This window comes from Methylocella tundrae (assembly GCF_901905185.1).
Classification (GTDB): Bacteria; Pseudomonadota; Alphaproteobacteria; order Rhizobiales; family Beijerinckiaceae; genus Methylocapsa; species Methylocapsa tundrae.
In genome coordinates this window covers 1-57,671 of sequence record NZ_CABFMQ020000120.1, presented here as the reverse complement: position 1 = coordinate 57,671, position 57,671 = coordinate 1, and the positions used below count along the sequence as shown (strand labels likewise).

The 57,671-nt window shown below is 62.2% G+C and carries 40 protein-coding genes (1 of these 40 running past the window's edge); 20 read left to right on the top strand and 20 right to left on the bottom strand.

Going from position 1 to position 57,671, the window contains the following annotated elements; all coding sequences use genetic code 11:
• The 11 genes from MPC4_RS17470 to MPC4_RS17420 form a co-directional block, all read left to right on the top strand.
• Positions 1-171: the 3' portion of a PepSY domain-containing protein gene (locus MPC4_RS17470; RefSeq protein ID WP_174513649.1), read on the top strand. Its footprint begins 171 nt before the window's first position; 171 of the gene's 342 nt are visible here — the last part of the coding sequence; the start codon falls outside the window, past its left edge; it ends in the stop codon at positions 169-171.
• Positions 171-830 carry a response regulator transcription factor gene (locus tag MPC4_RS17465; protein WP_174513648.1) on the top strand — a complete coding sequence of 220 codons (660 nt, stop codon included), beginning with the start codon at positions 171-173 and terminating at the stop codon, positions 828-830. Before MPC4_RS17470 ends, MPC4_RS17465 begins: the two co-directional genes overlap by 1 nt.
• A gap of 8 nt (positions 831-838) precedes the next feature.
• The gene (locus tag MPC4_RS17460; protein WP_174513647.1) at positions 839-2,224 is read left to right on the top strand and encodes an ATP-binding protein; all 1,386 of its coding nucleotides are present in this window, start codon (positions 839-841) and stop codon (positions 2,222-2,224) included.
• A gap of 314 nt (positions 2,225-2,538) precedes the next feature.
• Positions 2,539-3,813, top strand: coding sequence for an efflux RND transporter periplasmic adaptor subunit (locus MPC4_RS17455; RefSeq protein ID WP_174513646.1), 1,275 nt, complete (start codon positions 2,539-2,541; stop codon positions 3,811-3,813).
• Between the two features lie 17 nt (positions 3,814-3,830).
• Positions 3,831-7,082 carry an efflux RND transporter permease subunit gene (locus tag MPC4_RS17450; RefSeq protein ID WP_174513645.1) on the top strand — a complete coding sequence of 1,084 codons (3,252 nt, stop codon included), beginning with the start codon at positions 3,831-3,833 and terminating at the stop codon, positions 7,080-7,082.
• A 224-nt stretch (positions 7,083-7,306) separates the two neighbouring features.
• A complete protein-coding gene (locus tag MPC4_RS17445) occupies positions 7,307-8,377 on the top strand; it encodes a DMT family transporter (protein ID WP_244629086.1) in 1,071 nt (356 codons plus the stop codon).
• Between the two features lie 387 nt (positions 8,378-8,764).
• Complete coding sequence (locus MPC4_RS17440; RefSeq protein ID WP_174513644.1) at positions 8,765-10,216, top strand: carbohydrate porin; 1,452 nt, start codon at positions 8,765-8,767, stop codon at positions 10,214-10,216.
• Between the two features lie 286 nt (positions 10,217-10,502).
• Positions 10,503-12,158, top strand: a complete 1,656-nt coding sequence (locus MPC4_RS17435) for a hypothetical protein (RefSeq protein ID WP_174513643.1) — start codon at positions 10,503-10,505, stop codon at positions 12,156-12,158.
• A 402-nt stretch (positions 12,159-12,560) separates the two neighbouring features.
• Positions 12,561-13,976, top strand: coding sequence for a sensor histidine kinase (locus MPC4_RS17430; protein WP_174513642.1), 1,416 nt, complete (start codon positions 12,561-12,563; stop codon positions 13,974-13,976).
• 503 nt (positions 13,977-14,479) lie between these two features.
• Positions 14,480-17,671 (top strand): efflux RND transporter permease subunit, encoded by a 3,192-nt coding sequence (locus MPC4_RS17425; protein WP_174513641.1) that lies wholly within the window; start codon positions 14,480-14,482, stop codon positions 17,669-17,671.
• A 16-nt stretch (positions 17,672-17,687) separates the two neighbouring features.
• Positions 17,688-18,977, top strand: coding sequence for an efflux RND transporter periplasmic adaptor subunit (locus MPC4_RS17420; protein WP_174513640.1), 1,290 nt, complete (start codon positions 17,688-17,690; stop codon positions 18,975-18,977).
• A 169-nt stretch (positions 18,978-19,146) separates the two neighbouring features.
• On the opposite strand, the gene MPC4_RS17415 is transcribed toward MPC4_RS17420, so the two are convergent.
• Positions 19,147-20,679, bottom strand: coding sequence for an efflux transporter outer membrane subunit (locus MPC4_RS17415; protein ID WP_174513639.1), 1,533 nt, complete (start codon positions 20,677-20,679; stop codon positions 19,147-19,149).
• 945 nt (positions 20,680-21,624) lie between these two features.
• Between MPC4_RS17415 and MPC4_RS17410 the strand changes: the two genes are divergently transcribed.
• On the top strand, positions 21,625-22,344 hold the full coding sequence (locus tag MPC4_RS17410; RefSeq protein WP_174513638.1) for a response regulator transcription factor: 720 nt from the start codon (positions 21,625-21,627) through the stop codon (positions 22,342-22,344).
• A 126-nt stretch (positions 22,345-22,470) separates the two neighbouring features.
• Here the strand turns inward: MPC4_RS17410 and MPC4_RS17405 are convergent, their stop codons facing one another.
• Both MPC4_RS17405 and MPC4_RS17400 read right to left on the bottom strand, forming a co-directional pair.
• Positions 22,471-22,689 carry a hypothetical protein gene (locus tag MPC4_RS17405; protein WP_134492756.1) on the bottom strand — a complete coding sequence of 73 codons (219 nt, stop codon included), beginning with the start codon at positions 22,687-22,689 and terminating at the stop codon, positions 22,471-22,473.
• A gap of 366 nt (positions 22,690-23,055) precedes the next feature.
• Positions 23,056-23,622: an HdeD family acid-resistance protein gene (locus MPC4_RS17400; RefSeq protein WP_174513637.1), complete on the bottom strand. Its 567-nt coding sequence runs from the start codon at positions 23,620-23,622 to the stop codon at positions 23,056-23,058.
• Positions 23,623-24,316: 694 nt separating this feature from the next.
• On the opposite strand from MPC4_RS17400, the gene MPC4_RS17395 reads away from it, so the two are divergent.
• Positions 24,317-25,342, top strand: coding sequence for a ribonuclease Z (locus MPC4_RS17395; RefSeq protein WP_174513636.1), 1,026 nt, complete (start codon positions 24,317-24,319; stop codon positions 25,340-25,342).
• A 61-nt stretch (positions 25,343-25,403) separates the two neighbouring features.
• On the opposite strand, the gene MPC4_RS17390 is transcribed toward MPC4_RS17395, so the two are convergent.
• The 7 genes from MPC4_RS17390 to MPC4_RS17360 form a co-directional block, all read right to left on the bottom strand.
• Positions 25,404-25,877: a hypothetical protein gene (locus MPC4_RS17390; protein WP_174513635.1), complete on the bottom strand. Its 474-nt coding sequence runs from the start codon at positions 25,875-25,877 to the stop codon at positions 25,404-25,406.
• Between the two features lie 405 nt (positions 25,878-26,282).
• On the bottom strand, positions 26,283-27,956 hold the full coding sequence (locus MPC4_RS17385) for an electron transfer flavoprotein-ubiquinone oxidoreductase (RefSeq protein WP_174513634.1): 1,674 nt from the start codon (positions 27,954-27,956) through the stop codon (positions 26,283-26,285).
• Positions 27,957-28,027: 71 nt separating this feature from the next.
• The gene (gene mce, locus MPC4_RS17380) at positions 28,028-28,450 is read right to left on the bottom strand and encodes a methylmalonyl-CoA epimerase (RefSeq protein WP_174513633.1); all 423 of its coding nucleotides are present in this window, start codon (positions 28,448-28,450) and stop codon (positions 28,028-28,030) included.
• Positions 28,451-28,466: 16 nt separating this feature from the next.
• Complete coding sequence (gene scpA / locus MPC4_RS17375) at positions 28,467-30,644, bottom strand: methylmalonyl-CoA mutase (protein WP_174513632.1); 2,178 nt, start codon at positions 30,642-30,644, stop codon at positions 28,467-28,469.
• A gap of 4 nt (positions 30,645-30,648) precedes the next feature.
• Positions 30,649-32,523, bottom strand: coding sequence for a methylmalonyl-CoA mutase subunit beta (locus MPC4_RS17370; RefSeq protein ID WP_174513631.1), 1,875 nt, complete (start codon positions 32,521-32,523; stop codon positions 30,649-30,651).
• Between the two features lie 114 nt (positions 32,524-32,637).
• A complete protein-coding gene (locus MPC4_RS17365; protein WP_174513630.1) occupies positions 32,638-34,647 on the bottom strand; it encodes an acetyl-CoA carboxylase biotin carboxylase subunit in 2,010 nt (669 codons plus the stop codon).
• A gap of 16 nt (positions 34,648-34,663) precedes the next feature.
• The gene (locus MPC4_RS17360; protein ID WP_174513629.1) at positions 34,664-36,196 is read right to left on the bottom strand and encodes an acyl-CoA carboxylase subunit beta; all 1,533 of its coding nucleotides are present in this window, start codon (positions 36,194-36,196) and stop codon (positions 34,664-34,666) included.
• 118 nt (positions 36,197-36,314) lie between these two features.
• Between MPC4_RS17360 and MPC4_RS17355 the strand changes: the two genes are divergently transcribed.
• The 4 genes from MPC4_RS17355 to MPC4_RS17340 all read left to right on the top strand — a co-directional run bounded on the left by MPC4_RS17355 (position 36,315) and on the right by MPC4_RS17340 (position 42,219).
• The gene (locus MPC4_RS17355) at positions 36,315-37,742 is read left to right on the top strand and encodes a helix-turn-helix domain-containing protein (protein WP_174513628.1); all 1,428 of its coding nucleotides are present in this window, start codon (positions 36,315-36,317) and stop codon (positions 37,740-37,742) included.
• 208 nt (positions 37,743-37,950) lie between these two features.
• Entirely contained in the window at positions 37,951-38,799 is an 849-nt protein-coding gene (locus MPC4_RS17350; RefSeq protein ID WP_174513627.1) for a universal stress protein, read from the top strand.
• Between the two features lie 211 nt (positions 38,800-39,010).
• A complete protein-coding gene (locus MPC4_RS17345) occupies positions 39,011-41,380 on the top strand; it encodes an HAD-IC family P-type ATPase (RefSeq protein ID WP_174513626.1) in 2,370 nt (789 codons plus the stop codon).
• 47 nt (positions 41,381-41,427) lie between these two features.
• Positions 41,428-42,219 (top strand): pentapeptide repeat-containing protein, encoded by a 792-nt coding sequence (locus MPC4_RS17340; protein WP_174513625.1) that lies wholly within the window; start codon positions 41,428-41,430, stop codon positions 42,217-42,219.
• 131 nt (positions 42,220-42,350) lie between these two features.
• Here the strand turns inward: MPC4_RS17340 and MPC4_RS17335 are convergent, their stop codons facing one another.
• The 10 genes from MPC4_RS17335 to MPC4_RS17290 form a co-directional block, all read right to left on the bottom strand.
• Complete coding sequence (locus tag MPC4_RS17335) at positions 42,351-42,965, bottom strand: SAM-dependent methyltransferase (protein WP_174513624.1); 615 nt, start codon at positions 42,963-42,965, stop codon at positions 42,351-42,353.
• Positions 42,966-43,091: 126 nt separating this feature from the next.
• Positions 43,092-44,837, bottom strand: coding sequence for a thiol reductant ABC exporter subunit CydC (gene cydC / locus MPC4_RS17330; RefSeq protein WP_174513623.1), 1,746 nt, complete (start codon positions 44,835-44,837; stop codon positions 43,092-43,094).
• Positions 44,834-46,609 (bottom strand): thiol reductant ABC exporter subunit CydD, encoded by a 1,776-nt coding sequence (gene cydD, locus MPC4_RS17325; RefSeq protein WP_174513622.1) that lies wholly within the window; start codon positions 46,607-46,609, stop codon positions 44,834-44,836. Before cydD ends, cydC begins: the two co-directional genes overlap by 4 nt.
• 56 nt (positions 46,610-46,665) lie before the next feature.
• Positions 46,666-46,803, bottom strand: coding sequence for a cytochrome bd-I oxidase subunit CydX (gene cydX / locus MPC4_RS17320; RefSeq protein WP_134493171.1), 138 nt, complete (start codon positions 46,801-46,803; stop codon positions 46,666-46,668).
• A 15-nt stretch (positions 46,804-46,818) separates the two neighbouring features.
• A complete protein-coding gene (gene cydB / locus MPC4_RS17315; protein ID WP_174513621.1) occupies positions 46,819-47,970 on the bottom strand; it encodes a cytochrome d ubiquinol oxidase subunit II in 1,152 nt (383 codons plus the stop codon).
• Positions 47,971-47,989: 19 nt separating this feature from the next.
• A complete protein-coding gene (locus MPC4_RS17310) occupies positions 47,990-49,567 on the bottom strand; it encodes a cytochrome ubiquinol oxidase subunit I (protein WP_174513620.1) in 1,578 nt (525 codons plus the stop codon).
• Positions 49,568-50,168: 601 nt separating this feature from the next.
• Positions 50,169-50,687, bottom strand: coding sequence for a ferritin-like domain-containing protein (locus MPC4_RS17305; protein ID WP_244629085.1), 519 nt, complete (start codon positions 50,685-50,687; stop codon positions 50,169-50,171).
• A 357-nt stretch (positions 50,688-51,044) separates the two neighbouring features.
• The gene (locus MPC4_RS17300) at positions 51,045-51,551 is read right to left on the bottom strand and encodes an Rrf2 family transcriptional regulator (protein WP_174513619.1); all 507 of its coding nucleotides are present in this window, start codon (positions 51,549-51,551) and stop codon (positions 51,045-51,047) included.
• A gap of 543 nt (positions 51,552-52,094) precedes the next feature.
• Complete coding sequence (locus tag MPC4_RS17295; RefSeq protein WP_134493167.1) at positions 52,095-52,442, bottom strand: rhodanese-like domain-containing protein; 348 nt, start codon at positions 52,440-52,442, stop codon at positions 52,095-52,097.
• A 102-nt stretch (positions 52,443-52,544) separates the two neighbouring features.
• Positions 52,545-52,853: an ArsR/SmtB family transcription factor gene (locus tag MPC4_RS17290; protein ID WP_174513618.1), complete on the bottom strand. Its 309-nt coding sequence runs from the start codon at positions 52,851-52,853 to the stop codon at positions 52,545-52,547.
• 61 nt (positions 52,854-52,914) lie between these two features.
• Between MPC4_RS17290 and MPC4_RS17285 the strand changes: the two genes are divergently transcribed.
• From MPC4_RS17285 to MPC4_RS17275, 3 genes are all read left to right on the top strand, one after another.
• A complete protein-coding gene (locus MPC4_RS17285; protein WP_134493163.1) occupies positions 52,915-53,880 on the top strand; it encodes an efflux RND transporter periplasmic adaptor subunit in 966 nt (321 codons plus the stop codon).
• Positions 53,877-57,140 carry an efflux RND transporter permease subunit gene (locus MPC4_RS17280; RefSeq protein ID WP_174513617.1) on the top strand — a complete coding sequence of 1,088 codons (3,264 nt, stop codon included), beginning with the start codon at positions 53,877-53,879 and terminating at the stop codon, positions 57,138-57,140. Before MPC4_RS17285 ends, MPC4_RS17280 begins: the two co-directional genes overlap by 4 nt.
• A 116-nt stretch (positions 57,141-57,256) precedes the next feature.
• A complete protein-coding gene (locus MPC4_RS17275; protein WP_134493161.1) occupies positions 57,257-57,562 on the top strand; it encodes an ArsR/SmtB family transcription factor in 306 nt (101 codons plus the stop codon).
• Positions 57,563-57,671 lie beyond the last annotated feature (109 nt).

Genomic DNA, 57,671 nt, shown 5'->3' with positions numbered 1-57,671 from the left:
CTACGCGCGGATCTCGAGCGTGAAGGCGGCCGTTATGTGTATGAGCTTCGTGTGATCGCGCGCGATGGAGCCATAAGATTGATGCGGCTCAATGCGCGCACCGGAGAAATGCTGCCTGACGGAAAGCTGTCGGACGCGCCGGCCGAACACAAGCCGGATGAGGATGATTGATGCGCGTGCTGATCATCGAGGACGATCGCCTCTTGTCGGTTCAACTCAAGCAAGGTCTTGAGCGAGAGCTTTTTACCGTGGATGTCGCCGCGACCGGAGAGGACGGCGCTCATCTTGGGGCCGAGGAATCCTACGACGCGATCATTCTCGACCTTGGTCTGCCCGACATGGATGGACTCGACATTCTGAGGCAATGGCGCGCGGCGGATCGAAACACTCCTGTGCTCATTCTGACCGCTCGCGGCGATTGGCATGCGAAACTCATCGGACTCAACGCAGGCGCGGATGACTACCTGGCAAAGCCGTTCGAAATAGCGGAAGTCGCGGCGCGGCTGCGTGCTTTGATCCGCCGGGCGCATGGTCAGGCAAGCTCCGTCCTGCGTCACGGTCGCCTTGAGCTTGATCTCGCGGCGGCGGAAGCCCGACGCGACGGTCAAGCGATCCGTTTGACCGCCCACGAATTCAAGACGCTCGCCTACATGATGCGCCATGCCGGAAGCATCGTCAGCCAGGCCGAGCTGACGGAAGCGCTCTACGCGCAAGATTTTGTGCGCGACTCGAACACGATCGAAGTGTTCATCGCGCGGCTCCGGCGCAAGCTCGGCGCTGATGCGATCGAGACCGTGCGCGGGCTCGGCTATCGGCTGGGATCGTCATGAAGGAGTTGATGCGATCGCTGCGTGGCCGGGTTTTGCTAAGCTCTTTGCTGGTCTGCGCGCTGACTTTTGCTGTGACGGGCGCGCTCCTGATCCATCTTATTCGCGGCGAGTTCGAACGGCGCTTCGACGCTGAACTCTCCGCGCATCTCGACCAGTTGCTCGCTCGGGTTGGGCAGGATTCTACCGGCTCGCTGGTTGTCGCGGGCTCGCTCAGCGATCCACGCTTCCAACGGCCCTACAGCCGCTTCTATTGGCAGGTCGAGGATCAGACCGGCAACCGCATACGCTCGCGTTCGCTTTGGGACGCCGTGCTTCCGCTTCCGGTCGATGCGCCGGCCGATGGCGAAATTCATCGCCATCGCCTTCCCGGCCCCGACGGTCAGCGACTGGTTGCAATCGAGCGCCGCGTCACCCTGCCCGGCTATCCGCAAGTTGTTCGAGCCGCCGTCGCCGCGGATGTTGTCGGTCTCGAAGACTCCATCGATTCGATTTCCTATATTTTGATCGCAACATTCGCCGTGTTGGCGATCGGCCTTTCCTTCATCGTCGCCGGCCAGGTCTGGATGGTGTTCCGTCCGCTCGCCAGGCTCCGCGCCCAGGTGATGGCGATTCGCAGCGGCAAGAGCGGACGAATCGACGGCGCGTTCCCATCCGAAGTCACGCCATTGGTCGAGGATTTGAACGCAGTGCTCGCGCATAGTCGGGAAGTCGTCACGCGCGGACGCGTGCAGGCGGGCAACCTCGCGCATGGATTGAAAACGCCCTTGGCGATCCTCACGAACGCCGTCGCTGCGCTTGACGCCGGCGAAGCCTCCGAAATGATCCGAGCGCAGGCTGTGGCGATCCGGCGCCAATTGGATCATGCCCTGTCGCGCACACGGGCCGCGGCCGCTGCGGGCGTTCCAGGCGTTCGATGCGACGTCGCGGACCGCGTCTCGAACGTGGTGCGCGCGATGGAAACCCTTTATCGCGAGCGCAATCTCGATTTCGATGTGACGCTCGTCACCCCTGTCGAGGTTGCGATCGAGATCCAGGACCTCGATGAAATGCTTGGTAATCTCCTCGACAACGCATGCCGCTTTGCCAATAGGCGGGTTGCGGTGACGGCCACGCTGGATGAACCTGGCTGCAAAATCACCGTCGAGGATGATGGACGCGGCATTGCGCCGGCTATGGCGCAGGAGATTGTCGAGGGCGGTCTCCCCCTCGACCGAAGCAGCGGCGGAGCGGGTCTCGGCCTTGGCATCGTCCGTGACCTCGCGCGAGCCTACAAAGGCGAGTTGCGCCTTGGCCACTCAGGATTGGGAGGTTTGGCGGCGACGCTGGTTCTTCCCATTGCATCAAGGGCGGTCGGCGCCCCTGAGGATCTGGCCACGGTGATGCGATGCCTATAATCACGATTGCGAGACGCAGCCTCGCGCGGGAAGCCGCGATACCGGCGCCGCGCGCAGATACGCGGCTGCGAATTCGTCCGAAGCGCCGTTTCTTGAATGGCTCGCCATCATGGCCGCCTGCGCCGCGAACGCCAAACCCTTCTGCGCCGAATGGAATGCTGCCGGAGCCGTCACGCGCGTGTCAGTCGAAACAATGAATATGCTTGCTCGAACGCCAATCCCGGCCTTCCCTGACGACGAGAAGCGGATGCGATTGGCGCAGCCGGCGCCAAACGAAGTTGAATTGAAGGCCTGCACAAGATGAGATATTTCAGATGAAGCGCATTTTCGCGATCGTGGCCGCCCTCGCCATAGAGGCGCCGCTTGGAGGCTTGGCGTCGCAAGCGTCCCCCGCGGCCCGGACTCTCTTTGCCTGGGTTCCCCTGTCTCGTTTGGAAACTTCAACACAGGCCGAGCCGGTAGCGGTGAAGGATGCGCCGCCCCCTGCCGACAGCAAGGGTGTGGCTGACGCCCCGCCTGAAGGCGTGATCAACATTTCCTCCGAGCAGATTGACGCGCAGGAGATCAAGGTTGCTCCTGTTGAGAAGGGCATTATCGCGCGCCGGTTGAGCGTGCCGGGCACCATCACTCTTGATATGGATCTGGTCGCCCGGGTGCCTGGCAGGGTGGTCGGCACGGTCACTCAGATGCGCAAACGGCTGGGAGATCCCGTCAGGCAGGGTGAAGTGGTGGCCGTTCTCGACAGCCGCGAAGTCGCCGACGCCAAAAGCGAATATCTGACCGCAGCGGTGGCCTTCGATCTGCGCAAGACAATGTTCGAACGCGCGGAGATTTTATGGGGCAAAAAGATCTCCGCCGAACAGCAATATCTCCAGGCGCGCGCGACATATCTGGAGGCGGAGCTGAGGCTCGACCTTGCTCGCCAGAAGCTCTCCGCGCTCAAACTGGACCCGGCCGAAGTGGAGAAGGCTGCAAAACAGGAAAGCAACCTCAAATCCGGCGTTTCAAGCCTGCGCGAATATGAAATCCGGTCTCTGATCTCCGGGCGCGTCATTGAGCGCAAAGTGGACGTCGGAACCCTGATCGGAAGCCAGGGCGATCCTCCAGATCTCTATACCGTCGCCGATCTCTCTATGGTTTGGGTCGAGATTGCTTTGGCTACAACAGATCTCGATGTGATCGCGGAAGGCCAGACCGTCGTCATCACCAGCGGAAGAGCTAGTGGCGCGCGAGGGGTCGGACAAATCATCTTCATTAGTCCGCTTGTCGATCCCGATACGCGCTCGGCCCGAGTGATCGCCCAAATCGACAATAAAGAGTCGATCTGGCGGCCAGGCTCGACCGTGACGGCCAGCATTGTGATCAAGGAAGAGCCTGTGGAAGTCCTCGTCCCCCGCGCCGCGCTCCAGACGATAGGCGGCGAACAGGTGGTGTTTGTGCGAACGCCCAACGGTTTTCAAAGACGCGTCGTCACGACCGGCAGGTCGGACGAGCAAAATGTCGAAATCACTTCGGGCCTTTCCGCAGGCGAACAGATCGCGGTCAACAACACCTTTCTGCTCAAAGCCGAACTCGGCAAGGGCGAATAGAACCAGAAATCGATATCATGATCGCACGTATTCTTTCTTTTTCAGTTCATCAGCGCTGGCTCGTCGCGCTGCTGACCCTCGTGGCCGCGGCGTTCGGCGCCTGGTCGCTGACCAAATTGCCGATCGACGCTGTTCCGGACATCACGAACAACCAGGTGCAGATCAACACCATCGCGCCGGCGCTCTCACCGAACGACATCGAAAAGCAGGTCACCTATCCGATCGAGACCGCGCTCGCCGGCACTCCGGGGCTGCTATATACGCGATCCCTTTCGCGCAACGGCTTCTCGCAGATCACCGCTGTGTTCGGCGACGACGTCGACATCTATTTCGCCCGTCAACAGGTCAATGAGCGCATGAACGAGGCCAGGGCAATCCTGCCGCCTGGCGCCGAGCCGCGCATGGGACCTCTCGCCACCGGACTTGGCGAGATCTACATGTGGACGGTCCGTTATAAGCCTCGGGGCGACGGCGCGAGCGTCGAGGACGGCAAACCAGGCTGGCAGAGCGACGGGAGCTATCTCACCCCTGAGGGCAGGAAGCTCACCACCGATTTCGAGCGCGCGGCCTACCTGCGCACCGTTCAGGATTGGATCATTCGTCCGCAGCTGAAGACGGTGCCCGGGGTCGCCGGCGTCGATTCCATCGGCGGCTTCCAGAAGCAGTATCAGGTCCAGCCAGACCCAGCAAAACTCGTCGGCCTTGGCCTCTCCTTCGCCGACATGGCCATGGCGATCGAGAGCAACAATCTGAGCCGGGGAGCCGGTTACGTTGAAGATAATGGCGAAGCCTATGTTGTCCGCTCAGCCGGACGCTTGGAAAGCATGGAGGACATCGGCAACGTCGTCGTGACGACCCGGGGCGGCGTCCCCATTCGGGTGAAGGATATCGCGGAGGTGAAGATCGGCCGGGAGTTGCGGACCGGAAGCGCCAGCGTGGACGGCCAGGAGGCGGTGATCGGCACGGCGTTGATGCTGATCGGGGGCAACAGCCGCACCGTGTCCGCGTTGGTCGACGCCAGGATGAAGGAGATTAGCGGCGCGCTTCCGGCGGGCGTTGAAGCCAGGACGATCCTCAACCGCACGGTCCTCGTCGACGCCACCGTCAAGACAGTCAGCAAGAATCTGATGGAAGGCGCCTTCCTTGTCATCTTCGTGCTGTTTCTGTTGCTCGGCAATTTCCGCGCGGCGCTCATCACCGCGCTCGTCATCCCGATCGCTATGCTGCTTACCATGGCGGGCATGGTCCAGGGCAGAATCAGCGCGAACCTGATGAGCTTGGGCGCTCTCGATTTTGGCCTCATCGTCGACGGCGCCGTCATCATCGCGGAGAACAGTTTGAGACATCTGGCCGAGCGCCAGCACAAATTTGGGCGCCGCCTGACCCAGCCAGAGCGTCTCACGACGGTGATCGAGGCCGCCGAGGAGATGATCAAGCCCTCCGTCTACGGCCAGGCAATCATCATTCTGGTTTACGTGCCCTTGCTGACCTTCACCGGCATAGAAGGCAAGATGTTCCAGCCGATGGCGCTCACCGTCATCATCGCTCTCGCCGCCGCCTTTGTCCTGTCGTTGACTTTTGTGCCCGCAATGATCGCGATATTGATCACCGGGCGCGTCCAGGAAAAAGAAAATCGGTTTGTTCGCGGCATAAAGGCGCTCTATGAGCCTGCGTTACGGCGCGCCATCCGAAGGCCCCTCATCTTTATCGCGAGCGCCGTGGTCCTGCTGGTCGGGGCGGGGCTTCTTTTTACCAAGCTTGGGCAGGAATTCATTCCGACGCTGGATGAAAAAAACATCGCTATGAGCGCCTTGCGCATTCCGAGCACGTCTTTGTCCCAGTCTCAAGCCATGCAGCTTTCGGTGGAGAAGGCGATCAAGAAATTTCCGCAGGTCGCAACGGTGTTTTCAAAGACAGGCACGGCGGAGGCGGCTACGGATCCGATGCCGCCCAACACGTCTGACACTTTCATCATGTTGAAGCCGACAGAGGAGTGGCCGTCTCCGGCTTTGACGAAAGAGGAGCTGCAGCAGCAGATCGAGAATGCCGTAGGCGCGCTGGTAGGCAATTCCTACGAATTCTCGCAGCCGATCCAGTGGCGCTTCAACGAATTGATTGCTGGCGTGCGCGGCGATCTCGCCATCAAAGTCTTCGGTGAAGAATTCGAACCGATGTTGCAGGTGGCAAACCAGATCGCCGCCATTTTGCGCGGGACCAAGGGCGCCGAGGACGTCAAGGTCGAGCAGGTGGGAGGCCTGCCCTTCCTTGAGATCAAGATCGACAAAGCCGAAATTGCCCGTCTCGGCCTCAGCGTCTCGGCGGTGCAGGACGTGATCGGGGCGGCGATCGGCGGGCGCGACGCAGGCGTTGTTTTTGAAGGCGACCGGCGTTTTGCGATCATCGTTCGCCTCAACGACGAACTGCGCGAGAATATGGAGGCGCTTAAGACTTTGCCTGTTCCGCTGCCTGTTGTGACAAAGACCGGCCGGCCGCCCACCGTCATGCTCAAGCAGGTTGCGTTGTTTGAATTGTCGGAGGGGCCCAATCAGATATCACGTGAAAATGGCAAGCGGCGTGTTGTCGTCACGGCGAATGCGCGTGGCCGCGACATCGCCTCGCTGGTGTCCGAGGTTCAACAGAAAGTCGCTCAGCAGGTGCAACTTCCAGGGGGATATTGGCTTACCTGGGGCGGCCAGTTCGAGAACCTCGCCGCCGCGCGGCAGCGCTTGATGGTCGTCGTGCCCGGCTGCTTTTTCCTTATGTTTTTGCTGCTCTACACTGCTCTGGGCAGCCCGCGCGATGCGCTCCTCGTGTTTAGCGCTGTTCCGCTCGCGCTGACCGGCGGCGTCGCTGCATTGTGGCTGCGTGGCATGCCATTTTCCGTTTCGGCCGCGGTCGGGTTTATTGCGCTGTCCGGCGTGGCCGTGCTGAACGGTCTGGTGATGCTGAGCTACATCAAGCAGCTTGTCGATAAGGGCTTCCCGTTCCAGGCGGCTATCTATGAAGGCGCCGTCACCCGTTTGCGGCCCGTGGCGATGACGGCTCTCGTCGCCTCGCTCGGTTTCGTGCCGATGGCCTTGGCCACTGGAACCGGAGCCGAGGTCCAAAAGCCTCTCGCGACGGTTGTCATCGGCGGCCTGATCAGCGCGACGCTGCTGACGCTGCTGGTGTTGCCGGCGCTCTACGCCCGCTTCGGCAAGAGCAAGGTCGCAGCCGATATTACCGGACTGCCAGAGCAAAAGGCGCATGAGGGCGTCGTGATCAAATAGGCGTTTGCTTGCCGCCACCTCGACCGGACCTCATAAGGGAAAAAGCCAGTTCGTAGTGATTGCGGCAAGTCGACAATGATCAGCGGCGGCGCGTCAGCGAGCGCGGCGCCAGTTTTTCTGGTATCCTCATTGCAGATCATGCGCCATCTGTTGCATGAACGGCGGACGGCGCGTTGGGGCCTCCCGTCCGCTTCGCGCCGTGGACGCCCAAAGGAGTTCTCTGATTGTCGGGACAAAGGCGCCAGATCGTCAACCCGGCGGGCGTCGCGCTCGCGCTTCTCTCCGCGGCCCTGTTCGGCGCCAGCACGCCGATTGCCAAGCTTTTGCTCGGAACGATTGATCCGTGGCTCCTCGCAGGCATTCTCTATCTCGCCTCCGGGATCGGTCTTGGCGCCGTCATGATGTTGCAACGCCTGCGCGGCGTGACCCGGACCGAGGCGCGCCTAACCGGCTCCGATCTGCCTTGGCTCGTGGGCGCCGTGCTTGCCGGCGGCGTGGTCGGTCCTGTGCTGTTGATGTTTGGGCTTGCCAGCACGCAAGCCTCGACGGCGGCTTTGCTGCTCAATCTCGAAGGCCTCGCCACGATGGTGATCGCCTGGACCGTTTTTCGCGAGAACGTCGACCGGCGTCTTCTGATCGGCGCGGCGGCGATTCTTGCCGGCGCCCTATTGGTCTCATGGCGAGGCGGGCCGGCCGGTGTTGGCCCGGGCGCCCTGGCGATTGCGGGGGCGTGTCTCGCATGGGGCGTCGACAACAACCTGACCCGCAAGCTGAGCGCCGCCGACCCCGTGCAGATCGCCGCCATCAAGGGCCTTGTCGCGGGACCAATCAATCTCGTGCTTGCGTTCTGGCAGGGCGCCGCGCCGCCGGGGGCGGCGCTGCTTGCGGGCGCAGCCGTGGTCGGATTTGTCGGCTATGGGATCAGCCTGGCGCTATTCGTTCTGGCCCTGCGCCACCTCGGCGCGGCGCGGACGGGGGCGTATTTCTCGATCGCACCCTTTGTTGGAGCGGTCCTCGGCGTCGCCATTCTCCACGATCCGGTCACCTTGCAGCTTGCGGCGGCGGCCATCCTGATGGGAATCGGCGTCTGGCTCCACATCACGGAAGCGCACGAGCACGAGCATCTCCATGAGGCGATGGCGCACGATCACGCCCATGTGCATGACGAGCATCATCGACACCCACACGGCCAGAACGATCCGGCTGGCGAGCCGCATTCGCACTGGCACGGGCACGCGCGCATGATTCACCGGCACCCCCATTACCCCGATCTGCATCACCGGCATTCCCACTGATTGGAACGCCGGGAATCGGGGGCGCGTGGCGTGACCGGTCTTATCCGCGACCTCGTATCGGGGCGCGCGGCCGAAGAAGCAGGCCTGCGCGGGTTCGCCACTTTCTGTCAGCGCATGATCGCCGATCCGAGATCCGCGGGTGACCGGCGCGCATCCGATTCGACTGCGCCCACGACCGGTCGTAAAAAGCGATCGCGACCGCCTCAATGCGAGAATCGACCAACTCCAGCAGAGGCGCTCGCTCCGCGGCGTTGCGCCCTCTTTGCGCGAAGTTTTTTGCCCGCTGTCATGATATTGCAACAAATGATCCCCAACCCGTACAATATTGGACCCCTATAAGTGCTCTTCCGCGGATGCGAAGGGTCCGGTAAAATGAGGCGCAGCGACGTGCGAACCACAATCCCTTTTGCCCTGTTCGCAGGGCTGCTCGCGCTTTCTGGCAGCCCGGCTTACGCGCAAGAGACGACTGCAGTTGCGCAGTCAGAGAAATCCCAGAACGCGGCGCCCGCGACGTCAGCCCCGTCGGAAGGATCGCCGGCGGCGCCAGCGAGCGAACAGCCCTCGATTTCCTCAAGCGTTCCGGCATTAAGGGACTTCAAGCAGGCCCTGCTCGATCGTGGCTTCAATTTGCAGCTCAATTATACGGGCGAAGTCTTCGGCAACCCCACGGGTGGGGTGCGCCAGAGCGGAATTTACGAGAATCTTCTCGAACTCGCGATCGACGGCGATCTGCAGAGGATTGCCGGTCCTACGGGCGCCTCCTTCCATGTCAATTCCTACCAAGTCAGTGGCTCCGGCCTGTCGACCTGCTGCGTATTCAATCAATTGACCATCAGCAGTATTGAGGCGCGCGCAAGCACATGGCTGTTCGAAGCCTGGTTTGAGCAAAAGCTATTTGCCGATATGGTATCCATCCGCATTGGTCAATTAGCGGCGGATTCTGAGTTTTTCATCAGCGATCTCGATTCTTTTTATCTCAACGCAACATTCGGCTGGCCGAATATATTGGCGGCGGACCTGCCGAGCAGCGGACCGAACTATCCATTGGCGACGCCCGGCGTTCGCCTGAAAATAACCCCGAATGATCAGACCACTCTTCTCGCCGCCATTTTCAATGGCGACCCATCCGGGGCAGGTTTTACTGGCTTACAGGAAGTACTGGATCCATCGGGAGTGAATTTCCGCCTCCGGGATCCGCCGCTGCTAATTGGCGAGGTACAGTATAAATATAATCAGGACAAGAACTCGGCTGGCCTCGCAGGCACGGCCAAGCTCGGCGCATGGTATCATTTTGGCAAGTTCAACGATCAATACTATAGCACGAATGGCGTTTCGCTCGCCAATCCATCGAGCAGCGGCGTTCCTCTGACCCATGCCGGCGATTACGGCGTCTACGGCATCATCAACCAGATGCTTTGGCGTCTGCCCGGAGACGATCCGAGAAAAGGGGTCGGCGTTTTTGCGTTCGTCTCGGCGGCCCCTTCTGATCGCAATGCCGCGGATTTTTATGTCCACGGGGCGATCAATTTCATGGGCCTCTGGGACAAGCGGCCGGATGACGCGTTCGGGGTGGCGGCTGCCTATTCGCCCGTTTCGCCCGCGGTCAGCGCGCTTGATGCGCAGAGCGCTTACTTTGCGAGGGCGGCTCTACCCATTCGCAACTATGAGATGGCGCTCGAAGTCAGCTATCAGGCTCCGATCCTTCCCGGATGGCTCATCCAGCCGGATTTTCAGTATATTTTCCATCCCCGCTATGGCGCGATTGACCCAATAAACCCCGCTTTGGGCCGCATCCGCGACGCGGCGGTGTTCGGGCTGCACACAGCGATCAAATTTTAGGGTTGGTTCCCCGGCGCTCCGATCAGGCGGACGCTCCCGGCGCCGGGAGCGCATGTGGATGCGCGCGCACGAGCGCGTATGATGTCGAAGTATAATATAACTGTCGCAAAATCTTCACAAACACGCGCGAAGTGTTGCTTCTATACAACTCAATTTAGCCTTGTAAGTTGTAACGAGGCGATTCTCTTTGACAGCTTTTTTTGCTGCTAATACAGACAACAATACGCAGACTTCGCGCTCTAGGGGGGCGTGATGTTTGCACTTGTTGGGGAGAGGCGCGAAATTCATGAAACGATACCGAAACAAGCCAGCCCTTGTGGCTATGACACTGGGCGCTCTTGTAAGCTACCAGAGCGCTGCGCGCGCCGATGACACGGCCGACGAAATTCGCGCTCTGAGAGCGCAGCTGAAGCGCTTGGAATCCAAGGTCAATGATCAGGCGCGCAAGCAAAAGGAAACGCAGGTCCAGATCCACGATGTGGCGCGCCGGGCGCCCCCGGCGGCCGCAGGATCAATGCCGAGCGGCGTTGCTCTCGGTTCCCTCGGCGGCGTCGCCCCCACCGGCCTCACGGCCGTCGAATCCTCTATCCGCGGCCTGCCGGTGGCGGGGGCGCCGAGCCTCTACATCAACGGCGTCAGCATCACGCCCGGCGGCTTCCTCGCACTCGAAGGTGTTTTCCGCGACCGCTTCATCGGCGCCGACATCGGCACGCCATATCAAAACATTCCTTACGGAAACGTCCGCACGGGCTACGCCAACGAATTCCGTATGAGCGCGCGCCAGAGCCGCGCCTCGCTTCTGGCCCAGGGAGACGTCAATCCGACGACGCATCTTGCCGGCTATATGGAGCTCGACTTCCTCGGCGCCGCTCAGACCGCAAATTCGAACGAGAGCAACTCGTTCAACCCCCGCATCCGGCATCTTTACGCGACCGTAGACCAGGATGATTTCGGCGCGCATCTTCTCGCCGGTCAAACCTGGTCGCTCGTCACGATGAGCACGAAGGGCATCGTTCCCCGCCAGGAGAATATTCCGCTCTCGATCGACGCACAGTACGTGCCGGGCTTTGTCTGGACCCGTACTCCGGAGATCCGCGTCGTCAAGGATTTCGACAAGACTTTCTGGGCGGCCCTGTCGGTCGAAAACCCGCAGACGACATTTGGCGGCTACACGACGGTGGGCACGACCGCGGCGACGCTTCCAAGCACGCTCGTCTTCAACCAGGCTCCTCCGGGCGGGTCCTTGTTCAACTCGCTGAACGCCGTCTCTCTCAACCACATGCCTGACATCGTCGGCAAGGTCGCCTGGGATCCGACCTTCGATGGCCACAATGTTCACATGGAAGCCTTCGGTCTCTTCCGCGACTTCTACAGCCAGGTGAACAACAGCAATCACGACGTCGCTGGCGGCGGCTTCGGCGGCTCTGTCCTTGTTTCTCTGCTTCCGAAACAACTTGAGGTGCAATTCTCCGGCATGACCGGACGCGGCATCGGACGTTACGGCTCCGCGCAGCTCCCCGATGTCGCTTTCAACTGGAATGGCACGATCTCGCCGCTTCAGGAGACCATGCTTCTAACCGGGCTGACCTGGCACGCGACGCCTGATCTCGACCTCTACGCCTACGCTGGCGAAGAATATCAGAATGCGAGTTACTCGGACATCGTGACGGGAGGCGCCGTCAACGCCTTCGGCCTCGGCAACCCCCAGTTCTCGAACGCCGGATGCTCAATCCCGGGCTCCACAATCTGTAACGGCAATATCCACTTGATTCGCCAGATTACCGGCGGAGTATGGGATAAGATCTACAAGGGTTCGTTCGGCCAGCTGCGCGCCGGCTTCCAATATTCCTTCACCCAGAAGTATTCCTTCCAGGGCATTGGCGGCGGAGCGAAAGCTCAGGAAAATATGGGCTTGTTCAGCCTTCGCTATTATCCTTTCTAGTCTGACGGCGATCGTCGATCGCCGATTTGGCTGAAAGGTTGCGGGAAAGGTTGCCGGAGATCAGATCAGCGCGCGGACAGAAGCCCGTAACGCTTGTCGAAAATGAGCCCGACATGGGCTCGGACGTCGGCGGCAGATTGGACAGACGCGGCCAAAGCGTGGCATCTTTCACGCCGCAGGCCACGTCCTTCGGGTTCGCGCGTTCGGTCGATCCAAGCCTTCCAATCGTCGGCCGGGCGCTCGCGAGCGCTCGGCCGACGATTGGGGCGTTGCGATACGAAGGGATCAGGGCTAAGTGGACCCATCTCGTCGACGTTCGCGTCGGCCAGCCGCGTCCCGAGGCGGGCGCTGTGGTAGGGCCGTTACCTATCCGAAACGGTCGTCGAGGCGGCGGCGGCGCTCATGTGGATATTTGATCTTTTCAAGACCGCCACGTTTCGGCTGGCTGTCCTTTTCGCGCTCGCGGTCACAGCCTCCACCTCCGTCGTGTTCGTGTTTATCTATTGGCAGGTCGCGACTTTTGACGTCCGGCGCGTCGAGGCGAGACTGTCGGAGGAGGTCTTAAGAGCCGTCAACGAACCAGAGGACCAGCTCAGACGCCAGCTCGAAAGACGGCTCGCGAGCGATCTGCGCAGGCTCGACTACGTCGGTCTTTTCAATAAGGATGGAAAGCCGGTCTATGGCAATATCGCGGCGCTGCCCGGCTCGCTCGCCATTGACGGGCTCGCGCATACCGTCGAAGTGCTGCCGCTCAAGCGAATCGATTCCGGAACTGAACCGGCCATGATGGTCGCAAGGCGCCGCCCGAGCGGCGGCGTCGTGCTTCTCGGTCGCAGTCTCTATGAAGTTTACGCGTTGCGGCAGCTCGTCTTCGCGGCTCTGACTATCGGCATCGCGCCGGCTGTCGCGCTGGCGCTCATCGTCGGACTAATCTTCAGTCTGCGCGGAGCCCGGCGTCTCAAGACCATCAACCAGACGATCGTGCGGATCATGCGGGGAGATCTCCACGAGCGGCTGCCGATCCGCGCAAGGCCGGATGACATCGATCATATCGCAAGCGCCGTCAATCTCATGCTCGACGAGATGGTCCGCCTCCTCGATCAGATCAAAAGCGTCGGCGACAATATCGCCCACGATCTGCGCACGCCGCTCGCGGTCATGCGCATCAGTCTCGAACGCGGTCTCGCCGCCCCATCGGAACAGGGTCTGCGGTCGGCCGCGCAGCGAGCGTTGACAGAACTCGACCATGCGCTCACCACGGTAACGGCGCTCCAGCGAATTTCCGAGATCGAGCTTGGACGCCGGCGTGGCGAATTCACGCGGATCGATCTCGCCGAGGTTTGCGCCAACGCGTTCAATCTTTACGAGCCGCTGGCGGAAGCCAAGTCGATCACCTTCACTCTCGACGCGCCAGCGCCGGCGCCCTGCCTCGGCGACTTCGAGCTTATGACCGAGGCGGTCGCAAACCTTATCGACAACGCCATCAAGTTCACGCCCGAAAAGGGGGCCGTTCAGGTCGTTGCAAAAATGAATTCAGGCCGCCCCGTCATACGCGTGTCCGATACCGGACCCGGCGTAACGCCGGAGGAACGAGGCGAGATTTTCAAGCGGTTCTACCGCTCCGAATCGTCCCGCCATATTCCTGGCACGGGGCTCGGCTTGAACATGGCGGCGACGATTTGTAATCTGCACGGGTTCGATCTGCGCGTCGATGACAATCAACCGGGGGCTATCTTCGAGGTCACTCCTCACAATCCGGACTCCGAAGAGAGCGATAGCGTGACGTCACCCGTCTTGGCGACGGCTTCGCCACATTGAGCCGATCCAACAAGGGCTAAAAGCTCAGCTGGCGCGTCCCAGCCACGGGCGCCTTTTCTCTCCCGCGGCGGCCTAATCTGGTTCCGGCCGCAGAGTTTGCGCGGCGGAGCCAAAGGTTCGACATGACTTTCACGCTCGTTGCCACTGTTCCCTTTCAGCTTGTAAAGATATATTTATATTCTCGCGATGAGCCATATCAGCGCCTTGACGGTTGAACGGACTGAGCAACAGTGCAAAGACATGAGCTAACCTTTAATAATGGGATTGTGCGATCGGCCCGGCCATCGTGCGCAACAGGGCTGAAGGGCGTCTGCTGGCTGAATGCTCGCCGGCTCGCCACGGTTTTTTTGCCGAGATCCGAACTCCAGGCTGGAGCACGGCTGAGCATTGCGCGGGTCCAGGAAAGAGTTTCTAATGGCCGTAAAATCGACGAGCGCGCGAAATCGAACGTTGCGATGGCCGTGCGGACCAACGTCGCCGGCTCGCGGTCAAAGGCGTCCTAGATGAAATTAGTCGCGTTTGTTCTCAAAAAGCCCTACACCGTCGCCGCAAGTCTAATGCTCATCTGTATCCTGGGCGCCGGCGCGGCGCTCCGCATGCCGATCGACATTTTCCCCGAAATCGATATTCCGGTGGTCAGCGTCGTCTGGTCCTATAATGGGATGAGCGCCGAGGATATCCAGAACCGCATTCTCACCCTGCACGAACGGCAGCTCGCCTCGCTCGTCGATGATATCAGCCGCATTGAAGCTACGAGCTATTATGGCGTCGGCGTCATCAAGGTCTTCCTCCATCAAGGAGCTGACGTAACGCGCGCCGTGTCGCAATTGGCGAGCAGCGCGCTTGTCGTGTTGAAATATATGCCTCCGAACATCACGCCGCCGCTGGTCTTGCGGTATGGCGCGACGGACGTGCCGATCATTCAGCTCAGCCTATCGAGCGACTCCCTGCCCGACACCAAGCTGAATGATCTTGGCCAGAATACGATTCGTCCCGCTCTCGCGGTCGTTCATGGCGCGGAGGTCCCCTATCCCTATGGCGGCAAGCCGCGCGTCATCATGGTCGATCTCGACCAGCAGGCCTTGCAATCGCGCGGATTGACGCCTTCGGACGTCGCCCGCGCGATCCAACAGCAAAACGTCATATTGCCGTCCGGCGACGTCAAAATCGGCAGCAAGGACTATATGCTGGCGATGAACAATAGCCCGGACGCGATCGCCTCGATCAACCAGTTTCCTGTGGGCGAGGTGGACGGCCGCACCATATTTATGCGCGATGTGGCGCATGTCCATGACGGCTACCAGGTTCAAACCAACTCCGTCGCCGTCGATGGAAAGCCAGGCGCGCTCATGATGGTGCGCAAGACAGGCGGCGTCTCGACTTTGGATGTCATCGACGGCGTCAAAAACGCCTTGCCCTACATCAGGAAATTGCTGCCGGAAGGCGTTGAGGTCAAGGCGATCTTTGATCAATCCGTTTTCGTCAAGGCCGCGCTCAGCAGCGTGCTCATGGGCGGGATGCTGGCGGCGGGACTGACCGCGCTCATGATCCTGCTGTTCCTGGGCAATTGGCGTCTCACGCTCATTATTCTTGCGGCGATTCCGCTGTCGATCATCACGGCCGTTCTCGTGCTCTATATCTCCGGCCAGACCTTGAACACCATGACGCTCGGCGGCTTCGCCCTTGCCGTCGGCATTCTCGTCGATAATGGAACGGTCGTCATTGAAAACATCGAGCGCCATCTGCAGTCGGGCGAACCACTGACGGTGGCGATCGTGGACGGTTGCGGCGAGGTTGGCATTCCGACCATGCTTTCGACCCTCTCCATCTGCATTGTGTTCGTGCCCGTGTTCCTGCTTCAGGGGACAGCCAAATATCTCTTCTCGCCGATGTCTCTTTCGGTCATCGTGTCGCTGCTGGCGAGCCTCGCTCTTTCCTTCACGATGATTCCGGTATTGTTCGAATTCCTTATGCGTTCTTCAGTCGAAGCCCACGCGTCCGAACCGCACGCCGGTGCGTCCCGCCGCCGGGGTTTCAATATCTTCAGCGCCATTCATCATGGCTTTGAATCGGGCTTCAGCCGGTTCCGCGAAGCCTATCGCGACAGCGTCGCCTTCTCGGTCAAGCGCGCAGGCGTCACTAGCGCCTTCTTCATTCTTTTGATAGCATTTTCGCTGCCGCTTTTTCCGCAGCTTGGCAGGGATTTTTTTCCGCGCGTCGACGCCGGCCAGATGCGGCTTCATGTGCGCGCGCCTCCCGCCACGAGAATCGAGGAGACGCAGCGCTATTTTGCCGAAGTCGAAAGCGTCGTCCGCAAGATTGTCGGCGAGGATCAGATCGACATCATCCTCGACAATATCGGGCTGCCCTATAGCGGCATCAATATCGCCCTGAGCGATTCCGCGACGATCGGACCGATGGACGGCGAGATCCTCATATCTCTCAAGGAGAAACACACGCCGACGGCGGATCATGTCGCCAATTTGCGGCGTGAGCTGCCAAAGCGATTTCCTGAATTGCAGTTTTTCTTCCAGCCCGCCGACATCGTTGATCAGGTCCTGAACTTCGGCCAGCCGGCGCCGATCGACGTCAGGGTGTCCGGGCCAAACAGCGACGAGTCTTACGCGGTCGCGGCAAAGATCGCGCGCGGTCTCGCCAACATTCCAGGCGTGGTGGACTCGCATGTGTCCCAGGTGCCGGACGCGCCCGCCCTCGCGATCGACGTCGATCGCACTCTCGCGCGGCAGCTTGGCATCAGCGAGGACGAGGTCATCAAAAATGTGCTCGTCAGCACGAATTCGAGCGCCCAGACCCTCCCCAATTTCTGGGTCGATCCCAAAAATAACGTGAGCTATCCGCTAGTGGTTCAAATGCCGACCTATCACATCAAGTCGGCGCAGGATCTGTGGACCATACCGGTGACGGCCAAAACCGGCTCGGATCAGCACGAGATGCTCATGAACATCGCGACGTTTGGGCGCGTCAAAGCTCCGATCGTCTCGTCGCAATACAACATCACGCCTGTTTTCGACGTCAATGCCGATGTCGAGGGGCGCGATCTCGCCTCCGTCGGCGCGGACATAGATAAGATTCTCGCCGCCAACAGATCCGACTCCGCCGTCAAAATAACCCTTAGCGGGCAAGTCGAAACCATGATCGAAAGCTATGGCGGCCTCTTCTCCGGAATGGCGCTCGCGGTGGTGCTCGTCTACCTTCTTCTCGTCATCAATTTCCAAAGCTGGGTCGACCCGCTGATCGTCCTTATGGCTCTGCCTTTCGCCCTGGCTGGCGTCATGTGGATGCTGTTTCTCACAGGGACCCACCTCAGCGTGCCGGCGCTGATGGGCGGTTTGATGTGCCTTGGGCTTGCGACCGCAAACAGCATTCTCGTCGTCTCCTTCGCCAATCAACGCGTCGCGGCCGGCGACGACAAAGCGACCGCGGCGGTTCTTGCCGGCTATACGCGGCTTCGACCAGTGTTGATGACGGCCGGAGCAATGATATTGGGCATGATCCCCATGGCCCTTGGCGTTGGCGAGGGCGGCGAACAGAACGCGCCGCTCGCCCGCGCCGTGATTGGCGGACTTCTCTTCGCCACATTCGCAACCTTGATTTTCGTGCCGGTCATGTACCGGCTCCTTCGGCGCGACCCCAGGTTTGAACTCTTCCCGGCGTCTCATGATCACGCCTCATAAAACAGCAGAGATCGTTATGACACCCAGCGATGTTTCGGACCGCAATTCCAGCGAGCGCGAGGACGGCGCCGGCGGCCCGACAAATGTTTCGCCTGGCGCAGGGCGCAGAATGCTCACTTTAGCCGCCGCGGTCGCGATTGCGCTCGCCGCCGGCTTCTGGTTCGTTCACCACAACCAAATTGATTCGGAGACGCGCCTCGCCGATCAAACCAGGCGAGACGCCGCCGAGCCTCCTCTCGTCGACGTGGTCATCGCCGAAGCCGCCCCGGCGCAACAGACTCTTACGCTGCCAGGCAGCACGGCGGCCTGGAACGAGAGCATCATCTATGCGCGGGTCAGCGGTTATGTCGCCAATTGGCTCGTCGACATCGGAGATCGCGTGAAGACCGGACAGACGCTCGCATTGATCGAAACGCCGGAACTCGACGCTGAGCTGGTCGCGGCGAAAGCGAAGCTTAACGCAAGCCAGGCCGGCGTAGAAGTCAAGCAAGCGCGAGCGGATTTCGCGAGGACCACCTATGAACGCTGGCGCAATTCCCCAAAAGGCGTCGTCTCGGACCAGGAGCGCGAGTCCAAGAAGGCGGGCAGCGCCGAAGCCGTCGCGGAGCTTGACGCCGCGCGCGCCCAGGTCCTGCTCGATCAGGCTCAGGTCGACCGCCTCACGGCGCTCACGAATTTCAAGCGCGTCCAGGCGCCATTCGATGGCATCATCACAGAGCGTCAGATTGATTTAGGCAATCTGGTGACGGCCGGAAGCACCGCGAGCACGTCGCCGCTTTACAGGCTCGCCAAGGATGATCCGATCCGGGTCTTTGTCCATGCGCCACAAAGCGCCGCGGCGCAGCTGATGAAAGTCGGCACGCCCGCCGTGATAAGGCGAAGCGATCAGCCAAATCAGCGTTTGGAGGGCAAGGTCACGCGCTCCGCGAAGGCGATCAATCCGAAGTCCCGAACGCTGCGGGTGGAGATCGATCTTCCGAACCCGGATCTCGCGCTTGTTCCCGGCTTATATGTCGAGGTGAGCTTCAAGCTCAAAAACGAGGGGCTGATCCAGGCGCCGGCGGCGGCGCTCCTGTTTCGAGCCAGCGGCCCGCAGGTCGCCGTCATTGACGAAAATGGCGTCGTTCAAATCAAGGACGTGACCATCGCCCGCGACGACGGGAATTTCGTGCAGATCGCATCTGGTCTTGCGATTGGCGACAAGGTCGCGCTCAATCTCAGCAGTCAGATCATGGCTGGCGAAAAGGTCAAAATCAGTCAAGCCAATAAAGGGAAGTCAAAGAACCTCGCGGAAACGACCCCGTGACCCGTCCTTCCCTCTTTTTGCGGGTCAGGCAATTCGCAGTCTGAGTGTTTGTGCGTCAGGAGGGCGGCGTCCGCCCCGAACGGTAATGTCCCGGCTGAAACGGCGTGATCTCGTCCCTGGCGCCATTGCGCGGCCGTGATTCCGATTTTGCAGCCCGCCCTCGGCTCGTTCAATGGTTCTCCGCGGGAGGCGTCAAAAGACGCCGCGCAGCCGCGATGACCGCGGGCTGCGGCTGGGCGATCGGCGGTATGAATTGATGAAGCTCCCATCCGCCGCCGAGGGCTTTGTACAGAGTGATGAGCTGCTGGGCCGCCGCCTGCTGAGCGGCGACATATTGCTCCTCGATATCGAATTGCTGGCGCTCGGCGTCGATGACGTTCAAAAAATCCGTCAGGCCGCGATCGTATCGATCCGTCGCAAGTTTTGTGGCGTCGCGAGCGGCGCTGAGAGCGCGATCGAGGTTCTTTAGGCGATCCTGCTGGGCTGCGTAGGAGGCGATCGCATCGTCGACCTGCTGCACGGCGATCAGTATCGTCTGCCTGTAATTGAGCAACAGTTCATGAGCGGCGAGATCGGCGATATCGACTCTCGCGTCGAGCGTGCCGAAATCGAGCACCGGCCAGTATATCGCCGGGCCAGCCGCTCCGATCAAAGTAATCGGCACGGCCGACGACGCATGTGATCCGCCCTGCGCGCCGAGCGCGCCGCTCAGCATCACGCGCGGAAAGAGATCGGCGGTCGCGACGCCGATGCGCGCGGTGGCGGCGGCCAGTTGATGTTCAGCCGCGCGGATATCCGGGCGCCGGCGCAATAATTCGACCGGCAGACCGGGCGGTATGCGCGCGGGAAGCGCCGGAAGCGCGCCCGGCTTCGCCAGCTCCTTGGCGAGATCCTCCGGAAACTGCCCGAGAAGAACCGCTATCACATGTTGGCTTGCGGCGATCTGCGCCTCGTAGGGCGCCACGGACGCCTGTAGAGTCGCCAGCTGCCGCTGCGCCAGGGCGACATCCATTTCATTGGTCAGCCCTTGTTTGAAGCGCGTCTGTGCGAGATTCAGCCCGCCTTTGGCTACCTCGATATTCTTTTGCAGAACGACAAGCGCCCTCTGAAGCGCCCGCATATCGAGATAAGCGCGGGCGACATCCGCCGCGACCGTCACCATCGTCCAATTGCGTGCGTCGGCGAGCGCTTCGGCGTCGTAAGTCACCGCTTCGAGCTGACGCTGGAACTTACCGAACAGGTCCAATTCCCAAGTCGCGTCGAAGCCGCCGGCTTCGCTAAGTTTCTTATAGTTCGTTCTGTTTTCGGCCGACCTAAAGGCGGACGAGGTTCGGCCGCGCGTGAGATCCGTTCCCGTGCCGATCCCGGCGCCGCCCGTCCCTCCCGCCGCGGGGAGGGATTCGCCGATGACCACGAACTCCGCCGTTCGAGCCTCCTGAAGCCGGGTCAGGGCAATTTGGAGATCGATATTGGATTCGATAGCGCGGCTGACCAGCGAATCGAGTTCCGCATCGCGCAGGGATCGCCACCATTCCGTAAGAACCGCGCCGGACTTTGGGGCGCGTTGTCGTGCAGCCTCCGTCGGCGGCCGCATGAAGGCTTCCGGCGCCGTTGTATCCGGCGGCCGAAAATCGGGACCGACGGCACAGCCGACCAAGGCGGCGGCAAGCCCCAGAACGCCTAGACGAGCGCCTCGATTCACGCCTGAAATCCCGATTGGCTTGAATACTGATGGAGCCGCCCCAGGGGCTTGAGGCGCGACGTCCTGCGTCGTCCCATTATCGATCTCATAGACTTCGACCCTCCTCTCTGCGGACAGCGACGCGTCTTGAAGCAGCCGACGATCATCGCCGGACAGCCCCGGCGAAGGCGCACTTTCGAAAATCGGGCCAAAAGGCGCCGAGCCACTCTGTACGCGTCATGCGGCGAAAACAGGATTGCGAGTTCGATAGTCAGACAGATCTTTGCCCATTCGATGAATGAGTTCGGCGCCGCCTATCATCTGTGCGGCCTCCATCCAATGCTCGGAGACGCGCATATAGTCAAGCCGGAGCCGATCCATCGGCGATCATGCTTGCGCAGATAAATTCTCGATAGCGGCGCGGCTTGCCCGCCGCGCTTCCGGGCGATCCAGGCGAGAAATATGCCCGACCGCCCCGGTTCAAGCGCCGCCGCGAACGAACCACCGTCTCAGAGGTTCACGTCACCACCCGGAGAGGCTGCTGTTCCGGTTTTGGACTTCATCGCTTCGCCCGCTGCACACGCGCCTTTCCACAGAAATCCGGCGGCGCGGCAATCCTAGCGGCTCGCCGTGGTTGGCTGAGCTGGCTCTTCCGGTCGCTCAAAGCAGCTACGAAAATGACCATGACGCATCTCCTGCAATGGGGTCGGATGCGGCAAGAGCATCGCCGCTCTACTATATTGTTTTGGATTATACTACGTCGTGCTTGCTCCACAGTTTCGCCCGTCATGACGACCTGAACCGATATAGTCATGTTCCGTCGAGAACCATTTCATGGACTTTTTTTTATGAAATCTTTTTCAGATTTCCATATTGTGCGTCCGATCGATCGGGTAAGAGGCGCGGCGCTCCGACCTCAGCGGATAAATGCGCTTAGAGCTTTAAAGAGCGGTCGGGAGATCTTGGATGGCGGATCTGGAAAAAGTGCCCGAAGTCCGCGGGCGTGAACAGCGGCCTCTGCTTCTCATCGAAGATGAACCCGCGATGGCGTTGGAAATCGAAAGCGAGCTGGCGAACCTCGGCTATTTCGTAATGGCCGTGGCGACGCAGGCGGAGGCCCTTGAGATTGTGCATTCAGCCGATCCCGCTCTTTTGATCGTCGACCGGCTGCTTTTCGGCGCCGACAGTCTGTCGATGATCAGAACGCTGCGCGCCGAAGGCAACAAGACGCCTGTTCTTTTTCTGAGCGCCCTCGGGAGCGTCGATGAGCGCATTCGTGGACTGAAGGCGGGCGGCGACGATTATCTGACAAAGCCTTTCGCGATGGAGGAACTCGTCGCCCGCGTCGAAGCCTTGTTGCGTCGATCGACCGAAGCGGCGGCGACAACTGTCCGGCTAGGCCCGCTCCAGATTGATCTTGTGACGCGTGCGGCGTGGCGGGGAGAGAGGCCGCTCGAACTCCTGCCGACCGAGTTCAAGCTGCTTGAATATTTCATGCGCCGCCCCCGCCAGACCGTCACCCGAGCCATGCTGCTCGAGGACATCTGGCGCTACCGCTTCATGCCTGAAACCAATGTTGTCGATGTCCATGTTGGCAAGCTGCGACGCAAAATGGACTCCGCGGGAGAGCCGCCGCTGATCCGCAGCGTTCGCGGGGCAGGGTTCATCCTCGATGTCCAATGCTGATTTTGCAGAAACCGCGACTTTCCACGCCCTATATTGTCCGCCATCAAGTTTTCGGAAGAAAATTTCATAAAGAACCTTTTATGCGAGCCTGATGTACAAGACGGCGGATTGCTCCTATGTAATAGTCTAGGTATTGATGCCATCAAGTAACAAATATTGGCTCGCCAGGTAAGGAACATGCGCATTTCCGCCAGCCAACGCCCGGCGCGCCACGGGACCCGCGCTACCCGCCCCGCCACGATGAAGGATCTGCGCGCTGTGAATCAACCGGTCGAGGCCGATCAATATAACAGCTTCCGTTAAGGAGGTCGGCAGTCGCGGCTGCATCACGCCCATTTCGATCATTCTGGCGCAAGGGGCCGCGAAAGTGTTGGGATGAGCCTTTCAATATCGAAGGTCGGGCAAGGTCGCCGACTGAGAGTTTAGGCCGGCGCGCGAAGGTTAGCAGCTAAAGACCGCGGCGAGCCTGATACAGAACGCTTGCATCGTAGGCCCCCCTTGCGAGCGTTCTTTGACGTCCCGGGCGCGCTCCCGTTCCCCCGATCGGGAAACGCCCGGGACCGATCTGCCGGATCTCGCGCTTGACGCCAGGAAAGGCGACGTCGAAGCAAGACCGCCTGCATTGCGCACAAGCAACGCTCCGTCAGCGCCGGGTTACCGCTGTCGCCCTCGGGCCGACTTCCTCAGCCAACCCGGATGAACAGGGATTTTTTACTGGGCAAGCGCGCGAAGGCTGAGGCCCAAAGCGACGATCGCGCCGCCTCTGAGGATCAGATCGATGCCGATGAAAAGGCCAATCGCCCAGAGGCCCGTGACGGGCCAGCCGGTCAGAAGAAGCGCTGCGAGCGCCACGCTGACCAGGCCGTCCAGCACGTAAAGCCATTCGCCCTGAATGTGGGACGATAAAGCGAAACCAATGGCGACGACGCCTGTAACGAGAAAATAGAACGCGATGACGAGGGTTATGGCTTCGGCGCTGATCGTCGGCCGCGTCACCAGTATAAAGCCGGTGATCGCCAGCAGAATGGCCCACAGCACATGAATGAAAAATCCGGTCCAGTAGCCGGTGAGCGAAAATGCCAGAAAGAGCACCGCAAAGGCGGCGGCGAGAAGCATTACGCCGAGAACCACGACATAGATCAGCGTCGCGGTTCTCGCGCGCCAGATCGCAAGGACGCCAAGGACGGCAAGACCCAGCCCGAGCGCCACCAGCCAGCCCCAATGAATCGCAAGCGCGCCCGGTGTCTGAGCGATGAAAATGTCAAATTGCCGTTGCATGGATCCCCCTCCCTAAGCCGGCCTGCGCCCCGAGACGGCGATAGCCGCCAGTTCCTAAGGCGCGACTCAGCGACTGTGATCATAGCTCATTTCGATTGAGCTGCATCGGAGTTCCGCGCGATAAACGCGAAGGCGGCGTTGGCGCTTGTCACGCCCAATCGGACGGCTCGCACTCAAAGTCTCAACGGGTCTTTTGAGCAATCCCCCGAATCTGTGTGGCCCAAGAAACAGATCGCCGAGGGCCTTGCGCATGCGAAGCGTAAGCCAGCGCCGGCGGCGATGCTCGTCCCCGTAATGCAGCATGTGGCAACGCTGGCAGAACGCCTTCAGGTTGCGCAAACGATTATTTGCCGGGTCATGGTCGAGATGCGCGGTCGCCAAATAGACATGGGCGCATCGCCGGACTCTCCACTTGCCCGACGATCTGACAACCCGGGCTGAGCATGATGACCGGCTCGAGCTTCGCGACCGATCTCCCGCATTGCTTAGCGGCGCCTTCCGGCCGTCTTGCCGGCGGAAGTAAATCAGATACCCTGCCGCGGGCTGGGCCTCGCGCCCCGGCTTGTCGCCGTACTTCAACTCACACAGCATGATGGCCGGTATGCGCAACCTGAGGCAAGCTTAGAATGGTGCTGGAAAGCTCCAGGAAGCCGCCGCATTCGGCGGCTGTGGCGCACAGCGGTCATGGCGCTCCATGAGCTTCCTTGCGCAGCCTCGCCTCGTTAACGAGCCCTTCTCCGATCCGGGGCTCTTCATCGATTTCCGCTTCGGCCGCCGCGCCATGCTCTTCGACCTTGGCGATCTGGCGCCATTGTCGTCACGCGAGTTGCTGCGTGTCAGCGACGTTTTTGTCAGCCATCTGCATATGGATCACTTCATCGGATTCGATCGGCTGTTGCGCACCCATCTCTCCCGGGCGGGTCTCCTGCGGATCGTCGGTCCGGTGGGCCTTATCGGCGGCGTCACGGCCAAGCTCGCAGCATATAGCTGGAATCTGCTCGATGAAGCTTCGATGGATTTCGTGATTGTCGCCGCAGAATTCGAGAATGACGCGCTTCGCGTCTTAACAATGTTTCGCGCGCGCGATGCGTTTCATCCGCAACCGCTCGCCAGCAACAGCCTGCCCGCTTATTGCGTCATGCAGGACCGGGGCTTCCTGATCGAAGCCCGCACGCTCGACCACGGCATCCCGTGTCTGGCCTTCGCGCTACAGGAATCGATGCGCGTGAATGTATGGGCCGATGGGCTGAAGCGGCTTGGTCTTGAGGTCGGTCCCTGGCTCAACGCCGCGAAGAATGCGGTTCGATGCCGCGCGAATGATGCGACGCCTGTGGCGGTCGGAGCCGGCCGGTCGCTGCCGCTCGGCGTCCTGAAAGAGACTGTATTGAAAACTGGGCCAGGTCAGCGCATCGTCTACGTGACCGACGTTGCGTTCACGCCGGCAAACATCGACCGCATTCTTGAACTCGCCGCAGATGCCGATCACCTCTTTATCGAGGCCGCTTTCGCCGCGGAGGACACCGAAATCGCAGCTGCGCGGCGGCATCTCACCGCCGCCCAGGCGGGCGAACTGGCGCGCCGGGCGAGGGTGGCGCGCGTCACGACCTTCCATCACTCCGCGCGTTACCTTGAAACGCCGGACCGCCTGCGCCGCGAAGCCGAGCAGGCATTTCAAAGCGATGAGGCTATCGCCGTGCCGTCCATGCGTTCAGGCAATTGATCGCCGAGCAGGCTGCGAAACGCCGAAGAATTTCACAGGCCCGCAGGGCGCGCATCGCTTTTTACGCGGCCTTTTCTACCTCAGGCGCGCCAGCGTCCGGAGACGTCCGGGAACGGCGAGAGCGCGCCTTCGGCGCCGCCCACTTGCCATCCGTGTTTTTGGCGAGGCCCCGCTTTTTCAAGGCCTGCAGCGCGAAGGACACTGTTCGATTGTTGATGTCCCGGCCGGTGGCCTTGACGTGTTCGGCGATCTCGGCGGCGAGGAGTGGGCCATGCTGGTCAAGGACATCGGCGATCGCCGCGCCGATGGTCTGGCGCGCCGCGTCCGGCTCGCTCGCCTTCTTGCCCTTGAGCTTCGGTCGAGGGCTCGCCTTTGGTCCCGGCTTCTGTTTTCGCTTTGGCGCTGACGCCACTGTTGTCTGTCGCGCGGAACTCTCGTCGAGAGCCAGGAGCTCTCGTTCTGCGATGCGAAGATCCGCGATCTTCGTCTCCAGTTCAGTGATCTTTGCGTGGATGCGTTCGATTGATGTATCCATGACGCCTTCGCTCATGTTGATCGGTTGATGGAACGGATCGCAGCCGGGTGTGGCCCAGATAGCCGATCCTCGAATTTTAAAATGAGACGCGCCTCCCCGATTCAACTGGTCGATTCGCGCCTATCATATAGAAACCTTACCAGTGATTCGCTCATTCGCACAACTTCGGCGCCGAATCTACAGCGCGCGCAAGTCGGCGGCGATTTTTTTCAACAGCAATCAAAAGATGTGAAGCTAGAGCTGCGCGACCGGCAGCTCGACGCCCTCTCTACAAAATGCAGTAGAATGTTTACGCCGGCAGACCGAAAACCCCACCGGGACGGGGTCGCCGCAGCGATCCAACGACGCCCGCGTTCCGCGCCGGTCTGAAGCTGTGGAGATCGGAGGATGGATGGCGTTGGGCGGCTACATGTTCGGGTAGTTCGGGCCGCCGCCGCCTTCGGGGACAGTCCAGGCGATGTTCTGGTTGGGGTCCTTGATGTCGCAGGTCTTGCAGTGCACGCAGTTCTGCGCATTGATGACGAAGCGGTCTTTCTCCGAGCCGCCGGCGCCTTCGGTCAGCCATTCATAGACGCCGGCCGGGCAATAGCGCTGGCTCGGCCCGGCATAGACGCCAAGCTCCGAGCGGCGCGCCAGCTCCATGTCCCTGACCTTCAGATGCCCAGGCTGGCCTTCCTCGTGATTGGTGTTGGACAGGAACACCGATGAGAGCCGGTCGAACGTCAGTTTGCCGTCCGGTTTCGGATAGGCGATCGGCCGATGCTGGTTTGCCGGCTCCGTCGCTTTATGATCCGGCTTGCCATGCTTCAGCGTGCCGAAGAAGGATGCTCCGAAAAGTTCGTTGGTCCACATGTCGATTCCGCCGAGCGCGACGCCGACAAGGGTTCCGAACTTCGACCAGAGCGGCTTGACGTTGCGGACTTTCCAGAGATCGCGTCCGACCTCGCCCGATCGCAGCGCCTTATCATAGGCTGAAAGGTCGGCGCCTACGGCGCCCTTTTGCAAGGCGCCCGCCACATGCTCGGCCGCGAGCATGCCGGAGAGGATCGCATTATGGCTGCCCTTGATGCGCGGCACGTTCACGAAGCCGCCGGAATCGCCGATGAGCACGCCGCCTGGAAACGACAGCTTGGGGATCGATTGGAAGCCGCCTTCGGAGATCGCTCGCGCGCCATAGGAGATCCGCCGTCCGCCGGCGAAGGTAGGAGCGATCAGCGGATGCGTCTTGAACCGCTGAAACTCCTCAAACGGCGAGAGGTAAGGGTTCTTATAATTCAAATGGACGACGAAGCCGACGACGACCTGATTGTCTTCGAGGTGATAGAGGAAAGAGCCGCCGCCGGTCTTGGCGTCGAGCGGCCAGCCGAATGAATGCTGCGCAAGCCCCGGCCGGTGCAGCGAAGGATCAACGCTCCAGAGCTCCTTGAGGCCGATGCCATATTTCGGCGCGTCCTTGCCTGATTGCAGATCGTAGCGGGCGATGATCCCACCCGCGAGGGAGCCGCGCACGCCCTCCGCGATCATGGTATATTTGCCGCGAAGCTCGACTCCGCGCTGGTAATTGGGACCGGGTTCGCCGGATTTCATCAGGCCCATATCGCCGGTGGCGACGCCGATCACGGAGCCAGCTTCATTATAGAGCGTCTCGGCGGCGGCGAAGCCGGGGAATATTTCAACGCCCAGCGCCTCCGCCTTGCTCGCCAGCCAGCGGCAGACATTGCCGAGCGAGACGATATAATTGCCATGATTGGACATCAGCCTCGGCATGGCGAAATTGGGCAGCCGCACGCCTCCTTTTGCGGTCAGGACGTAAAAGCGGTCCTCGGTCACAGGCGTCACGACGGGCGTCTCTTCGCCGCGCCAGCCGGGCAGCAGCTTGTCGAGACCGACAGGATCGATCACGGCGCCGGACAGAATATGGGCTCCGACCTCGGAGCCTTTCTCCACCACCACGACCGCAAAGTCAGGGTTCAACTGTTTGAGGCGGATCGCTGCGGCGAGACCGGCCGGCCCGGCGCCGACGATCACGACGTCAAACTCCATGGTCTCGCGCTCAGGCAGTCTCGTCTCGGAGGTCATAAGCTTGTTTCCCTTGAAACGCGCGGCGGTCCGCGCCCGCGCCGCTTAGCCCCTTATACGAGGAGGAATGATCAGTCGACCTCCCCCGGCCGCGCCTGTTCCAGTTCGATCAATGAGCCATTGAAATCCTTGGGATGAAGGAACAGCACGGGCAGCCCATGCGCGCCTGTTTTTGGCTCGCCGTCTCCGAGCACGCGCACGCCGGAGGCGATCAGCCGATCGCGCGCCGCGATGAGGTCGTCAACTTCATAGCAGAGATGATGAACGCCGCCCCCGGGGTTTCGCGCCAAAAATCCGGCGATGGGGGACTCAGCCCCCAATGGCGTCAACAGCTCAATTTTGCTGTTTGGAAGATTGACGAACACGACAGTAACGCCGTGCTCCGGCAACGGCACGGGAGCGGAAACCTCGGCGCCGAGAACATCCCTGTAGCGGCGCGCCGCCCCGGCAAGGTCCGGCGCCACAATCGCCACATGGTTCAGTCGTCCGATCATCGTCTTTCCACTGCGTTCAAAGATAGGCCGCCGGCTCTTTTTGACGGTAGCCGAGATGGGTGTTGAGATGTTCGAGCACCGTCAGCGCCGCTTCGGTAATCGGCGTGCCGGGCGGGAAGATGGCCGCCGCGCCGGCTTCAAAGAGCGCGTCATAATCCTGCGGTGGGATGACGCCGCCGACGACGATCAATATGTCCGGGCGGCCGAACCGCTCCAGCTCCGCCTTGAGGGCCGGCACGAGCGTCAGATGCCCCGCGGCCAGCGAGGACACGCCAATGACATGCGCCTTGCCCTCGATCGCCTGCCGGGCCGCCTCCTCAGGCGTTGCGAACAATGCGCCGATGGCGACGTCGAAGCCGAGATCGGCGAAACCCGCTGCGATCACCTTCTGCCCGCGGTCATGTCCGTCCTGCCCCATCTTCGCAACCAGAATGCGCGGCGCGCTCCCCTCCTCCGCCGCGAAATCCTTGACGAGTCTGTCGACCCGCACCAGACGGTCGTCGGTTTCGCCGAAGGACGTCTTGTAGACGCCGGAATTAATCCGGATTTCCGCCTTGTGGCGTCCCCAGGCGGTCTCGAGCGCGGCGGAAATTTCGCCTACGGTCGCCTTGGCGCGGGCGGCGTCCACCGCGAGCGCCAGAAGGTTGCCGTCGCCGCTCGCTGCGGCGTGGGTCAAGGCCCCAAGAGTGACTGAGATCCTGCCGGGGTCACGCTCGGCTCTCAGGCGTTCGAGCTTTTCGATCTGACGCGCGCGCACCATTGAATTATCGACCTTCAGAACGTCGATCATCTGTTCGTCTTCGACGCGATATTTGTTGACGCCGACAAGGATCTGCTGGCCGGCGTCGATCCTCGCTTGCGTCTTGGCGGCGGCTTCCTCGATTTTGAGCTTCGGGATGCCGGCTTCGATCGCCTTCGTCATGCCGCCGAGCTTTTCCACCTCGGCGATATGGCTCCAGGCTTTTTCGGCGAGATCGGCGGTCAGCCGCTCGACATAATAAGAGCCGCCCCAGGGATCGATGATGCGCGTCGTGCCTGATTCTTGTTGCAGGAAAAGCTGGGTATTGCGCGCGATGCGGGCGGAAAAATCCGTCGGCAGCGCGAGCGCCTCGTCGAAGGCGTTGGTGTGGAGAGACTGCGCGTGCCCTTGCGTCGCGGCCATGGCCTCGACGCAGGTGCGGGTGACATTGTTGAACACGTCCTGCGCCGTCAACGACCAGCCGGAAGTCTGGCAATGGGTGCGCAGCGCGGAGGATTTCTCGTTCTTCGGCGCGAACTGCCGCATCAGCCGCGACCAAAGCATCCGCCCCGCGCGCATCTTTGCGACTTCCATGAAAAAATTCATGCCGATCGCCCAGAAGAACGACAGGCGCGGCGCGAAGGCGTCGATATCGAGCCCGGCGGCGAGCCCGGCGCGGACATATTCGACGCCGTCGGCAAGCGTATAGGCGAGTTCGAGATCAGCCGACGCGCCAGCTTCCTGCATGTGGTAGCCGGAGATCGAGATCGAATTGAACTTCGGCATATGCGCAGAGGTATAGGCGAAGATGTCGGAGACGATCCGCATCGAGGGCGCAGGCGGATAGATATAGGTGTTGCGCACCATGAATTCTTTGAGAATGTCGTTCTGGATCGTGCCCGCGAGCTGCTCCGGCCGCACGCCCTGTTCTTCCGCGGCCACGATAAAAAGGGCGAGGATCGGCAGCACGGCGCCGTTCATCGTCATCGACACGCTCATCTGATCGAGCGGAATGCCTGAAAACAGCGTGCGCATATCGTAGATGGAATCGATTGCGACCCCCGCCATGCCGACATCGCCCGCGACGCGCGGATGATCGCTGTCATAGCCCCGGTGCGTTGCAAGATCGAAAGCAACGGAAAGGCCTTTCTGGCCAGCCGCCAGATTGCGCCGGTAGAAGGCGTTGGAATCTTCGGCTGTGGAAAATCCCGCATATTGGCGGATCGTCCAGGGCTGGTTGACATACATGGTCGGATAGGGACCGCGCACGAACGGCGCCAGCCCCGGATAGCTGTCGATAAAATCAAGGCCGTCGCGGTCATCCGGCCCATAGATCGGCTTGACCGGGATCTCCTCGGCGGTCAGCCAGGGTTCGCCAAACGCCGGGAGCCGCCCCGCGGGCGCCGCTTTCGCGATGTCGAGCGGCCGCGTTGAAAAATCGGGAATGCGGGTCATGGCGTCAGTCCCTCTCGATCGGCAGTCCCATGCAGGCATGAGCGTCGTTCAAAAACGCGACGACGTCGAGGCCAGCGTAGATGAAAGCGTCGACTCCTGCCTCACGATAAGCCGCCTCGCGATCGCCCGGCCGGCCCGCCAGCGCCAGGAAGACGCAGCCGGTGTTCTTTAGCGTCCGCGCGGCCTGCTCCGCCAGCGTATCGCCGACATGGGTCGCGTCGCCAGCCGGCAAGGCATAGGTTGCGTCCGACGAGCAGAGGCAGGCGGATTTAGCGCCGGATGCGCGGAACGCGGCGGCCAGGGCTTGCGGCGAGTTGATCACCTCCCCGGCTACTACAGCGCGCACGCCGCCAGCTTCGAACAGGCCGCGCGCAAAACCCTCGCGCGCCGTGAACGCCGGAGGCTCGCCAAGCGTCGCAAGAAAGATCGCGACCGGATGTTGCGTCGCTTTCTCAAAGTCCTCGGCGCGATCGCGCAGGCGCTCCACCGGCTCCGCGAGCCTAAAAGATCCAAGCGGCGGAAAGTCCGGCTCCGCCGCGCTCCCGGGAACGGCGGGAGCCGGCATCAGCGGCTCGACGGGCTGCTCGGCCAAATTGGGAAACTCGGTTGTTCCGGTGAGCGGCAGCTTGCGCCGTGAGATCAATTGGGCGCGCTCCTTGCGCTTTTCCGCGATCGCGGCCTGCCACGCCCCGCTCTCGAGCATGGAAGGAAGCCCCCCGGCGCGCTCGATCGTTTGCAACAGGCTCCAGGCCTGCTCCACAAGAGCGTTCGTCAGCGCCTCAAAGCCGCCGGCTCCCGCGGCCGGATCGGCGACGCGCCAAAGATTGCTCTCTTCCGAGAGCACGATCTGCGTATTGCGCGCCATGCGCCGCGCGAATGCGTCGGCGAGGCCGAGCGGCGCCGTGAAAGGCAATACGGTTATCGCGTCGGCTCCCCCGATCGCGGCGGAAAAAGCTGCGGTCGTAGCGCGCAGAAGATTAACCCATGGGTCGCGGCGGGTCGTCATCCGCCAGGCGGTTTCCGCCGCGATCTGGATTGGCGACGCCCCAAGCCCGCAGGCCGCCTCCACCTCGCGCCACAGACGGCGCAAGGCCCTGAACTTGGCGACCGTCATGAATTCGTCGGCGTCGGCAACGAGGAGAAAGCTGATTGCGCCGCTGGCTTCTTCGAGAGAAAACCCCGACGCCTCGAGCCCGCGCAGATAGGAGAGCGCGCTCGCCAGCACGCCCGCCAGTTCCTGCGCATCCGAGCTTCCAGCCTCATGATGGATGCGCCCGTCCGCGCGGAAGACCGGCGAAGCGAAGCCACGGCCGCGCAGCTGGCGCAGGACCTCGCCGAGCGCCGGACCGACAGGCGCGCCGGCAGGCTTCGTCCCCGTCCGCGCCATGTCGCCGATCGGATCGACGCCGCAATCAATCAGGAGCCGCCCGATATCATATCCTCGGCGCGTGGCGAGATCGCTCAACGCGTCGATGGCGCCCTCATAGGCGAAAGGCGGATGCTCCAGGGACAACGAAACAACGTCGAAAGCAACGCCTTCGAGAACGTCGCCCAGCCGATCGGCCGCGACGCCGAAGCCGCGCGCGCCGGCCGAGCCGGCAAACGCCAGCGTCAGCGCGGATGCTCCCCCTTCGAGATCCGCTTTCGCCAGGGCGTTGGCGCTCGCCGCGTCGGGATGATCCACACGCTGCGTCACGGTCCAGCGTCCAGGCTGGGCCCGGACCGCGCGCGCCGCGCCAATCGCCTTGGAATAAAGCGGAAGGATGTCGACGCCTTCGACCGTTCTGGAGACCAGTGCGCGGTCAAAATCCGCGCCCTTCAACACCTTGTCGACGCGGGCGCGCCAAGCCGCTGCGCTCATCTCGTCATTGCCGGTCATCGCGCATCTTCCTTGTCCCGAAAGGCGCAAGCCGCAGTCAGGGATTGTTCCCGCGCCAGATCGACCGCTGAAAGGCTCTTCCCCAACATGGCGACGGTCCTTCCAAATTTCATCTCAAACGAATTCGAGGATGACGGCGTCGACGGGCAGGCTGTCGCCCTCCTTGGCGAGCACCCTCGAGATGACGCCATCACGCTCGGCCCGCAGCAGGTTTTCCATCTTCATCGCCTCAACGATGACCAACGGCTCGCCGGCCTTGACTTCCTGGCCTGGCGAAGCGGCGAGCATTTTGACGAGCCCCGGCATCGGGCAGAGCAATTGCTTCGAGGTGTCGGCCGCGGCTTTCTCTGGAATCAGCGCATAGAGCTCCGATTCCCGGCGGGTGAAGACGCGGGCGGCGACCGACGCTCCGGCATGGGTCAGGACGGCCCCGTTCAAAATCGAGCGGATGTTGACCGAGACCTTGCGCCCGTCGATCGTCCCATGCCAGACCGGCTCGCCGGGACGCCATTCGCTTTTGATCCGGACCGTGCGCTTTGCCGCGAAAACGACGTCCACCGCGCCGTCCGGCGCCGTCTCGCCAACCTTAACGGGCAAAGCGCGCTTGCCCAGCATGACCACGCGGTCCCGCTCGAAACGCACCGGAGCAGGCGTCGGCAGCTGACCGGAAATCCGCCGCTTGCGCTCATTCATCGTATGATCGATCGACACTGCGACGGCGGCGATGACGATCGCCGTCTCGCCTTCCGGCGCTGCGGGCTGGAAGCCCTCGGGGAATTCCTCGGCGATAAAGGCGGTCGAGAGCCGGCCCTCCTTCCAGCGCGGATGCGCCATGAGCGCTGCGAGGAAGGAAAGGTTGTGGCGGATGCCGTCGATGGCGAAAGCGTCGATCGCCTGCGCCTGCGCTTCGATTGCCGCAGCGCGCGTCGGCGCGTGCGTGACCAGCTTGGCGATCATCGGATCATAGTGGATCGAGATCTCGCCGCCCTCGAAAACGCCGGTGTCGTTGCGCACGGTGACGCCTCCGGCCGTACCTTCCGCTGGTGGCCGATAGACCGTGAGCCGCCCCGTCGAAGGCAGGAAATTGCGCGTCGGGTCTTCCGCGTAGACGCGGCTTTCCACGGCCCAGCCGTCGAGCTTGACGTCAGCCTGGCTGAAGCTGAGCTTCTCGCCCGCGGCGACGCGGATCATCTGCTCTACGAGGTCAAGCCCGGTGATGAGCTCGGTCACCGGATGCTCGACCTGCAGGCGGGTGTTCATTTCGAGAAAAAAGAATGAGCGGTCCTGCCCGGCGACAAACTCCACCGTGCCGGCCGAGTCATAGCCGACGGCTCTGGCGAGCGCGACGGCCTGCTCGCCCATCTTGCGGCGCGTCTCTTCGTCGAGCAGCGGAGAGGGCGCCTCCTCGATGACCTTCTGGTTGCGGCGCTGGATCGAGCATTCGCGCTCGCCGAGATAGACGACATTGCCGTGCTTGTCCCCTAGCACCTGAATCTCGATATGGCGCGGATCGGTGATGAATTTCTCGACGAACACGCGATCATCGCCGAAAGAGGAGGCGGCCTCTGATTGCGAACGGGCGAAGCCCTCGCGCGCCTCTTCGGCGGAATAGGCGATGCGCATGCCTTTGCCGCCGCCGCCCGCGGAGGCCTTGATCATGACCGGATAACCAATCTCCCCGGCGATCTTGACTGCGTGATCGGCGTCCTCGATGACGCCGAGGAAGCCCGGCACTGTCGACACGCCGGCGCGGTTGGCGGCTCTCTTCGATTCGATCTTGTCGCCCATCGCCTCGATGGCGCCGACATTGGGACCGATGAAGACGATGCCGATAGCCTGCAGCGCCTGCGCAAAGGCTGCCCGCTCGGAAAGGAAGCCGTAACCGGGATGGACCGCTTCGGCGCCGGTTTCCCGGCACGCCGCGATGATCTTTTCGATGGAGAGATAGGATTGCGCCGCGGGCGCGGGCCCGATCGCCACGGCCTCGTCGGCCATCTCAACGTGCAACGCGCCCCGGTCGGCGTCGGAATAGACCGCGACCGTGAGGATTCCCATTCGCCGCGCCGTGCGGATGACGCGGCAGGCGATCTCGCCGCGGTTCGCGATCAGAATTTTTGAGAACACAGGACGTTTGCCTCGTTCACAGAGGGATGTTGTCGTGCTTGCGCCAGGGCCTCTCGGTCCTCTTGACGCGCAGCATGGCGAGACCGCGGGCGATGCGGCGGCGGGTGGCGTTGGGCATGATCACCTCGTCGATATAGCCGCGTTCAGCGGCGATAAACGGCGACATGAAATGATCTTCATATTCCTTGGTGCGCGCGGCTATCAGAGCGGGGTCGCCAAGATCCTGGCGGAAGATGATCTCGACGGCGCCCTTGGCGCCCATCACCGCGATTTGCGCCGTCGGCCATGCGTAATTGAGATCGGCGCCGACGTGTTTTGAGGCCATCACATCATAGGCGCCGCCGAACGCCTTGCGGGTGATCACGGTGAGAAGCGGCACGGTCGCTTCGGAATAGGCGTAAAGCAGCTTCGCGCCATGCTTGATGAGGCCGCCATATTCCTGCGCCGTCCCCGGCAGAAAGCCCGGCACGTCGACGAAGGTCACGATCGGGATCTCGAAGCAATCGCAGAAACGGACGAAACGGGCGGCTTTGCGCGACGCATCCGCATCGAGCACCCCCGCGAGCACCATCGGCTGGTTCGCTACAATGCCGACGGGCCTCCCGTCGATGCGCACGAAGCCGGTCAGAATGTTCTTGGCGAAGGATTCCTGCAGTTCGAAGAAATCGCCGTCATCGGCAACCTTCCGCACCAACTCCTTCATGTCGTAGGGCTGGTTGGCGCTCTCGGGCGCCAGCGTGTCGAGCGAGTAATCGAGACGATCCACGTTGTCGGTGCACGGCCATTCGGGAACGCCGCTCGTGTTGCAGGCCGGAAGAAAATCGATCAGGCGCCGCACCTGAAGGAGAGCCTCGACGTCGTTTTCCCAGGCGCCGTCCGCGATCGACGATTTGGTCGTGTGGATGCGCGCGCCGCCGAGATCCTCGGCCGTGACCGTCTCGTTCGTGACCGTCTTCACCACGTCCGGGCCGGTGACGAACATATAGCTGGTGTCGCGCACCATGAAGATGAAATCGGTCATCGCGGGCGAATAGACGTCGCCGCCGGCGCAGGGCCCCATGATGAGGGAAATCTGCGGAATGACGCCCGAGGCCAGAACATTGCGCTTGAACACTTCGCCGTAGCCGCCGAGCGCCGCGACGCCCTCCTGGATGCGCGCGCCGCCGGCGTCGAAGATGCCGACGATCGGAGCGCGCATCCTCACGGCCATATCCTGGACCTTGATGATCTTCTGGGCGTGGGCCTCCGACAGCGAGCCGCCGAAGACCGTGAAATCCTTCGAGAACACGAAAACCGCGCGGCCGTTCACCGTGCCCCAGCCGGTGACGACGCCATCGCCAGGGATTTTCTGCGCGTCCATGCCGAAATCGGTCGAGCGATGTTCGACGAACATGTCGAACTCTTCGAACGAGCCGTGGTCCAGCAGGAGTTCGATGCGCTCACGCGCCGTCAGCTTGCCGCGCGCGTGCTGGGCCGCCATGCGCTTTTCGCCGCCGGCCAATCGCGCCTTTTCGCGACGCCTCTCCAATTTTTCCAGCATTTCACGCATCGAAAGGCGTCTCTTGTTTCATTCAAGCAATCAGTCTTATCAGTTTGATCATCGAAGGGTACTGCAAACACAATGATTTTCGTGCAAACTAGCAAAAGAGTTAAATTGGCGAGTTTACATGAAGCGAAAACTTTTTGCAGGGGACATGATCCGCGTATTGCGGGAGGCGCGCGGATGGACGCAGCTCGAGCTCGCCAAACGTATGGGCGTCTCCTCCAGCTATTTGAGCCAGATCGAGGCCAACCAGCGCAGCCTCTCCGGCACCATTGTGGTCGAGTTGGCGCGCGTCCTGAGGGTCAGCGTCGCCGTTTTCTCCGATGACGATAGCGATCGCCTGGTCGCGACGCTGCGGGAGCTGCTCGGCGATCCCGTGATCGCCAACGCCGACGTCACGCTGCGCGAATTGAAGGCCGTTTCGCTGCACGCCCCGCGCGTGGCGCGCGCGCTCGTCGATCTCCACGGCCTCTATAAGCGGCTCGAGGAGAAATACCGCACCCTGGATGAAGCTCTGCACGCCGCGGGGGGATCGGCAGGCGCGGCCGTGCAGCAATCGTCCTTCGACGAAGTCAGGGATTTCTTCCACTTCATCGGAAACTACGTCGATGGTTTGGACCATGCGGCGGAAGGCCTCGCCGCCAAATGGGGAGGCCGTCCGGAGAAGGTCGAAACGCAGCTTCCGCACCATATCGAGAGCAGATATGGCATTTCAGTAATTCGCGAGGCGCCGCCAGCCGGCTCGCATTTCGTGAGCCGGCTGGAGCCGGAGCGCAAGCGGCTCGTGCTGAACGACGCCTTGCCGCTCTCCACGCAGTGCTTCGCGCTGGCGCGTCATCTCGCCTTTCTCGCCCATTCCGATAAGATCGACGCCCTCACCGCAGGCGCCGCGTTCCGCGGGCCAGACGCGGCCGGGGTTTGCGCCGCGGCCCTCGCCAATTATTTCGCGGGCGCCCTGCTCATGCCTTACGGCCCTTTCCAGGAAGAGGCACGCCGGGTCAGGCATGATGTGGAGCGTCTCGCAACCAGCTTCAACGTCAGCATGGAACAGGTCTGCCACCGCTTGTCGACGCTGCAGCGCCCGGGTCACGAGGGCGTGCCAATGTATTTTCTGCGCGTCGACCGGGCGGGCAACATCACCAAGAGGCACAGCGCGACGCGGTTTCAATTCGCCCGTTACGGAGGCGCCTGCCCTATCTGGAACATTCACGAGGCTTTTGAAACAGCGGATCGATTTCTGGTTCAGGCGGCGGAGATGCCGGACGGCGTGCGTTATCTCTCGATCGCAAGAGCCGTCTCCAAGGGAGAGGCGCGCTTTGATGCGCTCCGCCTCCATTATGCGATCGGCTTCGGCTGCGAACTGGCTTACGCTAGCGATTTCGTCTACTCGGATGCGATCGACCTTCGAAACCCTTCGCCGCTCGTAAAGATCGGCGTCAGCTGCCGACTCTGCGACCGCGCCGACTGCCACCAGCGCGCCGTGCCACCGATCGACCGGCGCATCTCCGTTGATCCCAACCGGCGCGGCATTATCCCCTATCAGGTCGAATAACGCCAAGCCTCTCTGGTTGCGGCAGGAAAACAGTCGCCTGCGCGAAATTGTCAGGCGCATGGCATTGGTTTAGAACTCCGCTCCACGAATGCAGAACAGCCGACTATTTCCAGGCGGCGGATCGCCAAAAATATCGAAATCGCAGTAGCCGCCCACTGACAACGGGAGGGAGCTGGAACCGCAGATTTTGCCGATACAGGAGAGGCCAGTGGCGTTCAGGGATGTTCTATTTGCGCTCACCACGGACCCGGAGCCGACGCCTGTCGCTGTTGTCGAGGATGGCGTCGCTCTCGCGGCGGCGCTTGGAGCTCGCATTTCGGGCCTCGCTTACGCCGTTACAGTTCCGGCTTCCGGAAACATATTGGCTGACCTGCTGCTGGATATTCCGGCCCTCATTGCGGAAGAGGCCAAGAAGAGCCTCGCGAAGGCTGAAACTGTGCTGGCCACCTTCCAGGACATCGCGGACAAGGCCGGGATATTCCAGGAGCGGATTTTGGAGCGATTTCCAAAATCGGAAATCTCCGACGTGTCAGTCGAATACGCCCGCCTTCGAGACCTCACCATCGTGTCCTTGGGAGAAGGCGACTATTCCGAGCAATTGCACGCCGAGGCGATCATCTTCGGTTCCGGCCGTCCGACAATCGTCCTGCCGCGCGAGCGTAAAGGCGCCGGCCCTCTTGCGCTCGATACGGTGGCCGTTGCGTGGGACTTCAGCCGGCCCGCGACGCGAGCGATCGCGGACGCATTGCCGATTTTGAAAAGAGCAAAACGCGTGTTCATTGTGACGGTCATGAATGAGAAAGCTATCGACGCCCGGCGGTCCGGAGTCGAACTCGCAAAGCACTTGGCTCGTCATGGCATAGACGTCGTTCTCGACACGGCCGACGCTGCGGGGCGACCCATTGGGGATGCGCTTGAATCCTACGTCGCGTCCTGCCATGCCGATTTACTCGTTATGGGCGCCTATGGACACTCTCGTATTCGAGAGTTCGTCCTCGGCGGAGCCACCAGAAGCATGCTTGAACGCCCTCCCGCGCCGCTATTTCTTTCGCACTGAGAGCGTTCAAGCTTTTGCGATGCGTTGCATGAGGCGGCCCGGCGGAGACACGGCTCCGTGGGCGCGCCGAAACGCTGAGGCTCGACGCGGCAAGTGACGCGGGTTTGATACGAAATCTCCCCTTGGACAGAGCTTCCTTTCCGACAATGAGGTAAGATGGCTTTTGAGGCCAAATGGCCGCGGCCAATGTCGAATCGGATCGGAAATGCCCATGTCCGTCGGCTCTTCCGCCGAAAGCACAGCGTCCCCGCGGTCGGCTGGCGCCGCCGATGGCGGCTCGCGGAGCGGCCTCACCAGCGATGAGGCCAGCCGCCGGCTGAAGACGTTCGGTCCAAACGCGACGCCTGACACGACGGCGCATCCGTTGGTCAGCGCGCTCAGCAAGTTCTGGGCGCCGGTTCCCTGGATGCTCGAGGCTGCGATCGTGCTCCAGATTTCGCTTGGCGACTACGCCGAGGCCGCGATCATCGCGGGCCTCCTCGTGTTCAACGCGACGCTCGGGCTTATTCAGGAGGGACGCGCGCAGGCGACCCTTGCCGCGCTGAAGTCACGGCTCGCGCTCACCGCGTCGGTGCGGCGCGACGGCGGCTGGGCGTCAATTCCCGCCGCTGCGCTAGTGCCGGGCGATGTGGTGAAGCTTTCTCTCGGCGGCATCGTCGCGGCGGATGTTCGCCTCACTGAAGGAGACGTCCTGCTCGATCAATCCATGCTCACCGGGGAGTCGGCGCCCATCGAAGCTGGCCCGGGCGCGCGAGCCTACGCTGGAGCGCTGGTCCGTCGCGGCGAGGCGGTGGCCGAAGTCATGGCGACCGGAACGCGGACCAAGTTCGGCCGCACCGCGGAGCTCGTCCGCACCGCTTACGTCGTAAGCTCCCAGCAGAAGGCGGTCCTGCGCGTGGTGCGCAATCTCGCTGCGTTCAATGGCGTTGTCATCATTGTGCTGGCGGCCTACGCCCATTTCCTCGCGATGCCGCTCGCCGAGATCATCCCGCTCATTCTCACAGCGGTCCTCGCCTCGATACCGGTTGCGCTGCCTGCCACTTTCACCCTTGCGGCGGCGCTGGGCGCGCGCGCTCTGGTCAAGCGCGGCGTATTGCCGACGCGGCTCTCCGCGGTAGATGAAGCGGCGACGATGGATGTCTTGTGCGCCGACAAGACAGGCACGCTGACGCGCAATGAACTGTCGGTGGCGATCGTTCGCCCTATGCCTCACTCGGACCTCGCGCACGTTCTGGCGCTGGCCGCGCTCGCCAGTTCAGACGGCGGTCTCGATCCGGTCGACGCCGCCATCCGCGCGGCGTCCGTCGGCAAAGACATTGCCGACGCCCCGGAACTGCTCAAGTTCGTGCCGTTTGATCCGGCGACAAAAATGTCCGAGGCGACGGTCAGCCTGAATGGGGAGACGCGACGTGTCGTGAAGGGCGCTTTCGCCGTGGTCAGCGGGCTCGCCCAGCCATCGCCGGCGGCGTCAGCTGTGGCGAACGAGCTTGAGGGACAGGGTTTCAGAGTGCTCGCCGTCGCCGCCGGCCCGCCGGCGATGATGAAGCTCGTAGGACTAATCGCGCTGAGTGATCCGCCACGCACGGACTCCGCGGCGCTCATCGCCGAATTACGCGACTTGGGCGTGCGCACCGTGATGGTGACGGGCGATGCGCCTGCGACGGCGGCCATCGTGGCCCGCGCCGTGGGGCTCGATGGCGCCGCCTGCCCACCTGGTCCAATACCGGATGACGTCAGCCCCGAGGCGTTCGCGATCTTTGCCGGCGTTCTTCCCGAGGACAAGTATAAACTCGTGAAAGCATTCCAGAACGGCGGTCACTCGGTCGGCATGTGCGGCGATGGCGTTAATGACGCGCCGGCGTTGCGCCAGGCGCAGATCGGAATCGCTGTCGCGACCGCGACCGACGTCGCCAAATCCGCGGCCGGCATGGTGCTGACCGAACCCGGACTCGATGGCGTCGTGGCGGCCGTCAAGGAAGGCCGGGTCACGTTCCAGCGCATCCTGACCTATACGCTGAACATGATCATCAAGAAGATCGTCACGGTGCTCTTTCTGATCTTCGGCTTGCTCATGACTGGACACGCGATCCTGACCCCATTGCTGATGGTCATTGTCATGATCACCGGCGACTTCCTCACCATGGCGTTGACCGCGGACAATGTGCGGCCCTCGACAATGCCGAATGCCTGGCGCATCGGCGAGTTGACAGTCGCGGGCGTCCTTATGGGCGTCTTCCTGTTGGCCTTCTGCACCGGCGCGCTGGCGCTCGGCAAGTTTGAACTGAATCTTGGCGTCGAGGCGCTCCGAACCCTGGCCTTTGTTGTCCTCGTGTTCGGCAGCCAAGCAGCGCTTTACGCCATTCGGGAACGCCGGCATCTGTGGGGCTCTCCTCCAAGCCGGTGGCTCGCCGTATCGTCCGTAGCCGATATCTCGATCGCTTCGACGCTGGCCATCGGCGGAATCGCAATGGCGCCGCTACCGCCCGCCGTTGTCGCAGGCGCGCTTGGCGCAGCTGCGTGCTTCAACCTCGTCCTGAATGTAGTGAAGCTTCCGATATTCGCGCGCCTCAGGATGACGTAGACAGACCGGGACGCAAGCAACCGCCGCAACCTCTGGGAGCACCTTCGATGTTCAGTTACAACAGGCCCATTATCGCCGTCGCGCTTGCCCTCGCGCTGTTGCCGAGCACGCCGGCGCTGCCGCAAGACATGATGAATCAGGTCGATCTTTCGAGCCCTAAGTTCACAACCGCGGAAGTGACGCGCGCGGATGTCGAAGCGGCGCTGCAAGGCGCTAAAGGCCATCCCGCCGACTTTTCGGACAAGAGCCTCAATGGCCTCGACCTTTCAAACCTTGATCTTTCCGGCGTCGATTTCCGCGCCGCGCGGTTGAACAAGACGAATTTCTCCGGCAGCAAACTGGACGGCGCCACACTCGATCAGGTTTTCGCGTTGCAGGCGGATTTTTCCGGCGCGAGCCTCAAGAACGCTCATCTTTTTGCAAGCCAGATGCGCGGGGCGAATTTCGACGGCGCGGATCTTTCGGGCGCGCGCATCACTGCTGATTTGTCCGGCGCGAGCATGCGCAAAACGAAATTCAAGGGAGCCGACCTGTCCGCGGATATGAAAAACCAGTCGATGGGCCTCATTCGCGCGATCTTGAAATCAGCTGACTTGACCGGCGCCGATTTCGAGGAAGCCAACCTCGCGCGCGACGATCTGCAGTTCGCGAAGTTCACGGACTCCAATTTGAGCCGCGCCTCACTCAGTCGCGCCGACGCCAGCGGCGCGGATTTCCGCGGCGCCATTCTCGATCACACCAATTTCAGCGACACCGACATCAGTTCAGCGCGGATTGATAAAGCGCAAGAAAAAGCTTTCGCCGACGCCAAGAATTTTGCGCGCGCTTTGAAAGAGTAATGGCTTTGCGGCTCCCAGGGCTGACTGCCTGCTGCGCGAGCTCCGGGCATCTTGTTGGAGCAAGGCCTGGTCCGCAAAGACGCAGCACCGGACGTCTGCCTCGTGCGACAATCCCTGCGCTTCAGCGGGCGCTATTTGCGTGCGACAAAGTCGATCAGGGCGGACATGCCCTTATGGCCGGTTCCCTCGCTGATCTCCGCGTCATATTCCGCGATCTTGAGGATCGTCATGTCGCCGAACGCTTCGCGCAGCATCGCGGCCGTATAGAGATTCTCTCGTTGTGGGGGACCGCCCGTCTTGTAGCCGAGCTGTTCCGGCCGATAGCCTTGTAGCAGCAGCAGGCCGCCGGGCTTCAGAACGTCTTTGATGCGCTGGAAGATGATTTCGCGGAATGGCGGCGCCGCAAACTGGATGAAGATCGCGGCCACGATGTCAAACCGCGGCGCGCCCCAATTCCAGGCTGCGAGATCGCAACATTCGGTCTGTAACGTCACCCCGGCTTCGGCTGCGAGTTTACGGGCCTTCGCCAGGGCTGCTTCTGAAAAGTCGATCGACAAAACATCAAGCCCCTGGCGCGCAAGCCAGACGCCATTGCGCCCCTCCCCGTCCGCGACCGCGAGAGCTCGCTGGCCCGGCTTCAGCAGGTCACGTTGTGAAACGAGAAACGCGTTCGGCGCAGTCCCAAACACGTAATCCTCGGACGCGTATCGTGCATTCCAACGCTCAATCTCTTGATTGTCACTCATGCAATAGCCCTTCGAATGCGATCAAGCTCCCATTGCCCGCCCTGAGAACAGGGCGAAGAATTCTTAAGGTCCGCCAGCGAGGCCCTGGCTCCAGGCGGCGGCTCCCGCCTTCCACGATCTGTCTGATCACGGGTGGCCGATGGTTTCGTCGATCCGGTCAAACAGGCGGCGGAAGGCGCCGTCGCGCTCGGACAGCTCGTCGAAGCGGCCGCGCTCCACGATACGGCCGGCTTCGATGACGATGATCTCGTCCATGCGCTCGATGGCGGAGAATCGATGGGTGAGGAGAATGAGCGTGCGGCCAACATTTCGGGCAAGGAGCGCGTCGAAGAGGTCGTTCTCGGTTTCTGCGTCGAGACCTTCGCTCGGCTCGTCCAGCACGAGGATCGGGCTCGCGGCGAGAAGAGCGCGGGCGATGGCGAGACGGCGCGCTTCGCCGCCGGAAAGGCGCGCGCCGGCGATGCCAACCGGGGTGTCAAACCCCTGCGGCAGCGCTTCGATCGACGAAAGCAGGCAGGCCGCGGCGGCGGCCTCGCGCAGCTCCGCGTCGCTGGCATCGGGGCGGGCGAGACGCAGATTGTCTGCGATCGTCGCCGTGAAGAGATGAGCGTTCTGTGGGACGACGGCGATCCGTTCGCGCACGGCCTCGCCCGAGAGCTGGTCGATTGGCGCGCCGCCCAGACGGATCTGTCCTGAGGTCGGGTTGCGGAAGCGGACGAGGAGATCGACGAGGCTTGATTTGCCGGCGCCGCTCGATCCGACGATCGCGACGCGCGCGCCTTCCGGAATGCAAAGATCAATATCGGCAAGGGCGGGCCTGGAGGCCCCCGGATAGGTCAGGCCGACGCGCGTGAATTCCAGATCGAACCGGGCCGGCGGATTCTGCGGCTTCGCCGGATCGACGACGATGGGCTGGCGATCGACCAGAGCGAAGATCCGGCGAGCGGATGCAAGCGTGCCGGCAAGACCCGTGAAGGCGGCGGGAACACCGTTGAAGGCCTCGAAGGCGGCGAGCGCCAGAAGCGTCGCCATGGTGAGGTCCGGTCCGCTCATGCGGCCGCTCGAAACAAGCGGAACGCCAATCAAGAGGGTGGCTCCAGCGGCAAGATCGCCTGCGAGCGCGACGCCGCTCTGTCCGAAGCCGGTCGATCGGGCGAGCCGCGCCTCCTCTGCGATGAGATCGCCGTAGCGTCGATCGAGAGCGTCGAACCGTCGGCGGTCCGCGCCGGTCAGCTGCAACAGCGCGAGCCCGTCGAGATCGTCGACGATGGATGTGCGGATCTCAGCCGAAATCTCGGCGGTTCGGCGACCGGCGCCGCGTCCGGCGAAGGCGGCGGCGAAGGGAAGGATGAGCCCGGCGACGAGCAAGGCGGCGCCGACGGCGGCGGCCAGACGCCCGTCGTGGCGAGCCAGCGTCAGGATGACCACAATCGAGGAGAGCGCCGCCACGGCGAGCGGCGCGAGAAGCCGCAAAAACACCAGTTCGAGCCGATCGACGTCTCCCTTCAGCCGGGCCATAAGATCGCCCGAGCGGAAGTCGGAGAGCGCGCCAGGCGCCAGCGGTTCAAGATGGGCGAAGAGCCAGCCGCGGGACGTCGCCAGCAGGCGGAAGGTCGCCTCATGACTAATGAGCCGATCGAGATAACGCCCGCCGGTTCGCAGGATCGCAAAGGCCCGGATGACCGCAGCAGGCGTGAAGTAATTGAAGCTCTGCGCGACGACGCCTGCGAGCGCCATCGCCGTGATGAACCAGCCGGAGGCCGCCATCAGTCCGATATTGGCGAGCGTCGCCGCCAGGGACGCCGCGATCGACAAGGCAATCCAGCCCGCGTAGGGGCGATAGAGGCGAAGAAGGCGGATCAGATCGTTCACGCCGCGCACCTGCCGTCGCGAGAGGCCGAGGATCTCATTGCGCCCCGCGCTCTTTGGGTCATGCGCGCGTAAAGGCCTCCCGCCGCCGCGAGTTCGTCGTGGCGGCCGTCCTCGACGATTCGGCCATCGGCGAGCACCAGGATGCGGTCGGCGCGGCGCACGGTCGCAAGCCGGTGAGCGATCGAGATCATCGTGCGCCCCCTGGCCAGATCGGCGATGGCCTCGTTGACGAGACGTTCGGTCGGCGGATCGAGATGGGCCGTCGGTTCATCGAAGAGGACGAGCGGCGCCGGCCGGAAGAAGGCGCGGGCGAGCGCGATGCGCTGCGCTTCGCCGCCGGAAAGTCCCTCGCCGCGTTCGCCGAGCCGGGTCTCGCGCCCGTCCGGCAGCCGGGCGATGAAATCATCGGCGCGCGCGGCGGTGAGCGCGGCGGCGATTGCGGCGTCGAGCTCGCCGTTGGCGGCGGCGCGTCCCATCGTTATGTTGTCGTCGAGCGTGCCGTCGAAGAGGTGCGGCCGCTGCGGCACGTAGGCGATGAGATTTCGCCAGGCCGCGAGGTCGAGTTCGCCGATCGGCGCGCCTTCGACGAGAACGCGGCCGGAACTCGCCTCGACGAAACCGAGAAGGAGCGCCAAAAGAGTGCTCTTGCCCGCCCCGCTCGGGCCGACGATGGCGATGTGTTCGCCGCTGGCGATGTCGAGGTTGACGCCTTTCAGAGCATGATGGCCGTCAGCATAAGCGACATGCACGTCCTCAAAACGCAGGGCGACGGCTGGCCGCGGCGCCAGCTGGCGATTGCCGGGCGCTGCGGCCGGCCTTGGCCGGTCGAGCAAATCGACAAGCCGCTCGGCCGCGGCGATCGCCTCCATGCGAGCGTGACGCTGGGCGCCCATCGTGCGCAGCGGCGCATAGAATTCTGGCGCCAGCAGAAGGATGAAGAAGCCCGCGCGGAAATCCATCTCGCCCCACATCAGGCGAAATCCGATCAACACAGCGACGAGCGCGATCGACACCGTCGCGAAGAATTCAAGCACCAGGGCCGACAGGAAGGCGAGGCGCAGCACAGACATTGTATCGCGCCGATAGCCGTCAGCCATGCGCGCGACTATGCCGATCTCGCGCTTCGAGGCCCTGAGCAGTTTCAGATCGGCGAGCCCCTGGACCGCATCAAGGAGATGTCCGCCAAGTCGGGCGAGATTTCTCCATTGGCGTTGATTGGCCTGCTCCGCGCCCTTGCCGACAAGCGCAATGAAGACGACGATGAGCGGCGCCGTGGAGATGAGGATAACGCCCGAAAGCCAGTCGAGGGGCGCGACGATGAGCAGGATCGCCAGCGGCAAGATTGCTGTTGTCGCCATGGCGGGAACCCAGCGCCGCCAATATGGTTCAATGGCCGTCACCGCATCGGTCAGCGTCGTCACAAGGTCTCCGGTCGGCGTCCCTGCAAGCCGCACCGGCCCCAATGTTCCGATCTCTGCGAGCAGGCGGCCGAAGAGATGGCGGCGCACCCGGGCGGCGGCGTGGAAGCCTGCCTGATCGGCGACGAAGGCGACGGCGGCGCGGACGAAATAGAGAATGAAGAGGAACGCGATGCGCCCGGATACGGCGGCAAGGTCAGCCGAGTGAAAGACCACCGCGTCGATGACGCCGGAAATAATCCACGCGACCACGACGGCGAGGAGGCCGTGCGCGACGCCTGACGCGAGGCAGAGCGGCAGCGCGCCCGCGGCTATAGCGCGGGTCGATTTCAGAAGCCCGGCTGCGTCCGTCATGTCTTACCCGCTCCCGTCAATCGCGGCGGCGCAGGGCCAGGAAATGCGCCAATCATTCATTCCACGGGAGCCCGCTCCGGCTCCGCGGCGGCGCCGTTTCCATCAAGATTATCCTGGAATTCATACCACATCACGTTGATAACCCCGATTGCGATCGCGGCGGTAACGCCGAGGATCCAGGTGAAATACCACATTCTGCGTCTCCTCTTTCAGTAGGCGGAGTGGGAGCGGCTTTCGATCTCGGCGGCCGTCACTTTGCCCCACATGCGGGCGTAGCACCACACGGTGTAGGCGAGAACCATAGGCAGGAGGATCACGACGGCCCAGAACATCACGGTCAGGGTCAAATGACTCGAGGCTGCGTCCCAGATCGTAAGGCTCGACTTCAGATCTATGCTCGACGGCATCACAAAAGGGAACATCGACAGACCTGCCGAACCGATGACGCCAACCATGCCAAGCGCGCTGGTGACGAAGGCGAGACCGGGGCGGCCGGCCTTCGCGAGGAGCGCCGTAGCAAGCGGTCCGCAAAGACCAAGAGCCGGCGCGATCAGAGCGATAGGCATGCGGCGATAAATGTCGAACCAGGCATGGGCGTCGCGCACCACCTGCTTTGCGAGCGGGTTCGGAAAGGCGCCGTGCGGCGGCGCCGAGGCGATGCGATATCCCTCGACGCCGAACCACAGCCAGACGCCGGCCGCGGCGAAGGCGATGGTGACGAGAGGGGCAAGGCCCATGGCGATCCCCCGCGCCCGCGCGGCCACCGGATCGGCGGTGCGCAGTTGCAGCCACACGGCGCCATGCACCACGAGCATGGTCAGGCTGATGACCCCAGCGAGCAAGGCGAAAGGGTTGAGGAGCGGCAGCAAGGCAGTCAGGAGCGAACCCTGATAATGCGAGCGCAACAGGTCGTCGAGGTAGAACGGCACGCCCTGCAGAAGATTGCCGAAGGCGACGCCGAAGATCAGCGCGGGAATGGCGCCGCCGGCGAAGAGCCCCCAGTCCCAGATGTTTCTCCAGGTAGGATTCTCGATTTTGGACCGGTAGTCAAAGCCGACAGGCCTGAAGAACAGGGCGAACAGCACCAGGAGCATCGCCATGTAGAAGCCGGAAAAGGCAGCGGCGTAGACCGCCGGCCAGGCGGCGAAAAGGGCGCCGCCCGCAGTGATGAACCAGACTTGATTGCCGTCCCAATGCGGGCCGATGGTGTTGATGGCGATGCGCCGTTCGGTGTCGGTCCTGGCGACGAAGGGCAACAGGCTGCCGACCCCCATATCCATGCCGTCCGTGATGGCGAAGCCCATCAGCAGCGCGCCGACAAGCATCCACCAGATGAATCTCAGCGTTTCATAGTCGAACATGATCCTGCCCTCACATCGTTCATTCGGCCGGAAGAGCGCTGGGGCGATGCTTGCGCTCAAAGTGATAGCGCCCTAGCCCGAGCGAACTCGGTCCGAGCCTCACGAACTTCACCATCAAGAAGACCTCGATCGCCAACAGCACCGTGTAGAAGCCGATGAAACCGGCCAGCGAGAAGATCAGATCGCCGGAGGTGAGGCTCGATGTGCCGAGGAAGGTCGGCAACACCTCACCGATGGCCCAGGGCTGGCGGCCGAATTCGGCGACGAACCAGCCGGATTCATTGGCTATCCAGGGCGCCGGAATAGCGATGACCGCAAGCCAGAGACACCAGCGGTTCTGCTCGAGGCGCTTGCGGGCGTTGAGCCAGAATCCGGCGGCGAAGATGAAGAGCATGCTGAAGCCGAGGCCAACCATGACTCTGAAAGCCCAGAACAGCGGCCAGACGGTCGGAATGGTGCTCTCGGCGGCGGCGCGGACGTCCGCCTCAGTCGCATTCGCAGGATCATCCGTGAATTGCTTTAGCAGCAGGCCGTAGCCGACATCCTTTGCATGCGCATCGAAGGTCGCGCGGGTCTGCGGACTGGCGTCGCCGGCGCGAATCTTCTGCAATGCGCCATAGGCGATCTGTCCCGACCGGATGCGCGCCTCGTGCTGGACTTTCAGATCGAGAAGCCCTGTCACCTGGGTGTCGGTGGAGTGCGTCGCGATAAGGCCCAGCGCCCACGGGATCTGAACTTTGAACTTCGTTTCCTTGGCGTCCTGGCTGGGAAAGCCGAAGAGCGTGAAGGCGGCGGGCGCGGGCTCGGTATGCCATTCGGCCTCGATCGCTGCGAGCTTCACCTTCTGGACGTCACCGAGTTCATAGCCGCTCGCGTCGCCAAGAACGAGGACCGACAGCGAGGAAGCGAGGCCAAAGCCGACAGCGACGGCGAAGGAGCGCCGCGCGAAAGGCAGATCCCGGCCCTTGAGGATGTACCATGAGGAGATGCCGAGGACGAACATCGAGCCCGTGACATAGCCGGCGGCGACGGCGTGGACGAACTTCACCTGGGCGACCGGGTTGAAGAACACCTCCGAGAAGCTTTGCATCTCCATGCGCATCGTTTCGGGCCGGAACACCGAGCCTACCGGGTTCTGCATCCAGCCGTTGGCGACGAGAATCCACAACGCTGAGAGGTTGGAGCCGAACGCCATGAAAAAGGTCACCGCCAGATGCTGGAGCCTCGATAGCTTGTCCCACCCGAGGAAGAACAGGCCGATGAAGGTCGACTCGAGGAAGAAGGCCATCAGGCCTTCAATCGCCAGCGGCGCTCCGAACACGTCGCCGACATAGTGTGAATAGTAGGACCAGTTGGTGCCGAACTGGAACTCCATCGTAAGGCCCGTCGCGACGCCAAGGGCGAAGTTGATGCCAAACAACTTGCCCCAGAACTGGGTCATGTCCCTGTAGATCACTTTGCCGGTCATCACATAGACCGTCTCCATGATGACCAGAAGCCACGAGAGCCCGAGGGTCAAAGGCACGAAGAGAAAGTGATAAAGCGCCGTCGCGGCGAACTGCCATCGCGACAACTCCACGAACGTCTGATCGATCATGATGGCTGACATCCTCTCGATGGGCCGAAGCCCCGGGCTAAAGATCCGGGGCGCCTTGAGGCGCCCTGAACCTCAAACATATTTTTCTAATATACGAGCAAACATCTATTTTCTATCGAAGATACGAGTCATTGATGCGGACGGGCCAATGGCGCCGGCGTGGAACGCTCGAACGGCCTGGCTCTGACATCGGCAGTACACACAAGCATTTGTTTCAATTGATAAAGTGACCGCGACATAAGCCCACCGGGATCGCGGGCGTATAGCGGGATCACGCCCAAGGCGGCGATTCGCCGCACCAAACCAATCATACCATACGCACAACGGGCGGGCGCGCTACATCCTTGTCGGGACACGCCCCTTTGGTCCGCTCGTTTTTGTTCAGGGGAACATGACCGCAAAGGCATCCTTCGTACACAAATGAAAGGCGCGCTTGCGCGAGCAAAAGCAGCCAGTCGCGCGGCGTCGGAGCGGCCCGCGCGTTGAACGCGCGTGGCGGCGGACATGGGAATTCTAGAGGCGTAGGAATTGTAGGAAGGAAAAAGGAATATGCGTCGTCGCCGCGAAACAATTCCCGCCGGCGCGCGACGACGCCGCTGCGTCAGCCTCGCGCGGCGCAGCGCTGGAACGCCGGCAGGTGGCGGTCGCGCGATGCTTGCATCAGGCGACTGAAAACGCTTTCGATCGCCTGGTAGCCGGCGACGCGCGGAAGAAGCTTATCCTCATAGAGGCTGACATTGTCGATTTCCGCCTGCGCCGCGATTTCGCAGGCGCAGGCGAGCGCGGCCGGAACCGACCGCCGGATCTCCTCACTGCCCGCATGCCGGTCGGACGGGACCGGAACGGCGTAGGCCGCGAGGACGCGCTCCAGCGCAGCCGCGTGACGGCTCTCCGCCTCGACGATATGGCTGAACGGCTTCGCGCCGGGAAAGCGCTCGAGAATCGCCCGGTAGAAGGCGCGCGCGTGATACTCATCCTCCAGCGCCTCAATGACCGCGCTTAGGGCCGCCGGCGACAAGGGGCTCGCAATATCGTGGGGAGCAGTGACGCCGGCGCAGCCTTGCGCGCGACGACCGCCGCGGCCATTGCCGCCGCAACTGGATTCGATGTGATGTTGCATGTTGGATTCTCCCATGCAGAATGGAAAAGCCAGTCCACAGGCCGGGCGAAGGCTTCATCGTGAGCCGGGCATATGTGGCGTTGTGAGGCCAGCCGCGACCGCGACCATTGGCGACCGGCGAACTCTCTTGTAATCACACAAAGTTATATCGTCAATATATCTTTGGCGATCCGCCCGGTGCAAATGAACTCTGCGACGAATAGGCGCTGCGCGATCTCATGACGTGCGGCGGCGACAGATCTGTCCTTATGCTGCAAATCGCGCGGATCCTCGGGCTGGACGAATCGCCCGGACGGTGCCGACCGCGCGCCGGCTACAAGGTCGCCTATGCGAGCATTCGGGCGGAGCCGGCGTCGCTCATCTTGGCTGAGCGGGCGTTGGGCGAGCTGTTGGCCCGACGACGCCCGGGACCCGCCCCGAGGCGGGTGGGAGCTGCAAGTCAAGCACCGTGAGGAGGTCGTTGCCGTTGGTCGTGATATCGGCCAATGTGATATCGTCGAGAATGGCGAGGAAGGCCTCCAGCGCCCGCCGCAAAGCCATGCTCAGCTTGCACTTCTCGATAAGCGGACAAGTGTTGGTGTCCGCGTCGAAGCACTCGACGAGTTCGAATCCCTCTTCCGTGCGCCGGATCACTTCACCGAGCCGGATGGCGTTGGCCGGCCGCGCCAGGCGAAAGCCGCCCTTGTTGCCACGCACGGTCTCCAAATACCCCCAGGTTCCAAGCTGGTGCGCGCACTTGACCAGATGCGCCTTCGAGACGCCAAATCCGATGGCGACGTCCTGGATCGTCGTCAGATCGGGCGACCGGGCCGCGGCGACCATGAGCACGCGCAAGCAGTAGTTGGAGTAGCTCGTCAGTTTCATAGATGTCGCCGCTTAAACAGTTGATGCGTTTTGCTCGGAATGGATCGTGCTCGCCGCTCACGCCGAAGGGCCGGACCGGGACGTCTTCGCGTTTTGTTCCGTCAAGGTCGCGGCGATCCTTCACCGTTCGTTAGGCCGGCTCGAATTGGTAGCAGGATGATTGGTTGGGTGTCACGGCGCATTTTTGCGCAAGACAACCGATGCAGTCATGTCCGTGGTTGCGTGTCTGAGCTTTGGATCAGCTTCGCCAGAAACGCAGGGTGACGGAAACGCGCCCAAGGCGCCTCAACGCGGCGTACTTCAAGATAAGGCCGTCGGACCGCCGCGGCAAGACGGGGGGCATCCATGGCGCGGTCGACCTCAAGGGGCAGACATTGTGATGGCCTGTTCCGCGCAATGCGGGATTTCGCAGCCCCAAGGGCTTTCCGCAGGGTCCACGAGCGCGGAGCACGCGCAAATTTCCGCATTGAACAGGCGGCGCGGATCAAGGCGCCGGAACACGCTCGCCGGCGCCGAGGCTCATTCCTTGCGGACGAGCTTTCGTTACTTCTTCACGACTTCTCCGCCACGCGCATGCCAACCAAGAGTGCCGCCGGGGTAATGGCAGACATCCTGACGACCGCTCGCGAGAGCTTGCCGCAAAGCGGTCGACGAACGCCCCCCGGATTTGCACACGAGCACGACGGGCTTTCCGGACGGCAGATGCTTGGCGTCAAAGCGCGACAAAGGATGGTTGACGGCGCCAGGGATGTGGCCCGCGGAATACTCATGGGGCTCGCGAACGTCGACGAGGACGCAGGCGCCGCCTTTTAGCGCCTCCTTGAGGGCCTCGTGCTCTATGGTTGTCGCATCGGGGCCTGTCGGGCGCTTGGCAAATAAACCTGAGAACATCAAAATACTCCTTTGAGCGGGGTCAGGCAGACTATGATTTCGCGTCCGCCGCCTTTGTCCGGCGCAGGTCACGACAGCGAGGCGACGCACATGGTCGAGGTCTCATCCTTGGCGCCCCGGCGCGCAGAACAAGTCGTAAAGCAGCGCGATGACCTCGTTGGCCTCCTTGCTCGCCAGCGAGTAATAGATCATCTGGGACTCGCGCCGCGTCGTGACGAGCTCGTCCTCGCGCAGCCGGGCAAGGTGCTGCGACAAAGCGGACTGGCTGAGGCCGATCGCCCCATGCAGCACGCCAACCGACTGCTCGCGTTTGTGCAGCTCGCAAAGAATCATAAGACGATGGCGATTGGCGAGAGCCTTGAGGAAGATCTCGGCGTTGCCGGCCCGCGATGCAAGTTCATCTAAATTCATTGTTGCTAAATTAGATTTATCTGTTTTATGTGTCAAGCGTTCTCTTTCGCGAGTTCCTCTCATGCGTTTTGCCTTTGTCCTGCTCTCCGCCGCCGTTCTCGCCTCTCAGGCGTCAGCGGATGAGTTTACAGTTCATTCACGCGAAGTCGACGATCGCAAGGCGGTGATCGCGACTGTCGAGCCTGTCCACTTGTTGGCCGCGCGCGCGCGCATCGGCGGCACGATCGTCCGCCTCACAGTGAAGGAAGGGGACCGGATCGCGGACGGAGCCGAGGTGGCGACGGTCGTCGATGAGAAGCTCGCGCTGCAGATGCAGGCGCTCGATTCGCGCATCAAATCGCAGCAGGCGCAGCGCGATCAGGCGCAGATCGATTTCGACAGGGCGCTGGAGCTGAAGCGTCGCGGCGTCGGCACGCAGATGCAGCTCGATCAGGCGCGCACCGCGCTCGATGTCGCCGAGCGCACCGGCGCCGCCATGCATTCGGATCGCGACGTCATTATGCAGCAGACCGCCGAAGGCGTCGTCCACGCGCCTGGCGCCGGACGCGTATTGACCGTTCCCGTGTCGGAAGGGCGCGTCGTTCTGCCGGGTGAGACGATCGCGACGCTCGCCGAAGACAATTACATCCTGCGGCTTTCCTTGCCGGAAAGGCACGCCCGCTTCATGCGCGCCGGCGACAAGGTGCTGATTGGCGCGCGCGGCGATCAAAACGAATCCAAAGAGACGATGCGGCATGGAAAAGTGCGCCTCGTCTATCCTGAGATCCAGGGCGGGCGAGTCATCGCCGACGTCGATGTCGACGAACTCGGAAACTATTTCGTCGGCGAGCGGACGCGAGTTTATGTAACGACCGGCAAGCGCGACACGTTCATCGTGCCCGCCGGTTATGTCTACCGGCGCGCCGGCGTGAACTTCGTCCGCCTCAAGAACAGCGCCGAAATTGTTGTCCAACCCGGCGAGACGACGCCCGAAGGCGTCGAGATTCTCTCTGGCCTGGTCGATGGCGACGTGGTGACGCACCCATGAAATTAGGCATATCCGGCGCGCTTGCGCGCGCTTTCATCACATCGCCGCTGACGCCGCTCCTGCTTCTCGCCGCGCTCATGGTCGGCGGCCTGGCGCTCCTCTCGTTGCCGCGGGAGGAAGATCCGCAGATCAGCGTTCCGATGGTCGACATTCTCATCGAGGCGAACGGCTATAAGGCCGACGAGGCGGTCGAACTCATCACCCGGCCGCTGGAGGACATCATCAAGGGCGTCAACGGCGTCGAGCACGTCTATTCGCAGACCGAGGACGACAGGGTCGTCGTCACCGCGCGTTTCTTCGTCGGCACGGACGAGGATACGGCGGCGCTTCGCATCCATGAAAAAATCCGCGCCAACATCGGAGAGTTGCCAAAAGGCATTCCAGAGCCGCTGATTATCGGGCGCGGCATCGACGACGTGGCCACCGTCGTCCTCTCGCTCGCCGCCAAGCCGGAGCATGCAGATCGCTGGACCGACAATGGTCTCTATCAGATCGCCGATGAATTGCGGCACGAACTGGCGAAGGTCGAGAATGTCCGCTTCAGCTATATTGTCGGCGGCAGCCCTAATCAGATCCGGGTGGAGCCGGACCCGGAGCGGCTTTCCCTTTACGGAATAACCCTCGCGCAGCTCACGCAAAAGCTGACCAACGCCAACCGCGCCTTCCTCGCCGGCAATTTGCGGGAGAAGGACCGCGCTCTCCCCGCTGTCGCCGGACAGACGCTGCAAGGCGTCCCCGACATCGGCCTCCTGCTGCTCACCTCGCGCGCTGGCCGTCCTGTCTACGTCAAGGACGTCGCCGATGTCCGCGTCGGCGCGGCCGAACTCGACCGCAGCGCATGGACCATGACGCGCGCCGCAAACGGCGAGCTCGACAAAAGGCCGACGGTCAGCATCGCCATTTCGAAGCGCAAAGGCGCTAACGCGGTCGTCGTCGCGCGCGAGATTCTCGCCCGCATGGACATCGTAAAGGGGCGGATCGTCCCGGAGGACATCGACGTTACGGTGAGCCGGAACTATGGCGAGACGGCGAGCGAGAAGGCGGACGAACTTCTCTTCCATCTCGGGCTCGCCACCGTCTCGATCGTCGCGCTCATTACGCTTACAATCGGCTGGCGCGAGGGCGTCGTCGTTTTCGTCATCATCCCGACGACAATCCTGCTGACGCTCTTTGCCTCATGGCTGATGGGCTACACGATCAACCGCGTCAGCCTCTTCGCGCTCATCTTTTCGATTGGCATTCTCGTCGACGACGCGATCGTGGTGGTCGAGAATATTGTCCGGCACTGGCATATGCGCGGCGAGCGCAGCCTGGTCGACACGGCGATCGAAGCGATTTCGGAAGTCGGCAACCCGACCATCATCGCAACGCTGACGATCGTCGCCGCGCTGCTGCCGATGATGTTCGTCAGCGGCCTGATGGGCCCCTACATGAGTCCCATTCCGGCGAACGCCTCAATGGCGATGCTGTTCTCCTATTTCGTCGCCATGACCATCACGCCGTGGCTGCTTTTGAAGATCGCGCGCAGGCGCTTTGAAACCGTGCGCGGCGGGGACGCCGGACATCACGACGTCGGAGCGATGGGCCGCTTCTACGCGCGCGTCGCGCGGCCATTGCTCACCGGCCGTATCCGCTCGAAGCTCTTTCTTTTGACGATCGGCGTCGCGACGCTCGGTTCGCTCGCGCTTTTCGCCACGAAAGCCGTGCGCGTCAAATTGCTGCCCTTCGATAACAAATCGGAGATTCAGGTCGTCGTCGATCTCGCGCGCGGCGTCTCGCTGGAGACGACGGATCGCACGCTCACAGCCATTGCCGATCGCCTGAAGGACTTGCCCGAGCTGACCTCGATGCAGGCCTATGTCGGAACGGCCGCTCCCTTTAATTTCAACGGTCTCGTGCGTCATTACTATCTGCGCAGAAAGCCGGAGCAGGGCGAGCTCTCCGTCAATCTCGTTCCCAAGGGCGAGCGGACGCGCGCGAGCCACGCGATCGCGCTCGACATTCGCAAGCGTGTCGAAGGCGTGCCGCTGCCGCCGCACTCTTCGATCAAGGTGGTCGAGGTTCCCCCCGGGCCGCCGGTGTTGTCGACCCTTCTCGCCGAAGTCTATGGGCCGGACGCGCCCGCACGGCGCGAGCTCGCCGCGAAGATCCGCAAGGCGTTCGAGACGGTCGATTTCGTCGTCGACGTTGACGACAGCTTTGGCGTTCGTAACGAACGCGTACGCTTTTCGATCGATCAGGAAGCGCTCGAATATCATGGCGTCGAGGAGCAGGCCGTGTATGACACGCTCGGCGCGATCCTCGGCGGGGTAAAGATCGGCTATTCGCAGCGCGGCAGCGGACTGAAGCCGATCGACATCACTGTGGCTTTGCCGCGATCCTCTCTGGCGCTGAATGAACGCCTGCTTTCGACGCCTCTGCCCGCTGGCGGGACGCCGCGCCAGGGCGCCAATGTGGAGCTCGGCGACGTGGTGCGCGTGACCCGCGAGCCTGCCTCCTACCCGATCTTCCGGCACAACGGACGTTTCGCAGAAATGGTGACCGCTGACGTCGCGGGCCGCTTCGAGGCGCCAGTCTATGGCATGCTCGCTGTCGAGGACGCGCTGAAGCAAATCGACTGGGGCGCCGCCGGGCCGCCGACGATCAAATATCACGGCCAACCGGTCGACGATACGAAGCCGACGCTGCTTTGGGACGGGGAATGGGAGGTCACTTACGTGACCTTCCGCGACATGGGCGCCGCTTTCATGGTGGCGATCCTCGGCATTTATTTGCTCGTCGTCGCGCAGTTCGGCTCGTTCAAGCTGCCGCTCGTCATCCTTATCCCGGTGCCGCTGACGTTGATCGGCATCGTCCTCGGGCATTGGATGCTGAACGCGGCGTTCACGGCGACCTCCCTCATCGGCTTCATCGCGCTTGCCGGCATCATCGTGCGCAACTCGATTCTGCTGGTTGATTTCATCCGTCACCAGCGCGCCACTGGCGTGACGCTGCGCCGCGCGCTGATCGACGCGGGCGCGATCCGCTTCAAGCCAATTTTCCTTACCGCGGCGGCGGCCATGATCGGCGCTGCGTTCATCTTGAACGACCCGATCTTTCAGGGCCTCGCCATCTCCCTCGTCTTCGGGCTCGCCTCATCGACGGCGCTGACTGTGCTCGTCATCCCGGCGATCTACGTCTGGCTGAGGGAGGATGGAAAAGGCTTCGGCGACGAACCGATGACGCCAGGCGCTCAAACTTCAAAAGAGGCGACACATTGATGAGAGCGAACCCCGCGGACTGCGCGAGAAAGCTTCCGGTCGCCCCGCAGTCTTGAAAGTATTTGCGCGAAAGAGAACGCTTGACACATAAAACAGATAAACCTAATTTAGTAAAAATGAATTTAGATGAATTCGCATCGCGGGCCGGCAACGCCGAGACCTTTCTCAAGGCCCTCGCCAATCGTCATCGGCTGATGATCCTTTGCGAGCTCCACAAGGGCGAACAGTCTGTCGGTGTGCTGCATGAGGCGATCGGCCTCAGCCAGTCCGCCCTGTCGCAGCATCTTGCCCGGTTGCGCGAGGATGACCTCGTCAGGACCCGCCGCGAGTCCCAGACGATCTATTATTCGCTGGCGAGCGAGGAAGCGCAGCAGGTGATCGCCCTGCTCTACAACTTGTTCTGCTCGCCGGGATGCAAATGATGAGAGGACCAAAACCATGTCGATTGATCGAGCCGTCTTAGCGTTCGCGGGGACGGTCATTCTTTTGAGTCTTGCGCTGTCGCAATGGCATAGCTCCTATTGGCTGCTG

What these genes read in the sequence shown, in the direction of transcription:
- MPC4_RS17390 (WP_174513635.1), bottom strand. Translation starts at nt 25,877, where the DNA reads ATGGATACATCAATCGAACGCATCCACGCAAAGATCACTGAACTGGAG.
- MPC4_RS17420 (WP_174513640.1), top strand. Translation starts at nt 17,688, where the DNA reads ATGACACCCAGCGATGTTTCGGACCGCAATTCCAGCGAGCGCGAGGAC.
- MPC4_RS17300 (WP_174513619.1), bottom strand. Translation starts at nt 51,551, where the DNA reads ATGAAACTGACGAGCTACTCCAACTACTGCTTGCGCGTGCTCATGGTC.
- MPC4_RS17410 (WP_174513638.1), top strand. Translation starts at nt 21,625, where the DNA reads ATGGCGGATCTGGAAAAAGTGCCCGAAGTCCGCGGGCGTGAACAGCGG.
- MPC4_RS17460 (WP_174513647.1), top strand. Translation starts at nt 839, where the DNA reads ATGCGATCGCTGCGTGGCCGGGTTTTGCTAAGCTCTTTGCTGGTCTGC.
- MPC4_RS17405 (WP_134492756.1), bottom strand. Translation starts at nt 22,689, where the DNA reads ATGATCGAAATGGGCGTGATGCAGCCGCGACTGCCGACCTCCTTAACG.
- MPC4_RS17285 (WP_134493163.1), top strand. Translation starts at nt 52,915, where the DNA reads ATGCGTTTTGCCTTTGTCCTGCTCTCCGCCGCCGTTCTCGCCTCTCAG.
- MPC4_RS17465 (WP_174513648.1), top strand. Translation starts at nt 171, where the DNA reads ATGCGCGTGCTGATCATCGAGGACGATCGCCTCTTGTCGGTTCAACTC.
- MPC4_RS17275 (WP_134493161.1), top strand. Translation starts at nt 57,257, where the DNA reads ATGAATTTAGATGAATTCGCATCGCGGGCCGGCAACGCCGAGACCTTT.
- MPC4_RS17385 (WP_174513634.1), bottom strand. Translation starts at nt 27,956, where the DNA reads ATGACCTCCGAGACGAGACTGCCTGAGCGCGAGACCATGGAGTTTGAC.
- MPC4_RS17435 (WP_174513643.1), top strand. Translation starts at nt 10,503, where the DNA reads ATGAAACGATACCGAAACAAGCCAGCCCTTGTGGCTATGACACTGGGC.
- MPC4_RS17290 (WP_174513618.1), bottom strand. Translation starts at nt 52,853, where the DNA reads ATGAATTTAGATGAACTTGCATCGCGGGCCGGCAACGCCGAGATCTTC.
- MPC4_RS17400 (WP_174513637.1), bottom strand. Translation starts at nt 23,622, where the DNA reads ATGCAACGGCAATTTGACATTTTCATCGCTCAGACACCGGGCGCGCTT.
- MPC4_RS17450 (WP_174513645.1), top strand. Translation starts at nt 3,831, where the DNA reads ATGATCGCACGTATTCTTTCTTTTTCAGTTCATCAGCGCTGGCTCGTC.
- MPC4_RS17310 (WP_174513620.1), bottom strand. Translation starts at nt 49,567, where the DNA reads ATGATCGATCAGACGTTCGTGGAGTTGTCGCGATGGCAGTTCGCCGCG.
- MPC4_RS17305 (WP_244629085.1), bottom strand. Translation starts at nt 50,687, where the DNA reads ATGCAACATCACATCGAATCCAGTTGCGGCGGCAATGGCCGCGGCGGT.
- MPC4_RS17355 (WP_174513628.1), top strand. Translation starts at nt 36,315, where the DNA reads ATGAAGCGAAAACTTTTTGCAGGGGACATGATCCGCGTATTGCGGGAG.
- cydD (WP_174513622.1), bottom strand. Translation starts at nt 46,609, where the DNA reads ATGACGGACGCAGCCGGGCTTCTGAAATCGACCCGCGCTATAGCCGCG.
- MPC4_RS17360 (WP_174513629.1), bottom strand. Translation starts at nt 36,196, where the DNA reads ATGCGTGAAATGCTGGAAAAATTGGAGAGGCGTCGCGAAAAGGCGCGA.
- scpA (WP_174513632.1), bottom strand. Translation starts at nt 30,644, where the DNA reads ATGACCCGCATTCCCGATTTTTCAACGCGGCCGCTCGACATCGCGAAA.
- MPC4_RS17345 (WP_174513626.1), top strand. Translation starts at nt 39,011, where the DNA reads ATGTCCGTCGGCTCTTCCGCCGAAAGCACAGCGTCCCCGCGGTCGGCT.
- MPC4_RS17370 (WP_174513631.1), bottom strand. Translation starts at nt 32,523, where the DNA reads ATGACCGGCAATGACGAGATGAGCGCAGCGGCTTGGCGCGCCCGCGTC.
- MPC4_RS17430 (WP_174513642.1), top strand. Translation starts at nt 12,561, where the DNA reads ATGTGGATATTTGATCTTTTCAAGACCGCCACGTTTCGGCTGGCTGTC.
- MPC4_RS17455 (WP_174513646.1), top strand. Translation starts at nt 2,539, where the DNA reads ATGAAGCGCATTTTCGCGATCGTGGCCGCCCTCGCCATAGAGGCGCCG.
- cydX (WP_134493171.1), bottom strand. Translation starts at nt 46,803, where the DNA reads ATGTGGTATTTCACCTGGATCCTCGGCGTTACCGCCGCGATCGCAATC.
- mce (WP_174513633.1), bottom strand. Translation starts at nt 28,450, where the DNA reads ATGATCGGACGACTGAACCATGTGGCGATTGTGGCGCCGGACCTTGCC.
- cydB (WP_174513621.1), bottom strand. Translation starts at nt 47,970, where the DNA reads ATGTTCGACTATGAAACGCTGAGATTCATCTGGTGGATGCTTGTCGGC.
- MPC4_RS17395 (WP_174513636.1), top strand. Translation starts at nt 24,317, where the DNA reads ATGAGCTTCCTTGCGCAGCCTCGCCTCGTTAACGAGCCCTTCTCCGAT.
- MPC4_RS17335 (WP_174513624.1), bottom strand. Translation starts at nt 42,965, where the DNA reads ATGAGTGACAATCAAGAGATTGAGCGTTGGAATGCACGATACGCGTCC.
- MPC4_RS17295 (WP_134493167.1), bottom strand. Translation starts at nt 52,442, where the DNA reads ATGTTCTCAGGTTTATTTGCCAAGCGCCCGACAGGCCCCGATGCGACA.
- MPC4_RS17280 (WP_174513617.1), top strand. Translation starts at nt 53,877, where the DNA reads ATGAAATTAGGCATATCCGGCGCGCTTGCGCGCGCTTTCATCACATCG.
- MPC4_RS17425 (WP_174513641.1), top strand. Translation starts at nt 14,480, where the DNA reads ATGAAATTAGTCGCGTTTGTTCTCAAAAAGCCCTACACCGTCGCCGCA.
- MPC4_RS17340 (WP_174513625.1), top strand. Translation starts at nt 41,428, where the DNA reads ATGTTCAGTTACAACAGGCCCATTATCGCCGTCGCGCTTGCCCTCGCG.